The organism is Streptomyces sp. NPDC090499 (assembly GCF_044769305.1).
Lineage (GTDB): Bacteria > Actinomycetota > Actinomycetes > Streptomycetales > Streptomycetaceae > Streptomyces.
Map to the genome: position 1 here is coordinate 1 of NZ_JBIVXP010000017.1, position 56800 is coordinate 56800.

Here is a 56800-nt window from a genome sequence, read left to right on the forward strand (position 1 = left end):
ACGCGCCACCCGCCGCGCGATCAACGCGCTCAACCAGCTCGGCTACACCGTCACCCTCAACCCGCTGGAAGGCGCGGCCTGACCAGAAGACCAGACGCCCGGCGGCCCACAGCCACCAGGCACCCAGCCCTGCCCACGATCGCCCTGACCTGCACCTATTTACGCGTCAGAGCCCCTTTGCAGCAGGCTCCAAAATGGCCACGCACTCCACGTGCGACGTCATCGGAAACAAGTCGAACGCCCGCAGCGTCCGCACCCGGTACCCCCCGTCCCGGAAGTACGCCAGGTCCCGTGCCAGGGCCGCCGGGTCGCAGGCGACGTACGCGATCCGGCGGGCGCCGAGGGACGACAGGTGCTCCACCGTCTTGCGGCCCGCGCCCGCGCGGGGCGGGTCGAGGACGATGAGGTCGACCTCGGTGATGCCGGTGCGCGGGAGGACGGACTCGACCTTGCCCTGTTCGACGCGGACGCGGGGGAAGTCGGCGAGGTTGTGGCGGGCGTCCTCGACCGCGCGCTTGCCGGACTCGATGCCGAGGACCGCGCCCTTCTCGCCGAGGCGGTCGGCGAGGGCGCCGGCGAAGAGGCCGACGCCGCAGTAGAGGTCGAGGGCCATCTCGCCCTTGCGGGGCAGCAGGCCCTGCATGACCGCCGTGACCAGGGTGTCCGCCGCCTTCGGGTGGACCTGCCAGAAGCCGCCGCTACCGACCCGGTGGGTGCGGCCGTCGGCGCGTTCGCGGACGAAGGCGCGGCCGTGGACGCGGTGGATGCCGCCGTCGTGCTCGTCGACCCGCATGACCGAGACCGGCCGGTCGAGTTCGACCAGGGGGAGGCGGGCGCCGGGGCGCGGCTCCAGGATGACCATACGGTCCTGGGAGCCGGTCGCGGCGATCGCGTCGATCGAGACCATGCCCGACCAGTCGCGCTCCTCGATGCCCAGTTCGCTGACGCCGGGCGCCGCGATCATGCAGTGCTCGATCGGCTCCACCTCGTGCGAGCGGTGCCGGCGCAGTCCCGCGTTGCCGTCGGCGTCGACGGCGTACTGCACCCGGGTCCGCCACTGCGGCACCTCGCCCGCCGGCAGCTTGTCACCCTCGGCGGGCATCACCGTGCCGTCCCAGCCGGCCTCCTCGGGGGTGAGACCCGCGAGCCGCTGGAGCTGCTCGGCGATCACCTCGCCCTTGAGGCGCCGCTGGACGCCCGGCTTGGCGTGCTGCCAGTCGCAGCCGCCGCAGCGGCCGGGGCCGGCGTAGGGGCAGGGGGCCTCGACCCGGTCCTTGGACGCGGCGAGGATCTCGACCGCGTCGGCGCGCAGGAAGCGGGCCTCCTCCTCGCCCTCGGTCACCCGGGCCACGACCCGCTCGCCGGGCAGCGCGTGCCGGACGAACAGCACCTGGCCCTCGGCGGTCCTGGCGATGCAGTGCCCGCCGTGCGCGACCGGGCCGACCTCGACCTCGTACTCCGTCCCCACCAGCGATTTCTTCGGTTCTGCCTGCATGGCGGGGTGACTCCAGATCAAGGGGGAGGGAAACGGCCCGGGGCGAGGGCCGACGACAGCCCACCAGTCTACGTGGTCGACGGCACTCCCCGCCCCGGCCCCGGCCCCGCCCCGGCCCTGCTCAGCCTCCGCTGTGCTCCTTGGGCCGGTGCTCCGCCGGACCACGCCGGACCGCACCCGGCGCGTTCCACTCCTGGCGCTTGCGGGCCCGGATCTTGGCCGCCTCGGAGGACGCCAGCTGGTAGGGCACCGACGTCACCATCACGCCGGGGGTGAACAGCAGCCGGCCCTTGAGCCGCAGCGCGCTCTGGTTGTGCAGGATGTGCTCGTACCAGCGGCCGACGACGTACTCGGGGATGATCACGGAGACCGCGTCCCGCGGCGACTGGGCGCGCAGGCCCTTGACGTACTCGATGATCGGCCGGGTGATCTCGCGGTAGGGCGAGTCGAGGACCTTCAGGGGTACGTCTATGCCGCGCCGCTCCCACTCCTCGCGCAGCGCCTTCGTCTCGGCCGGGTCGACGTTGACGGTGAGCGCCTCCAGGGTGTCCGAGCGCATCAGCTTGGCGTAGGCCAGGGCGCGCAGGGTGGGGCGGTGGATCTTGGAGATCAGGACGACCGAGTGCACGCGGGAGGGGCGGACCAGGTCGTCGTCGGGCTCCTCGGGGGCCGAGATCTCCTCGGAGACGCGGTCGTAGTGCTTACGGATCGCGGTCATCGTGGCGTAGAAGATGCACATGCCGAGCAGCGCCACCCAGGCGCCGTGGGTGAACTTCGTGACCAGGACGACGACCAGCACCAGGCCGGTGAAGAAGGCGCCGAACGCGTTGATCGCGCGGGAGCGGATCATGTGGCTGCGCTTGGCCGGGTCCTTCTCCACCGCCAGGTGGCGGTTCCAGTGCCGGACCATGCCGGTCTGGCTGAGCGTGAAGGACACGAACACGCCGACGATGTACAGCTGGATCAGGCGGGTCGAGTCCGCGCCGTAGATGACCGTCAGGAGGGCGGCGGCGCCGGCGAGGAGCACGATGCCGTTGGAGAAGGCGAGGCGGTCGCCGCGGGTGTGCAGCTGGCGCGGCAGGTAGCGGTCCTGGGCGAGGATCGAGCCGAGCAGCGGGAAGCCGTTGTACGCGGTGTTCGCGGCCAGGAAGAGGACCAGGGCGGTGGCCGCGGCGAGCACGATGAACAGGAAGCTGCCCTTGCCGAAGACGGCCTCGGCGACCTGGGAGATCACCGGGTTCTGGACGTAGCCGGAGCCGATCGCGACACCGTTGTGGATCAGGTCGGTGGCCGGGTTCTCGGCCATGCGGACCTTGGTGACCGCGGCGAGCGCGATGATGCCGCAGAACATGGTGACCGCGAGCAGGCCCATCATGGCCAGCGTGGTCGCCGCGTTCTTCGACTTCGGCTTGCGGAAGGCCGGGACACCGTTGGAGATGGCCTCGACGCCGGTGAGCGCGGCACAGCCGGAGGAGAAGGCCCGCAGCAGGAGGAAGACCAGGGCGAAGCCCGCCAGGCCCTGGTGCTCGGCCTTGATGTGGTAGTCCGCGGTCGGGGCGCGCATCGTGTCCCCGAGCACCAGCCCGCGGAACGCACCCCACGCGATCATGATGAAGACGCCGCCGACGAACACGTACGTCGGGATCGCGAAGAGCTTGCCGGACTCCTTCACGCCGCGCAGGTTCATCAGCGTCAGCAGCACGATCACGGTGACCGCGCACAGCACCTTGTGCTCGACCACGAAGGGGACGGCGGAGCCGAGGTTCTCGATGCCGGAGGCGATGGAGACGGCGACCGTCAGGACGTAGTCGACGAGCAGGGCGCTCGCGACGGTCAGGCCCGCCTTGGGGCCGAGGTTGGTGGTGGCGACCTCGTAGTCGCCGCCGCCGCTCGGGTAGGCGTGCACGTTCTGCCGGTAGGAGGCGACCACCGTGAACATCAGCACGACGACCGCGACGGCGATCCAGGGGCTGAAGTGGTAGGCCGACACGCCCGCGATGGACAGGACCAGCAGGACCTCCCCCGGCGCGTAGGCGACGGAGGACAGCGGGTCGGAAGCGAAGACGGGGAGTGCGATGCGCTTCGGCAGGAGCGTTTCGCCCAGCCGGTCACTGCGCAGAGCGCGCCCGATCAGGATCCGTTTGGGCACGTCGGTCAGTTTGGACACGAGAGAGGATCGTAGGCCTTCCACCTGCCAGGTCTCCAGCCGCAGTACGGGATCTGCCTCCCGAGTGAAAAGGTGACGGCTGGAACTGCGGATTCCGCAGCTTACGCCGGATCCGTGCCTAGATGGCAGACCCCGCCTGTCTTCGCACCTCGGAGGTCACATGCCCGCGACCGCAGAGCTGATCGGCGCCACGGTCACCCTCGTCGGCCTCGGAATCCTCACCGCCTGGAGCGTGCGCAGCATCACTCGGCGATGAGCGTGGCACAGGGGTGCCCGGCCGGGACGGTGCGTGTGTAGCTTGGGCCTCGGTCTGAGAACCTGATGGGGCTGAGCAGTAACTTTTGAACACCGGAAGGACGGTCGTGCACATCGTCATCATGGGCTGCGGCAGAGTGGGTTCCGCTCTCGCCCAGACCCTGGAGCAACAGGGGCACACGGTCGCCGTGATCGACCAGGACCCCACCGCCTTCCGCAGGCTGGGCCCCGGATTCGGGGGCCGCCGGGTCACCGGAGTCGGCTTCGACCAGGACACCCTGCGCGAGGCGGGCATCGAGGAGGCCGGCGCCTTCGCCGCCGTCTCCAGCGGTGACAACTCGAACATCATCTCCGCCCGGGTCGCCCGCGAGATGTTCGGGGTGGAGAACGTGGCGGCCCGGATCTACGACCCCCGGCGCGCCGAGGTCTACCAGCGCCTGGGCATCCCGACCGTCGCCACGGTCCGCTGGACCGCCGACCAGATGCTGCGCCGGCTGCTGCCCTCGGGCGCCGAGCCGCTGTGGCGCGACCCCACCGGCGGGGTCCAGCTCGCCGAGGTGCACGCCTCCCCGAAGTGGGTCGGCCACAAGATCAGCAAGCTCCAGGAGGAGACCGGGGTCCGGGTCGCGTTCCTGACCCGGCTCGGCGAGGCGATGCTGCCCACCTCGCAGACGGTCCTCCAGGAGGGCGACCTGGTGCACGTGATGATGCGGACGGACGACGTCGACAAGGTCGAGGCCGCCTTCGCCGGGGGTCCGGAAGAGGAGGGCGGTCACTGATGAGGGTCGCCATTGCCGGGGCCGGTGCCGTCGGCCGCTCGATCGCGGGCGAGCTGCTGGAGAACGGCCACGAGGTCCTGCTGATCGACAAGGCCCCGACCGCCATCTCGGTGGAGCGGGTGCCGCAGGCGGAGTGGCTGCTGGCCGACGCCTGTGAGATCACCTCCCTCGACGAGGCGGCGCTGCAGCGCTGCAACGTCGTGATCGCCGCGACCGGCGACGACAAGGTGAACCTGGTCGTCTCGCTGCTCGCGAAGACGGAGTACGGCGTTCCGCGCGTCGTCGCCCGGGTGAACAACCCCAAGAACGAGTGGCTCTTCAACGAGTCCTGGGGCGTGGACGTCGCCGTCTCGACGCCGCGCCTGATGTCGGCCCTGGTGGAGGAGGCGGTGTCGGTCGGCGACCTGGTCCGGCTGCTGCGCTTCAGCCACGGCGACGCGAACCTGGTGGAGCTGACGCTGCCCGAGGAGTCGGCCCTGGCCGGCACCCAGGTCGGCGACGTGGAGTGGCCCGAGGACACCTCGCTGGTCACGATCATCCGCGGCACCCGGGTGCTCACCCCCTCCAAGGAGGACTCCCTGGAAGCCGGCGACGAGTTGCTGTTCGTGGCGGCCCAGGCCCGCGAGGAGCAGTTGGAGGACCTGCTGTCGGTACGGCGGGAAGACAGCTGACGTACGCGTGCAGAAGGGCGCCCTCCGCCGGGGAGGGCGCCCTTGTGCCGTACCGGTCTACTTGCGGTGGCGTCCGCCGGAGGCCTCGCCGCTCTCCACGGCCGGCGCCGTCCCGGCGTTCTCCGCGGCGAGCGCGGCCTTGCGCTCCTCCTCGGCCTTCTCCGCCGCCTCCATCTCCGCGAACACGTCGATCGGCGCCGGTGCCTTCGCCAGGAAGACCCAGGTGAGCCAGACCGCGAGCAGGAACGGCGGGATCTTCAGGGCGACCAGCACCCAGCCGAGCTGGGCGGTGTTGGCCCACCAGTACAGGGGGAAGAGGATCGCGCACTTGGCGAGCAGGATCAGGCCCCACGCCCAGCTGGCCTTGGCGTACGCCTTCTTGCGGCCGGGGTTGCGGGTGCGCCAGGAGAGGTTCTCCTTGAAGACCGGGCCTAGGATCAGGCCGATCAGCGGGACCCCGCACAGGGTCGTGACGATGTAGGCCAGCGCCAGGCCCAGCGTGTAGAGCATGCCGGGGAGGTAGAAGTCCTTGGCGTTGCCGGTCATCATCGCGAAGACGACACCGAAGGCGACGCCGAAGACCCCGCTGAAGGCGTGCTTGACGGTGTCCCGCATGGCGAGGCGGACCACGACCAGCACCACGGAGACCGCGAGGGCGGCGATCGCCGACCAGTGCAGGTCCTTGTTGATGGTGAAGATCGTGACGAAGAGCAGGCCGGGCAGGACCGTCTCGACCATGCCCCGGACACCGCCGAACGCCTCGAAGAGCGCGGCCTCGGTCACCGCCCGTGCGTCTTCCGCCCGGGCGTCCTCCGCCTGCGTGTCTTCGGTCGGCTTGTCGAGCGACGTCACCGGCTACTCCCTACCGAGGGGTCTCAGTTCGTACTTGGGATTGAACAGCACCCGGCGGCCCCGGCTCAGCGAGATCCGGCCCGATGCGATCAGCCTGCGTCCCGGTTCTATGCCGACGATGGAACGCCTGCCGAGCCACACCACGTCCAGCGCGGCCGAGCCGTCGAACAGCTCGGCCTCCAGGGCCGGGACCCCGGCGCGCGGCCGCAGGGTGACCGTGCGCAAGGTACCAGTTACCGTGACGATCTGCCGGTCGTGGCAGTCGCCGATCCGGATGCAGCCCGCGGTGTCGGCGTCCTCGCGCAGCTCCTCCGACTCCAGGTCCTCCTGGGACGAGGAGAGCCGGTCGAGCATGCGCCGGAACCGGCCGGCCGGCTTCTCGGAACGAGGAACAGCACTCATGTCTGAAGCGTACCGGGGCACACCGACACCGCCGTAGTCCAGCTCACTTCGCGACCCGCCTCACGTTACGAACGGCCCTGTCTCTCGAACCGGTACCCCATTCCGGGTTCGGTAATGAAGTGCCTGGGGTGCGAGGGATCCGCCTCCAGCTTCCTGCGCAGCTGTGCCATGTACACGCGCAGGTAGTTGGTCTCCGTCCCGTACGACGGCCCCCACACCTCCTGCAGCAGCTGCTTCTGGCTGACCAGCCGGCCGGTGTTGCGGACCAGCACCTCCAGGAGGTGCCACTCGGTCGGGGTGAGCCGGACGTCCCGGCCGGCCCGGTTGACCTTCTTCGCGGCCAGGTCGACGGTGAACCCGTCGGTCTCCACCAGGACGTCGTCCTCGCCGCCCCCCGTGACGGGCTCGGCGCGGCGTACGGCGGCCCGCAGCCGGGCCAGCAGCTCGTCCATGCCGAAGGGCTTGGTGACGTAGTCGTCGGCGCCCGCGTCGAGCGCCTCGACCTTCTCGTCGGAGGAGTGGCGTGCGGACAGGACCAGGATCGGCACCCGGGTCCAGCCGCGCAGCCCCTTGATCACCTCGACGCCGTCCATGTCGGGCAGGCCGAGGTCGAGGACGACCACGTCGGGGTGGCGGGAGGCGGCCAGTTCGAGGGCGGTACGGCCGTCGGGGGCGGCGTCGACCTCGTACTTGCGCGCCTTGAGGTTGATCACGAGGGCGCGCACGATCTGCGGCTCGTCGTCGACCACGAGCACACGGGTCATGAGGCCTGCCTTTCCGGTTCTGCCAGGGGTTCTGCCACGGCCTGCGCCGCTTCGGGGACCGATCCTGCCGCGCGGAGGCTGAGGACCATGGTGAGCCCGCCGCCGGGCGTGTCCTCCGCGTTCAGGGTGCCGCCCATCGCCTCCGCGAAGCCCCGGGCGACCGCGAGCCCGAGTCCGACCCCGGCGCCGCGCGGAGCGTCACCGTAGCGCTGGAAGGGCTCGAATATGCGTTCCTTGGCCTCGTCGGGCACGCCGGGCCCGCGGTCCACGATCCGCACCTCCACCCGGTCCGCGATGGCGCTGGCGGAGACCAGTACCGGGCGGTCGGACGGGCTGTACTTGACGGCGTTCTCGACCAGGTTGGCCACCGACCGCTCCAGGAGCCCGGCGTCGGCCGCCACCATCGGCAGGGTCTCGGGGACGTCCAGGTCCACGCTGCCGTCCGGTACGCCGACCAGTGCCATCGGGACCACCTCGTCGAGGTCGGTGTCGTGGACGATCGGGGTGACGGTGCCGGTCTGCAGGCGGGACATGTCGAGCAGGTTGCCGACGAGGTGGTCCAGCCGGTCGGCGCCCTCCTCGATGCCCTCCAGCAGCTCGGCCCGGTCCTCCTCGGACCAGTCCACGTCGTCCGAGCGCAGCGAGGTGACCGCCGCCTTGATGCCGGCCAGCGGGGTGCGCAGGTCGTGGCTGACGGCGGCCAGCAGGGCGGTGCGGATCCGGTTGCCCTCGGCGAGCGCGCGGGCCTGCTCGGCCTCCTCCTGGAGGCGCCGGCGGTCCAGGACGACGACCGCCTGGGCGGCGAAGGCGGCCAGCACCCGGCGGTCCTCGGCGGGCAGCACCCGGCCGGTCAGCGCGAGCGCCATGTGGTCGCCTATCGGCATGTCGACATCGCCGTCCTCGGGCCGCTCCAGGGCGGGCCCGAAGCCGGCGCGCCCGGCGCAGCTCCACGGCTCGACGTCGCTCGCCCGCTCCAGGAGGGCAGCGGACTCCATGCCGAAGGTCTCCCGGACCCGTTCGAGCAGTTCCTCCAGGCTGGTCTCGCCGCGCAGCACGTTGCCGGCGAGGAAGGAGAGGATCTCCGACTCGGCGCGCAGCCGGGCCGCCTGGTGGGTGCGGCGGGCCGCGAGGTCGACGACGGAGGCGACGGACAGCGCGACCCCGAAGAAGATCACGATGGCCACGATGTTCTTCGGGTCGGCGATGGTCAGCCGGTGCAGGGGCGGGGTGTAGAAGTAGTTCAGCAGCAGCGACCCGAAGGCCGCCGAGGCCAGCGCCGGGAAGAGCCCGCCGAGCAGCGCGGCCGCGACCGTGAGGGTCAGGAACAGCAGCATGTCGTTGGCGAGGCCGAGGCCGACGGTGTTGAGCAGCACCGCCATGACGGCGGGGCCCGCCAGGCCGACCAGCCAGCCCGCGATGATCCGGCCCCGGCCGAGCCGGGCGCCCCGGGCCACCGGCAGGCCGCGGCCCTTGCCGGCCTCGCCGTGGGTGACGATGTGGACGTCCAGGTCGGGTCCGGACTCGCGGGCGACGGTGGCGCCGACGCCGGGTCCGAGGACGTACTGCCAGGCCTTGCGGCGGGAGGAGCCGAGGACGATCTGGGTGGCGTTGACGCCGCGCGCGAAGTCCAGCAGGGCCGCGGGGATGTCCTCGCCGACGACGTGGTGGAAGGTGCCGCCGAGATCCTCGACCAGGGTGCGCTGGATCGCGAGTTCCTTCGGGGAGGCCGAGGTCAGGCCGTCGCTGCGGGAGATGTAGACGGCGAGTACCTCGCCGCCTGCGCCCTTCTCGGCGAGCCGCGCGGCCCGCCGGATCAGCGTCCGCCCCTCCGGTCCGCCGGTGAGTCCGACGACGATGCGCTCCCGGGAGCCCCAGATCGCCGAGACCTGGTGCTCGCTCCGGTACTGCTTCAGGTACTCGTCGACCCGGTCGGCCACCCACAGCAGCGCAAGTTCGCGCAGGGCGGTGAGGTTGCCCGGCCGGAAGTAGTTGGACAGGGCCGCGTCGACCTTGTCGGACTTGTAGATGTTGCCGTGCGCCATGCGCCGGCGCAGCGCCTGGGGCGACATGTCGACCAGCTCGATCTGGTCCGCGCGCCGTACCACCTCGTCGGGCACCGTCTCGCGCTGGCGCACGCCGGTGATGGACTCGACGACGTCGCCGAGCGATTCGAGGTGCTGGATGTTGACGGTCGAGATCACGTCGATCCCGGCGGCCAGCAGTTCCTCGACGTCCTGCCAGCGCTTGGCGTTGCGGGAGCCGGGGATGTTGGTGTGGGCGAGCTCGTCCACCAGGGCGACGGCGGGGGCCCGGCGCAGCACGGCGTCCACGTCCATCTCCGTGAACACGGTGTCCCGGTACTCCAGCTCCTTGCGCTGGATCTGCTCCAGGCCGTGCAGCATCACCTCGGTACGTGGCCGCTCGTGGTGCTCGACGAAGGCGACCACGCAGTCGGTGCCCCGCTCCACCCGCCGGTGCGCCTCGGAGAGCATGGCGTAGGTCTTGCCCACGCCCGGTGCCGCACCGAGATAGATCCGAAGCCTGCCGCGTGCCATGGTCCTATTGTCTTCCTGCAACTGCCGTCAACGCAGCGTCGACCTTACGGCCAACAATCCCGGCGAATGGTGCAGGGGGCCCGGCAGCGGGCATCTTTGACGCAACCCTGATGGGCGCCGGTGCCGTGGCTCCGGCGCCCGTACCGGCGGCTCAGTTGGGGTTGTCGCCGTGGGTGAGGGTCTCCCAGGCCACGAAGAGGTTGTTGCTGCCCGCGGGGCGGTTGTTCAGGGTGAGCGTCTGGGTGTTGGTCATGGCGATGCCGAGGCGGTTGTGCAGGGCGTTGTAGCCGACCTCGGTGACGGGCCCGAGCCCCAGGTTCAGGGAGCCGCCGCAGAGCCAGCTGGGGACGGCGGTGCCCAGCTGGTACTTGGCCTGGAAGCCGAGCGCCTGCCGCAGCCGCTCGCCGACGTCCGTGCCGTACAGGTCCGTGCCCTGGATCCGGCTGGTCTCGGCGACGTGCGAGATCGCGGAGATGCCGTACCCGGTGTGTGTGAAGTCCCGGCAGGTCTCCTGGGTGAGGCCGGTGACGAAGGTGGACTGGCCCTGCCAGTAGGAGACGATCTTGGCGGTGGTGTCCAGGTTCTGGCTGGGCACGGTCTTCGGCACCGAGCCGTCGGAGGCCAGGTAGACGTAGGCGGCGGTGCGGGTGCGGAACTTCGCCATGGCCGTGTCGTACGACGTCTTGTCCTCCAGGAAGACGGAGATGCCGACGGCGGCCTCCATCATCGACAGCTCCCAGTTGCCGTTGGAGTTGGAGCCCTTGATGACGGTGGGGAGGTAGACGTTGCGCAGCATGGTGGCGAAGCGGGCCTCGTTGGTCCAGGTGCCGGTGTACGTGTACCTGATGATCTCGGCGGCCTTCGGCCAGGAGGAGCCGGCCCAGCCGGTCTGCAGGGGCGCGTTGCTGTTGGTGTGGCTGGTGATGGTGGCCGACCAGGCGTCCATGATCTGGATGGCCTTCTGGGCGTACCGGGCGTCCTTGGTGATGTACCAGGCGAGGGCGTCGGTGTAGGCGGCGATCGCGTCCTCGCGCTCGTCGGTGCAGCCGTAGTTGGGGTTCGAGTACGAGCCGCACTCGACCGTCGCCCAGGGCGTGGGGGTGCGGTTCAGGTCGGCGTACTTGCTCGCCATCATCTGGTCGTAGGCCGACTTCCAGGGCTGGGCGCCGGCCAGCACCTCGGTGCGGGCGAAGTCCAGCTGGGCCTTGGAGACGGTGACCCCGGGGTGCACGAAGGTGCTCGGGGCGGAGTGGGCGGCGGGGGCCGCGAAGACGCCCAGGAGCAGGGCTCCCACGGCCGCGAGCAGGGGGATGCGACGCACAGCGACTCCGTTCTCGTACGTTCTCGTATGTGAACTTGGAGCGCCTCTGTGAACATAGGCGTTGAACGGAGACCGTAGGTACGGACCAGACTTCCGTCAAGGTGTGAAGTAAGCCGGAGTCGTTCACACCCGAACGCCCGCGCATGTGAAAGGGCCGCACCCCGGGTGCGGGGTACGGCCCTGTCGCTCTCGGCTCTGCTAGCGGACCTCGGTGATCTCCGGTCCGCGCTGGAGCTGTCCCATGCCGCCGGAGAAGCGCGAGGACTCCTCCTGCTGGACGCCCTCGGGGACCATCTGGGCGTCGTTGGGCAGCTTCAGGACGATCGGGTCGCGGGGCGCCATCGGGCCCTCGCCGCGGACCACGACGGTGTCCCGGAAGATCTGCTCCAGCAGGCCGGCCGCCTGCGGCTGCACCGCGCCCTGCCCGGAGATCACCCCGCGCAGGAACCAGCGGGGACCGTCCACACCGACGAACCGCACCACCTGGAAGCCGCCCGTGCCGTCCGGCAGCTGCACCGGCACCTGGGCGCGCAGCTCCCAGCCCAGCGGACCCTCGACCTCGTCGACGATGCCGCCCTGCTGGGTGATGCCGGTCGCGATCTCCTCGCGGACCTCGCCCCAGATGCCCTCGCGCTTGGGCGCGGCGAAGGCCTGCAGCTGGACGGCGCTGTCGCGCAGTACGACGGTCGCCGCGACGATCGCGTCGCCCGCGACCTCGACCCGGAGCTCCATGCCGTCCACGCCGGGTACGAACAGCCCGCCCAGGTCCACCCGGCCCTCGCCGGGCTCGCGCACCTCGGTGTCGTCCCACGGCCCGTCGGGCCGGGGCTCCGGCTCCAGACGAACGCGCTCGCGCTCGCCCTCCGCTTCCTCGTCCGCCTCGGTGTCGACGCTGTCGACGACCTGCTCGGCCTCGCCGGCCGCGTCCTCGGCGGCACCCTTCTTCTTGCGACGTCCGAACACGTCACTGTCCTTCCCGGTCGGATACGACCGAAGCGTATCGATTCCCACCCGTCCGACCGCCCTCGGCGGCCTGACCGCTTGTGCCGCTCACATCGCCCACCGCGGCATGACCACCGGTGGACCCGAAGCCCCCCTCGGCCCGCGCCGAGCCGGGAAGTTCCGCCACCTCGTGGAAGCGGACCCTCTCGACCTGCTGGACGACCAGTTGGGCGATCCGGTCGAAGCGCTCGAACCGCACCGCCTCGCGCGGGTCGAGATTCACCACGATCACCTTGATCTCCCCACGGTACCCGGCATCAATCGTCCCCGGGGCATTCACGAGGGCCACACCGCACCGGGCGGCGAGCCCCGAACGAGGGTGCACGAAGGCCGCGTACCCCTCCGGGAGGGCGACCGACACCCCCGTGGGCAATACGGCCCGTTCCCCGGGCCTCAGCTCGCACGCCTCGGTGGTGCGCAGATCGGCTCCCGCGTCACCGGGGTGCTCGTACGCCGGAAGCGGTACGTCCGGGTCGACGCGGCGGACGAGGACGCCGAGCGGGCCCGCCGTGCGGGCCGGGGTCAGGGGGTCTGCAGGGTTCACGGGTTCACCTCGAAGGCACGGGCGCGCCGGGCCTGGTCCGGGTCCTTCATGGCGGCCTGGATCTCCTCCTCGCGACCGTGGTCGACGAAGTGTTCGACCGGGACCTCGACGAAGAGGGCGTCGGCGCGGACGGCGACCGGGCCCGTGGGGCCGTCCACGCGTCCGGTGGCGGTCGAGTAGATCTTCCGGCCGGCCACGGCGACCACCTCGGCCGCCAGGTGGAGCGTGGTGCCCACGGGGACGGGCCGCACGAAGTCGGTCTCCAGCCGTCCCGTCACGGCGATCTTCCGCAGCAGCCAGTTGAGCGAGCCCAGCGTCTCGTCCAGGGCGGTGGCGAGCACCCCGCCGTGCGCGAGGCCCGGGGCGCCCTGGTGGGCGGGGCGCACGGTGAACTCGGCGGTGAGGGAGACTCCCTCGCCCGCCCGTACCTCCAGGTGCAGCCCGTGGGACTGACCGTGCCCACACCCGAAACAGTGTTCGTAGTGTGCACCGATGAGCTCGCCGGGCGCGGGCGCGTCGGGGTGCCGCTCCGGTTTCCGGGCACTGGCAGGAGGCTGAAGAGCTGCGGGACTACCACTCACAGCCGCAGACCTTACCCGCGCGTCCGGTGAATCCGGACACCGTGCCAAGCTTGGCTCCATGCAGCTCTCCGCCACCCCGTACGAAGAACGCCTCACCGCCCCCCGGTCCTGGTGGTTCATCAGCTTCCTGGTCGGTGTCTCGTTCGCCCTGATCCTGCTGCCGTTCGGCACCCTGCCGATGCTGGGCGGCCTGGCTGGCGGCACCGCGGCGGCAGCGGTGGTGGCCAGTTCGTACGGCTCCCCGCGGATCCGGGTCGTCGGCGACTCGCTGATCGCGGGCGAGGCGAAGATCCCGGTGTCGGCCCTGGGCCCGGCGGAGATCCTGGAGCCGGACGAGGCACGCGCCTGGCGCACGTACAAGGCGGACGTGCGCGCCTTCCTCCTGCTGCGCTCCTACATCCCGAGGGCCCTGCGGGTGGAGGTCACTGACCCGGACGACCCGACCCCGTACCTGTACCTGTCCACCCGGGAACCGGAAGCCCTGGCGGCGGCGATCGAGGCGGCCAGGAGCAGCACGAAGGCGTAGCGCTCCGGGACGCCCGGGACGGCACCGTCAGCCCCCGAAGTCCTCCGGCAGCTCGGCGATCGGCAGCGGTTCCGCCGGTTTCTCCAGCGGCGGCAGCTCCGGCAGCTCCTCCCACGGCACCTGGATCTTCCTCAGGTCCGCCCGGATCCGCGCGGCGAGCTTTCTGGTGTCCCGGCGGTTCATGACCGCGCCCACCGCGGCGCCCACCATGAACGGCATCAGGTTGGGCAGGTCCCGCACCATGCGCTTCATGATCTGCTGGCGCAGCTCGCGCTTCATGTGGCCGCCGAGGGCGTTGTTGACCGTCGACGGCTTCATCACGTCGATCCCGCGCTCCCCCGACCAGGAGGACAGATACGCGGTGCTGCGGGCCTTCAGGTTCCCGGGCGGCCGCACGCCGTACACCTCGTGGAGCTCGGCGATCATCTTCAGCTCGATCGCCGCGACCCCGGTGATCTCCGCGGCCAGCTCGGTCGGCATCGCCGGCGGCACCGGCAGCATCGCCGCCGCTCCCACACCGGCCCCGACGGCCGAGGTCGCACCCGCCGCGCCCGCCACCAGCTTGTCGGCGAGCTGCTCAGGCCCGAGGCCCGGGAACTGCCGGCGCAGGGCCGCGAGGTCACGTACGGGGACACGCGGGGCGATCTCGATGATCCGGTCCGCGAGGTACGCCAGTCCCGCTTTCGCCCGGCTGCCGCCCTTACGGGCCCCTTCCCGGGCCATGTCCACGGCCTTGTCCCGGATGGCCGCGGCCCTCCCCCGCCCTCGACTTGGCTCGAGCGGGGGGACCCCCGTCCGGGCGACGGGTGCCGGGCTGTCCGCCGGCGCCGGGAGGTCACCCCGGCCGGCCGCCGGTTCGAGCGAGGCTCCCGCATCGGGTGAGCCCCGCCCGTCATCGCGCGCACGCGGGCCGTCGGACGGCCCCGAGTCCGCTCCCGCCAACCGGAAGCGGCGCTTCCGAGGTGGGGTCGAGCCAGTCATGCCCGACCCGCCCTCAGTCGCAGTCGCGGCAGATCGGCTGACCGTTCTTCTCCCGGGCCAGCTGGCTGCGGTGGTGCACCAGGAAGCAGCTCATGCAGGTGAACTCGTCCTGCTGCTTGGGCAGCACCCGGACGGCCAGCTCCTCGTTCGAGAGGTCCGCGCCGGGCAGCTCCAGGCCTTCCGCGGCCTCGAACTCGTCAACGTCCACCGAGGACGTGGACTTGTCGTTCCGCCGGGCCTTCAGCTCTTCAAGACTGTCCGAGTCGACGTCGTCGTCGGTCTTGCGTGGAGTGTCGTAATCGGTTGCCATGTCGCTCTCCCCCTCTGGGTGTCTGCGGTGTCTCCAGCGCACGTAACGCGTGAGAGGCCGGACTTGTGCCCGACCCGAGGCGGAGATTTTGCCTCACATCAAGGTCTGTTACTCAATCGACACCCAACCGGACCCCTCGAGAGTGATCAGGTTGAATGGCGATGGGGACCGTACACGGTCCTGCCGAGGCACTTCAAAGGCGCCTCACCCTGTACTTCCCGTGATCAAGACCCCTGAAAACAGGGATTTTCCCGGCTTTATTCCCCTAGCCATGATCACGGAGAGTAGATGGCCGGAAATCCGCCCTTGTGATCGATCACACAGGGGGGTGTGTGCCACGCCGCTGGAAATTTCAGCGCAAAGCGAACATCCTCCGCGTGTGTCGCGATCTTGTAACGGCGTCAGACCGGCAGCGTGACCCGCATCACGAGTCCACCGCCCTCCCGGGGCTGCGCCACGATGTGCCCGCCGTGCGCCCGGGCCACGGACCGCACGATGGACAGGCCGAGGCCCACCCCCTTGTCGCTGCCCGTCCGCTCGGTACGGAGCCGCCTGAAGGGCTCGAAGAGGTTGTCGATCTCGTACGCCGGGACCACCGGCCCGGTGTTCGCGACGTACAGCACCGCCTGCCCGTGCTGGATGTCGGTGTTGACCTCCACCCAGCCCTCCTCGGGCACGTTGTAGCGCACCGCGTTCTGCAGCAGGTTCAGGGCGATGCGCTCCAGGAGCACGCCGTTGCCCTGGACCACGGCCGGTTTCCGTACGCCCCGGACCGTCACGCCCTTGGCCTCCGCCTCGGCGTGCACCTGGTCGACGGCCTGCGAGGCCACCTCGGCCAGGTCGACTGGCTTGCGCTCGACGATCTGGTTGTCGCTGCGGGCGAGCAGCAGCAGGCCCTCCACGAGCTGCTCGCTGCGCTCGTTGGTGGCCAGCAGCGTCTTGCCGAGCTGCTGCAGCTCCACGGGCGCGCCGGGGTCCGAGAGGTGCACCTCCAGGAGCGTGCGGTTGATCGCCAGGGGCGTGCGCAGCTCGTGCGAGGCGTTGCCGACGAAGCGCTGCTGGGCGGTGAAGGCCCGCTGCAGCCGCTCCAGCATGTCGTCGAAGGTGTCCGCGAGCTCCTTGAGCTCGTCGTCCGGGCCGTCCAGCTCGATCCGGCGGGACAGGTCCGAGCCGGCCACCGCGCGGGCGGTCCTGGTGATCCGGCCGAGCGGGGAGAGCACCCGGCCGGCCATCGCGTAGCCGAACGCGAAGGCGATCACGGCCAGGCCCAGCAGGGCGAGGAGTGAGCGGCTGAGCAGGTTGTCGAGGGCCGCCTGGCGCTGGCGGTCCACACACTGGGCGATCGCAGCGTTGAAGTCCGAGATCTGCAGGTTGTTGGTCCCGGTGATCGCCGGGCAGTTGTCGCTGGAGACCTTGATGTTCGTGCCATCGATGATCTTGAAAAATGGCTGATTGCCGGTGCTGATCGCCTGGGCGGCCAGCAGGTAGATGATCGAGAGCAGCAGGATGCCGGCGATCAGGAACATGCCGCCGTACAGCAGGGTGAGCCGTATCCGGATGGTCGGGCGCAGCCACGGCAGGACCGGCTGCGGCCTTCTCGGATCCCAGGTGGGCTTGGGCGGCGCCTGTGGGGGTGCGGGGGTGGTGGCCACGGCCATCAGATCCGGTAACCCGAGCCGGGGACGGTGACGATCACCGGGGGCTCGCCCAGCTTGCGGCGCAGGGTCATCACGGTCACGCGCACGACGTTGGTGAAGGGGTCGGTGTTCTCGTCCCACGCCTTCTCCAGGAGCTGCTCGGCGGAGACCACCGCGCCCTCGCTGCGCATCAGCACCTCCAGCACCGCGAACTCCTTCGGCGCGAGCTGGACCTCCTTGCCGTCACGGAAGACCTCGCGGCGGTTCGGGTCCAGCTTGATGCCGGCGCGCTCCAGGACGGGCGGCAGCGGCACGCTGGTACGGCGGCCGAGGGCACGTACGCGCGCGATCAGCTCGCTGAAGGCGAAGGGCTTGGGGAGGTAGTCGTCGGCGCCGATCTCCAGGCCCTCGACGCGGTCGCTGACGTCACCGGAGGCGGTCAGCATCAGCACGCGGGTGGGCATGCCGAGTTCGACGATCTTGCGGCAGACGTCGTCGCCGTGCACGAGGGGGAGGTCCCGGTCGAGGACGACCACGTCGTAGTCGTTGACGCCGATGCGCTCCAGGGCGGCCGCACCGTCGTACACGACGTCGACGGCCATGGCCTCCCGGCGCAGTCCGGTGGCCACCGCATCGGCGAGCAGTTGCTCGTCCTCGACGACGAGTACGCGCACGTCGCTTGTCCTTCCGCTGTCCACCCGCGTAGCGCGCACCGGCGCCCCCGGGCAGGGGTCTCCATGGGATGTGTGACCTCCATCCTGCCCTTTTCGGCCATAAGTCGGCAGTAAGACAGGGGGCCGGGCAGCCGGATCCGAGGCGGCCGGGCGGGAATGCGGGATTTTCTCCTGCGGTTGAGGTTTCCACGGAGAGGAGCGGGGGGAGGACGGCATGTACACCCCGCGATCACGCTCTGCATGTGCCGCAGCACCATGCGGTACGTACACCGCCGCTACAGCAGAGTGGACGATGGGGGTGTCCAGGCACCGTCGCCGCCCAGCAGGGCTGCGCTGGGCACCCGCGAGAGACGTGATCGCCCCTTCCGAACGGCACACCCCCGTGCCACCGACCCACGACCCAGGACGAGGGGGCGCAGCATGGACGCATTCACCGCAGGACTTCTGCAGCGCATAAAGGCGACCGAGTCCGACATCACCCGGGCTCGTGACGAGGGTGACGACTTCCTCGTCGAAGTGGAGCAGGCCGAGCTCGACGACCTGCGCCGCCTCGCAGCCGAGCACGGTGTGGAAGTCGGCGCGACCAGCGTCTGACAGTCCCGCAGCACAGCACCTGACAGTCCCGCAGCACAGCAGCACGAGAGCAGGGCCCCGGCGAATCCAGCGCCGGGGCCCTGCTCTTACCTGATCCTTTCCCCCGCAACGGCGTTCGATTCCTGTCGACCGGCACGGCACGGGATCTTTTTGCGGCCGCGCCCGACGGTCCCGGTGGGCGGCGGGACTCAGTCGTGCCAGGCTCCGAGGTCCTCCAGGAGGCGCTGGAGGGGCTCGAAGACGCCGGGGGTGGCGGCGACCGTCAGGGAGCGTGCGGGGCGTTCTCCGGGGCGGCCGCCGGTCAGGGCGCCGGCCTCACGGGCGACGAGGTCGCCCGCGCCCCAGTCCCAGGCGTTGAGGCCGCGCTCGTAGTAGCCGTCCAGTCGGCCGCAGGCCACGTCGCACAGGTCGATCGCGGCCGACCCGCTGCGCCGGATGTCGCGCAGCAGCGGGATCAGCCGGGCCGCGACCTCGGCCTGGTGGGTGCGGACGGCGGTGACGTAGTTGAAGCCGGTCGACACCAGCGCCTGGTCCAGCGGCGGCGCAGGCCGGCAGCGCAGCTCCCGCTCGCCGGCCCACGCCCCGGTCGCCCAGGCCCCGCCGCCGCGCACCGCGTGGTACGTCTCGCCGCGCATCGGGGCGGCCACGACGCCGACCACGGTCTCCCCGTCCTGCTCGGCGGCGATGGAGACCGCCCAGGTCGGCAGCCCGTACAGGTAGTTCACCGTGCCGTCGAGCGGGTCGATCACCCAGCGGACGCCGCTGGTGCCCTCCGACGACGCGCCCTCCTCGCCGAGGAAGCCGTCGTCGGGGCGGTGCCCGGCGATCAGGTCGGTGATCAGTTTCTCCGCCGCGATGTCCATCTCGGTCACGACGTCGATCGGGCTGGACTTGGTCCGGGCCACGGCGAGGTCGGCCGGGCGGCCGTCCCGCAGCAGCTCGCCCGCGCGGGCGGCCGCCTCCCGGGCGAGGTCCAGCAGGTCCGTGTGCAGGGCGTCGGTCACGGGGCTCCTCACGCGTAGGGGCTGTCGGCGCCGGCCGCGGCCGGGCGGGGGGCTCGGGCCGGGCAGCAGCCGACCGGGCAGAGGTTGTGGCTCGCGCCGAGCGCGCCCAGGGCGCACGGTGCGACCTCCCGCCCGCTCTCCACGGCGGCCCGCTCCAGGACCAGCTCGCGGATCGCGGCGGTGAACCGCGGGTCGTCCCCGACGGTCGCGGACCGGCGGACCGGCAGGCCCAGCTCCGCGGCCTTGGCCGTGGCCTCCGTGTCGAGGTCGTAGCGGACCTCCATGTGGTCGGAGACGAAGCCGATGGGGGCCATGACGACGGCCGGGACCCCGGCGCCGTGCAGCGCCTCCAGGTGGTCGCAGATGTCCGGCTCCAGCCAGGGGATCTGCGGGGCGCCGGAACGGGACTGGTAGACGAGCCGCCAGGGGTGGTCGACGCCGGTGCGCTCCCGGACCGCGTCGGCGATCAGCTCGGCGACGTCCAGGTGCTCCTCGACGTACGCGCCGCCCTCGCCGTGGGTCTCGACCGGGCCGGAGGTGTCCGCGGACGCGGTCGGGATGGAGTGGGTGGTGAAGGCGAGGTGGGCGCCCGCGCGGACGTCCTCGGGGAGGTCGGCGAGGCATGCCAGCACCCCGTCGATCATCGGGTCGAGGAAGCCGGGGTGGTTGAAGTAGTGCCGCAGCTTGTCGATCTTCGGGAGCTGGAGGCCCTCGGCCGCCAGCTCGGCGAGCGAGTCCGCGAGGTTCTCGCGGTACTGGCGACAGCCCGAGTAGGAGGCGTAGGCGCTGGTGGCGAGCACCAGGACGCGGCGGCGGCCGTCGGCGACCATCTCGCGCAGGGTGTCCGTCAGGTACGGCGCCCAGTTCCGGTTGCCCCAGTAGACCGGCAGGTCCAGGCCGTGCTCGGCGAAGTCCTTGCGCAGGGCGTCCAGCAGGGCGCGGTTCTGGTCGTTGATCGGGCTGACCCCGCCGAACAGGAAATAGTGCTGCCCGACTTCCTTGAGACGTTCCTTCGGGATACCGCGCCCGCGCGTCACGTTCTCCAGGAACGGGACCACGTCGTCCGGGCCTTCCGGGCCGCCGAAGGAGAGCAGGAGCAGGGCGTCGTAGGGGGTGGCATCGAGCGCGTCTGACATGTGCCGATCCTGCCACCCGGCACTGACGGCCCGGAAACAGGAGCGTGAAGAGTCGGATTCGGGAGGTTTATCCCCGGTGCCGGGCGGGTGCAGGAAGGCAGTGCCACTCGTAAGCTGTATCAGCCGTATTCACGCCTTACTCGCACATCTGTCGGAGACCCCCGTGCCCAGCCCCTATCGCGCCCTGTTCGCCGCCCCCGGCAGCAAGGGCTTCTCCGCCGCGGGCTTCGTCGGCCGGATGCCGCTGTCCATGATGGGCATCGGCGTGGTCACGATGATCTCCCAGCTCAGCGGGCGCTACGGGCTCGCGGGCGCGCTGTCGGCCACCATGGCGCTGTCCGCCGCCGCGCTCGGGCCGCAGGTGTCCCGGCTGGTCGACCGGCACGGCCAGCGCCGCGTCCTGCGCCCCGCGACGCTGCTCGCACTCGCCGCGGCGGCCGGCCTGCTGCTCGCCGCGCACTACAGGGGGCCGGACTGGGTGCTGTTCGTGTGCGCCGCCGGGATCGGCACGGTGCCGAGCCTGGGCGCGATGATCCGGGCCCGGTGGGCCGCCCTCTACCGGGGCACCCCGCAGCTGCACACCGCCTACTCGTTCGAGTCCGTCGTCGACGAGGTGTGCTTCATCTTCGGGCCGATCCTCTCCATCGGCCTGTCCACGACCTGGTTCCCGGAGGCGGGCCCGCTGCTGGCCGCCTGCTTCCTCGCCGCCGGCGTCTTCTGGCTGACCGCCCAAAGGGCCACCGAGCCCGAACCGCACCCGCACGACCACCACGGCGGTGGTTCGGCGCTGCGCGCACCCGGCCTCCAGGTGCTGGTGGCGACCTTCGTGGCCACCGGAGCGATCTTCGGGGCGGTCGACGTGGTGACCGTCGCCTTCGCCGACGAACAGGGCCACAAGGCCGCCTCCAGCGTCGTCCTGGCGCTGTACGCGGCGGGTTCCTGCGTGGCCGGAGCGGTCTTCGGGCTCCTGCGGTTCGCGGGGAGACCGGAACGCAGGTGGCTGCTGGGCATATGCGCGATGGCCGTGAGTATGATCCCCCTCCTACTGGTCGGAAACTTGCCGCTTCTGGCCGTGGCGCTGTTCGTTGCGGGCCTGTCCATCGCACCGACGATGATCACGACGATGTCCCTCATCGAAAAGCACGTACCTCGCGCGAAACTCACCGAGGGCATGACCTGGGTGAGCACCGGCCTCGCGGTCGGGGTGGCGCTCGGCTCCTCGGTCGCCGGCTGGGTGATCGACGCGGCCGGCGCCCGTGCCGGGTACGGGGTTCCGGCCGTGTCCGGAGCCGTCGCGGTCGCGGTCGGTTTCCTCGGGTACCGCCGGCTCAGCAGGCCGGTCACGGGTCGGGGAGGCACCGTTGAGCAGTACAGCGAGCGGGAAGAGCGGCACGTGGCGTAACTGGGGAGGGACTGTCACCGTCCGCCCCGCGCGGGAGGTCATGCCCGCCTCCGTGGACGAACTGGCGGCGGCCGTACGGCAGGCGGCGGAGGACGGCCTGAAGGTGAAGGCGGTCGGCAGCGGCCACTCCTTCACCGCGATCGCCGCGACCGACGGTGTCTCGATCCGCCCTCAACTGTTGACCGGCATACGCAACATTGACCGCAAAGCCATGACTGTCACGGTCGAAGCCGGTACCCCGCTCAAGAGACTCAACATGGCCCTGGCCCGTGAGGGCCTGTCGCTGACCAACATGGGCGACATCATGGAGCAGACGGTCTCCGGGGCCACCAGCACCGGCACCCACGGCACCGGGCGCGAGTCCGGCTCGCTCGCCGCGCAGATCAGGGAACTGGAACTGGTCACCGCGGACGGCTCGGTACTGACCTGTTCGAAGAAGGAGAACCCGGAGATATTCGCGGCCGCGCGGGTCGGGCTCGGGGCGCTGGGCATCGTCACCGCGATCACGTTCGCGGTGGAGCCGGTCTTCCTGCTCACCGCCCGCGAGGAGCCGATGCCCCTGGACCGGGTGCTCGCCGAGTTCGACCAACTCCGGGCCGAGAACGAGCACTTCGAGTTCTACTGGTTCCCGCACACCGGCAACACCAACACCAAGCGCAACAACCGCAGCGCGGGCCCGCCGCAGCCGGTGGGGCAGCTGGCGGGCTGGTTCGAGGACGAGTTCCTCTCCAACGGGGTCTTCCACGCCGCGCAGTTGCTCGGCCGCGCGGTGCCCGCCGTCGTCCCGACCGTCGCCCGGATCTCCAGTACGGCGCTGTCCGCGCGGTCGTACACGGACATTCCGTACAAGGTCTTCACCTCCCCGCGCCGGGTGCGGTTCGTGGAGATGGAGTACGCGGTGCCCGGCGAGGCGCTGGTGGACACGCTGCGGGAACTCAGGGCGATGGTCGACCGTTCCGGTCTCAGGGTGAACTTCCCGGTCGAGGTCCGCACCGCCCCCGCCGACGACATCGCCCTGTCCACCGCCTCCGCCCGGGACAGCGCCTACATCGCGGTGCACATGTTCCGGGGCACGCCGTACCAGGCGTACTTCACCGCCGCCGAGCGCATCTTCACGGCGCACGAGGGCCGTCCGCACTGGGGCAAGGTGCACACCCGGGACGCGGACTACTTCGCCGGGGTCTACCCGCGCTTCGGCGAGTTCACCGCGCTGCGGGACCGGCTCGATCCGGACCGGCTGTTCCAGAACGACTATCTGCGGAGGGTTCTGGGTCAGTAGCCGCGGAGCCGCCGGCGGAGTCGTCGGGCGCGGGGTCCGTGCTCGGCTCCCCGCCCGCGGACCCGCTCGGTGCCGGCGCCGCGGTCTCCGTGCTCCGCGGGTCGGGGGACGCCGCCGAGGAGGACGACGGCGACGGGGTGGACGAAGCGGCCGTACCGGCGCCGGAGCCGACGCCGGAAGAGCCCGCGGGACCCGGGGAGTCCGGGGCGCCGGAGGAGCCGGAGTCTCCGGCGGTGCCGGACGACCCGGTGCCGCCGGTGACCGCGCCGCTGACCGTCGTACCGGAGCCGCCGCTGAAGCTGGTGCCTGCGACCAGTTCGTAGGCCGTGATGCCGGCCATGGTCACCCCGAACACCAGGGCAGCCGCGACCAGCGGGCGGCGCCAGGTCCGCACCCGGGCGCGGTAGACGGTGCCCGCGGTGAACTCTCCCGACACCGGGGGCACTTGCTCCCGGGGGCGCGGGTTTCCGGGGCCGGCCACCGTCGCGTCGCGCAACTGTTCGCCGGTGCGCCGGAAGAAGTGCTGGAACACCGAGCCGCCGCAGGTGGCGATCACACTGACGACTCCGGCGCCCAGGATCGTCCCGTACACCCCGAAGTAGGACGCGAGTCTGGCGGCCACCACCGCGGCCACCGCGCTCCCCGCGACCTGGGGCACGCTGAGATCGATCCGCTTCGAACCTCCCTTCGCCTCCTCTTCCGTACTGGTCTCGTCACCGGAACCGGGCCTTTCACGCATTCCCTAACCTTGCCTGCCTTTCCCGCACTTGTTCGATCGACTGCACAAGAAAGGGACGTACGGTCGAAACCATTAGTTCCGTTTCTGAGGATTGCGTGAAGTACGCCACGTTCAAGATCGCCCGATACGGGCAAACAACGGCCGGGGAGCGGTTGTTGCCAGAAGTTGGGCGGCGCGCCAATCCACGCACGTGGCCCGAATGGAGTACTGTTGCGAGCCCTGGACCCGGTCTCCCGCCAGGGCGTCCGAGGCCTTGCAGGACCGCCGGGAGGGGGCTAGTTGCACAGGGTGACGGAGTTGGTCACTTAGCGTTGCGAATAGGTAACCGTGCCATAACGGCGGTGCAGGGCCCGTGCCCGACACGCCGGGCAACTCGGCAAGGTTGTGGCAGGCTGCACCCGGGCAGGCCACACTCGACTAGCGGAAGCAGCGACGCACGTGACGTCGGCAGGCACCACCCGGGAGGTCCCCATGCCCGAACTGCGTGTCGTGGCCGTCTCCAATGACGGCACACGGCTGGTGCTCAAGGCTGCCGACTCGACGGAGTACACCCTTCCGATCGACGAACGGCTCCGTGCCGCCGTACGCGGCGACCGGCCCCGGCTCGGCCAGATCGAGATCGAGGTCGAGAGCCATCTCCGGCCCCGAGACATCCAGGCGCGGATACGAGCGGGCGCGACGGCGGAAGAGGTCGCGCAGCTCGCCGGGATCCCCGTGGATCGGGTGCGACGCTTCGAGGGTCCGGTACTGGCCGAGCGCGCCTTCATGGCCGAACGGGCCCGCAAGACACCGGTCCGCCGGCCCGGCGAGAACTCCGGGCCGCTGCTCGGCGAGGCCGTGCAGGAGCGGCTGGTGCTGCGCGGCGCCGAGAAGGACACCGTGCAGTGGGACTCCTGGCGCCGCGACGACGGCACCTGGGAGGTCCTGCTCGTCTACCGGGTCGCGGGCGAACCGCACTCGGCGAGCTGGACCTACGACCCGCCCCGGCGGCTCGTCCAGGCGGTCGACGACGAGGCACGCTCGCTGATCGGCGAGTCCGAGGACCTCGCCGTACCGGAGCCCAGCTTTCCGTTCGTGCCCCGCATCGCGCGGCTGCCGCGGGACCGGCCGCTGGACCGTTCCGGCGACCGGGACCGGGACCGCGAGCGGCCGAGCCTGCCCGCGCAGTCGTCCGATCCGGTCGAGGAGACGATCGGCGAACGGGACTCGCTGACCAGCCTGCTGGAGGCGGTGCCGAGCTTCCGGGGCGACATGGTGGTCCCGGAACGCCCGGCGGAGGTCCCGGAGGAGCCCGCTCCGGAACCGGCCGCGGAGGAGCCCCCGGCCCCTGCCGCCTCGGCCGGCTCCGCCTACGCGGACGTCCTCATGCCGCGCTCCGTCGGCAGCCACCGGGACCGGCTGATCGGTGCCACCGACCGCCAGGCCGAGGCCGACGGCGTCCGCCCCGGCCGCCGGGCCGCCGTGCCGAGCTGGGACGAGATCGTCTTCGGGACGCGGCGCAAGAAGCAGGAGTAAGAGGCCGACAGGGAGGAGGGGGCACGCGCGTGCCCCCTCCTCCCTGTTGCGCTACTGCGGGTCGGGGCCGACCGCCACCGGACGGGACGGGTCGGCGGACCACTCCGACCACGAACCGACGTACAGCGCCGCCGGGATGCCCGCGACGGCCAGCGCCAGCACCTCGTGGGCACCCGAGACGCCCGAACCGCAGTACACGCCCACCTCGGCCCCCGCCGCGGCGCCCAGGCCCTTGAAGCGGTCCCGGAGTTCGGCGGCGGGCAGGAAGCGGCCGTCCGGGCCGACGTTCTCGGTGGTCGGCGCCGACACGGCGCCCGGGATGTGGCCGCCGACCCGGTCGATCGGCTCCACGTCACCCCGGTACCGCTCCCCCGCGCGGGCGTCGAACAGCACACCCGAGCGAGCCAGCGCCGCCGCCCCGTCCGCGTCGAGCAACTGCCCGGCCCCCGGGGCCGGTTCGAAGTCACCCTCGGTCGGCTCGGGCACGTCAGCCGAAAGAGCGCCGGTCCAGGACGGCAACCCGCCGTCGAGGACCCGCACGTCCGGGTGACCCGTCCAGCGCAGCAGCCACCAGGCGCGCGCCGCCGCCCAGCCCTGCCCGCCGTCGTACACCACGACCGGCCGGCCCGCCGACACCCCCGCACGGCGCATCGCCGCGCCGAAGACAGCCAGGTCGGGCAGCGGATGACGGCCGTGCACACCGGGCTGCGAGGCGAGTTCGCCGTCCAGGTGCACATGGACGGCGCCCGGCAGATGCCCGGCTGCGTAGGCCGCCCGGCCGTCGAAGGGCGGGGTGCCGGGCGGGGTCAGCTGCCAGCGGACGTCCAGCAGGACGGGCGGGTTCGGCCCGGTCAGGTCGTCGGCGAGTTCGCTTGCGGTGATGATGGCTTCCATGACCCCATCCTTACGTCAGGGGTGGCCGCATCGTCCAGGTACGACTACTCTGCTCGGCCGGACAGGGTCGATCACCGGGCGTACGGGATCGGGCACGTGCTGTACAGCTGATGGACACCCGACGGCAATCGACCGGAAACGGGCGAGAAACGGCAGACCAGGCATCCTCGCGGCGGAGCCGCCCCACAGCCGTGGACACAGGACGCCACGGAGGGTGCGAGCATCGGCACGGGGCGTGCCCGCGGCTGCGGCACAGCCGGTCCGGAGAGCGGAAGCGACACGGCCACCGCGAGGGGCCGAGGAGAGAGTGACGATGACCGAGGTACGGGGAGCGGCCGGCCCGAACGGCGACACGCACGCCCGGCGCGCGCCGGGCACCCCCTGCTGGGTGAGTCTGATGGTGCACGGCTTGACCGCGACCGAGGAGTTCTACGGAGCCCTGTTCGGCTGGGAGTTCGAGCCCGGCCCCCAGCAGCTCGGCCCGTATGTCCGGGCGCTGCTCGACGGGCGGGAGGTCGCGGGCATCGGGCAGCTGTCGCCCGACCTGCGTCTGCCGATCGCGTGGACGCCGTACTTCGCCTCGGACGACGTGGATCTGACGGCCGAGACGGCCCGGCTGTGCGGCGGCACGGTCGGTGTCGGTCCGCTGGACGCGGCCGAGGCCGGGCGGATGGCGATCGCCTCCGACCCCTCGGGCGCGGTGTTCGGCATCTGGCAGGGCTCGGCCCATCTCGGCACCGCCCTGACCGGCGTCCCGGGCACCCCGGTCTGGGACGAGCTGCGCACCTTCGAGACGTCGAGCGTCGCCAAGTTCTACGAGACGGTGTTCGGTTACGAGGAGGAGCCGGTGGTCGCCGCCGCCTTCGACTACGTGACCCTGCACGTCGCGGGCCGCCCGGTGGCCGGCATCCACGGGGTCGGCCTGTCCCTGCCCCGGGACCGGGGACCGCACTGGCTGACGTACTTCGAGGTGGCCGACACGGACGCGACCCTGCGGGAGGTCGCCGAGCTGGGCGGGCAGGTGCTGAAGCCGGCCCGGGACAGCGCGCACGGACGGGTCGCGACGGTGGCCGACCCGGAGGGCGCGCTCTTCTCGGTGGTCCAGAGCCCGCGCTGAGCCGCCACCGGCACGGGACGGCGTACGCCCGCCCCTCCCCTTCCTGCTGCCCGCCGCGGACGGGTGGGCGCGAAGGGGTGGCCGGCCGCCGGATCAGGCGGTGACGCCGCCGTCGACGACGAGGTCGTGGCCGACGACGAAGCTCGACTCGTCGGACGCCAGCCACAGCACCGCGTTGACGATCTCGTCCGTGGTCGCGACGCGGGCGATCGGAACCGTCGTGGCCAGCCGGGCCGCCCGATCGGCGGCGGTCTCCCCGGGGCGCAGTGACATGCCGGTGTCCGTGGCGCCGGGGCTGACCGCGTTGATGCGCACGTTGTCCTTGATGTGGTCCAGGGCCGCGACCCGGGTGAGGGTGCTCACGGCGGCCTTGGACGCTGCGTAGGCGGCCATGCCGGGGCGGCGCCCGTGGTATCCGATGTTGGACGCGGTGTTGACGATGACGCCGCCGCCGTGCGCCCGCATGTGCCGGATCTCCTGTTGCATGCTGAGCAGGACGCCGTTCAGGTTGACGTCCAGCACGGACTGCCACGCCGACAGCTCCAGGTCGGCGACCGGGGCGGGCCTGCCGAACACGCCCGCGTTGTTGTGCGCGACGTGCAGGCCGCCGTGGCGCTCCACCGTGGTGCGCACCAGGCGCTCCATGTCCTCGGGCCGGGTGACGTCGGCGACGACGGCGACGGCCGTGCCGCCGTCCTCTTCGACCAGCCGCGCGGTCTCCTCGACGGACTCCGGCCGGGCCCCGGCGGCGACCACGGTGGCACCCTCACGGGCGAAGGCCCTGGCACTGGCCCGGCCGATGCCGGCTCCGGCCCCGGTGACGACGACGACCTTGTCCTGGAAACGGGCGGTCATGGCGAGTACTCCTCTGTGCGCAGCCGGAATCAGTCGGAGGTCACCGGCAGCACGTCCGGCGAGAGCGCGCCGGCGTGGGCGGAAGCGCTGGTCACGCGGCGGCGGTGGTGGCGGCGGCACAGCACCTCGTAGCCGACCTCGGCCGCGGGGCTGCTCACGTCTCCGACGACGACCTGCTCGCCTTCCACCACCATCTCGCCGCCCACCGTGCGGGCGTTGTGCGTGGCCCGCGCCCCGCACCAGCACATCGCCTCCACCTGGAGCGTCTCCAGGCGGTCCGCCAGTTCGATCAGCCGCCGCGAGCCGGGGAAGAGCTTCGTGCGGAAGTCGGTGGTGATGCCGAAGGAGAAGACGTCCAGGCCCAGGTCGTCCACGACCCGCGCCAGTTGGTCGATCTGCTCCGGCTCCAGGAACTGCGCCTCGTCCACGATCAGGTAGTCGACCCTGCCGCCGTGCGAGACCCGGTCGACGACATGGGCGTACAGATCCATGCCGGGCACCGCCTCGACCGCGTCGGTCACCAGCCCGAGCCGCGACGAGAGCTTCCCCTCCCCCGCCCGGTCGTCCCGGGTGAAGATCAGTCCCTGCAGCCCCCGTGCCGACCGGTTGTGCGCGATCTGCAGCGCCAGCGTCGACTTCCCGCAGTCCATCGTTCCGGAGAAGAACACCAGCTCGGGCATGGGGAGTTGAACACCTTTCGGTCAGTGGTGGGGGCAGCGGCGGGGCGTCAGGAGCGTACTTCGAGCAGCGGCACGAGCTGCTCGGCGGGGGTCATCGAGCCGTGGTTGCCGACCATCGCCGACTCCTTGGGCTCCCGCTCCGTGGCGATGATCAGGACGTCGTCGTGCGCGGCCGCGACCACGTCGCCGATCCGCTCGTACACCCGCTCCTCGAACCGGTCCGGCGGCCCGAACCAGCCGGCCGCGATCGCCTCGTCCCGCGAGGCCACCCAGAACTGCTCGCCGAGCACCTCGCGCCAGCAGGTCAGGACGTCGTTCGCGGCGCCGGGCACCGCGTAGACGTGCCGGGCCCGGCCCTCGCCGCCGAGCAGGGCGACGCCCGCCTTGAGCTCCCAGTCCTCGTCGAAGTCGATGCGGTGCTGTTCGTCGAACGGGATGTCGACCATGCCGTGGTCGGCGGTGACGTACAGCGCGCTGCGCGCCGGGAGTTGCTCGGCGAGCCGCTGCACGAGCCGGTCGACGTGCATGAGCTGGCCGCGCCAGGTGTCGGAGTCCACGCCGTAACGGTGCCCGGCGCCGTCCAGTTCGGCGTAGTACGTGTAGACGAGGGCACGGTCGGCGGCGGCGAGCTGCTCCGCCGCGAGGTCCATCCGCTCCTCGCCGGTCAGCCGCCCGTGAAACGTTCCGCCGCTGAGCGCGACCTTGGTGAGCGGGGTGTGCTCGAAGTGCGGGGAGGAGACCTGGGCCGCGTGCACGCCGGCGTCGTGGGCGAGCTGGAAGACGGTGGGGTACGGCTGCCAGGCGGCCGGGTCGGTCCAGGGCTGCCAGCGCAGCTGGTTCATCAGCTCCCGGGTCCGCGGGTTGCGGACCGTGTAGCCGGGCAGACCGTGCGCGCCCGGGGGCAGGCCGGTGCCGACGGAGGCGAGGGAGGTCGCGGTGGTCGCCGGATAGCCGGCGGTGAGGGGCCGGCCGGTGCCGCCGCGCGAGCTGCCGAGCAGCGAGGTGAGGAAGGGCGCCTCGTCCGGGTGGGCCTTGATCTGCTCCCAGCCGAGCCCGTCGATCAGGAAGACGCAGTTGCGGTCGGCGGGCGTCAGCTCCGCGATCGTCGCGGTCGTCCCGGGTACGGCCATGCCCGCGGCCAGGGTGGGCAGCAGGTCGGCGAGGGAACCGCTGCCGTACTCGGGCAGCGGCGCGGAGCCGAGGGCGAGGGGTTCGGGATGGTCCCAGGCGGCGTACGCCATCAGCGGGTGACGTCCGCGGTCGCCTCGGAGATGGCCTGCGCGAAGGCGAGCGCCTGGCGCACCGTCTCCGGGCCGTCCCCGGCCTCGCTCACCCGCAGGCTGAGGTCGTCCGCCGTGGAGTTGCCGGTGTAGCCGTGGTCCGCCTCGCAGTTGGGGTCGCCGCAGGCGGCGGGCTCCAGGTCGATGCGGGAGACGGCGCCCCAGCCGATGGTCAGCACGATCTCGCGGGGCAGGGTGCCCGGCGTGTACTGCTCCGGGTTGGCCACCACCCGGCTCACCACGACCGACGAGATCCGGCCGAGCTTGACCGACTCGGTCGAGGTGGTCGCGTACGGCGTCGGGGAGGTGCTGTCGGCGGCCTGCTCGTCGGTGTGGCTGACGATGAAGCGGTTGCCGGTGAGGACGAGCACGGTCACGTGCCGCCGCACCTCGTTCTGGTCGAACGTCGTCTCCTGGTGGACCAGGTACGACCGGATCGGCTCGCCGCCGATGGCGGCCTCCACCGCCTCGGCCACGAGGGCCGGGTAGTAGCCGCTGCGCTCGATCGCGACACGCAGCCCCTGGGTCGTCGTACTGGTCTTGGCCATGGCGTCCATCTTAATCCGTGGGCAGGGGGACCCGGGCCAGTCGTGCGCGGCCGCGTCCGGCGCCACCGCGGTCGCCCGCGGCGCCCTCGAACGGCGCCGGGGCGTGCGGGCGTTCGTCCCGGAGGGTGGCGGGTCAGTAGGCGGGCAGGGTGCGCGGGCCCAGATCGTCGCGGGCCGGCGGTGGCGCGAGACGCACGGTGGCGCCCAGCACGCTCACGCCCTGCCGGGCGACCACGACCGGTTCCAGGGTGACGGCGACGACCTCGGGGTGGTCGTCGACCAGCCGGGAGACCCTGAGCAGCAGTTCCTCCAGGGCGGGCGTGTCGACGGGGGCCGAGCCGCGCCAGCCGAACAGCAGGGGCGCGGTCCGGATCGAGCGCACCAGTGAGGTGGCGTCCCGGTCGGTGACCGGAACCAGCCGGTGCGCCATGTCCCCGAGCAGCTGCGAGGCGGCCCCGGCGAGGCCGAAGGACACCACGGCGCCGGCGGCAGGGTCGATCACGGCCCGTACGACGGTGTCGACACCCCGGGGCGCCATCCGCTGCACCACCGGCCGCAGCTCCTCGGGGGGCCCGAACAGCTCGCTCAACTCGTCGTACGCCCTGCGCAGTTGCTCCTCGTCCGCGAGGTCGAGCCGCACGCCGCCCAGGTCGGCGCGGTGCCGCAGGTGGGGGGCGGTGGCCTTGAGGGCGACGGGATAGCCGAGGGCGCGGGCGGCGTCGACGGCGGCACCGGGGGTCGGGGCGGGCAGGGCGCGGTGCACGTCGATGCCGTATCGGCGGAGGAGCCGGCAGGTCTCCTCGACGCCGATGGTGAGTCCCTCGCCGCGTTCGAGCAGCCCGCCGATCAGCTCGGCGGCACCCCGCTCGTCGATGTCGTCGTACTCGGGCACCTTCCCGGGCTCGGCGGCCTCCCGCTGCCACTGCGCGTACTTCACCGCCTCGGCAAGCGCCCGCACGGCCCGCTCGGCGGCGGGGTAGGCGGGGATGAGGCGGGAGTAAGGCTGGGGGGCGGGAGTCCTCGGCGACCGCGGCGACGCGACGGACTGCGCCTCCGCTCCCGCCGTTACCGCGGTGGGCAGGCGTTCCGATCCCGCTCCCGCGGTGGGCAGGCGTTCCGCGGGGGGATGGGGGTCCCCCCGCTCGAGCGAAGCCGAGAGTGGGGGAGGGTGGGCACCGCCATCGGTGCCGGGTGCCATCGCACCAGCCGAAGGCGCGGTACGGCCCGCAGCCGACAACGCCTCCGCCAGCCCCCCGAGCTCGACGTGCACCACAAGCACCGGCTTCCCCGGAACCTCTTCGGCGGCAGACCGCAACGCCTCCGCCAGCTCCGCGTCCCCCACCGCCCCCTCCCCGATCGTCGGGATCGCCGTGACGACCACCGCGTCGCACGACTCGTCGGCCAGCGTCCGCGACAGCGCCCGGTGGAAGTCGGCGGCACTCGCCCGCGTCGTCAGGTCCAGCGGCCGGGCCGGCCGCAGCCCCTCGGCGAGACACCGGTCGTACGTCAGCAACCCGAGCGACTCCGAGTTGCCGAGGATCGCCACCCGCGGGCCGGCCGGCAGCGGCTGCCGGGCGAGCAGCAGCCCCGCGTCGACCAGTTCGGTGATCGTGTCGACACGGATCACCCCGGCCTGCCTGAGCAGGGCGGACACCGTGGCGTGCGGCAGCCGGGTCGCCCGGACCGCGTGGCCCGGCGGCGCCTGCCCCGCACCCTGCACCACGACCAGCGGCTTCGCCGCCCCCGTGCGCCGGGCGAGGCGGGTGAACTTGCGCGGGTTGCCGATGGACTCCAGGTACATGAGGACGACGTCCGTCTCGGGGTCGTCGTACCAGTACTGGAGGACGTCGTTGCCGGAGACGTCCGCGCGGTTGCCGGAGGAGACGAAGGTGGAGACGCCCGTGGTGCCGGTGACGCCGCCGCCGCGCCGGTGCAGCCGGGAGAGCAGGGCGATGCCGATGGCGCCGGACTGGGCGAACAGGCCGATGCGGCCGGGGCGGGGCATCTCGGGTGCGAGGGAGGCGTTGAGCCGGACGCCGTCCGCGGTGTTGATGATCCCGAAGGCGTTGGGGCCGATGATGCGCATGCCGTACGTGCGCGCCTGCCGGACGAGCGCGCGTTGGCGCTCCCTGCCGTCGGGGCCGCTCTCCGCGTAACCCGCGGCGAGGACGACGAGTCCCTGGACGCCGTGTTCGCCGCACTCGGTGACGACCTCGGGGACGTGCTCGGCGGGCACGGCGACCACCGCGAGGTCGACAGGGCCGTCGATGTCCCGCACGGAGCGGTGCGCGGGCACCCCGTCGACCTCCTTGAGGTCGACGGGGAAGGCCCGGTTCACGGCGTGCAGGCGGCCGGTGAAGCCGGCGTCCCGCAGGTTGCCGAGGACGCTGCGGCCGACCCCGCCGGGCGTGCGGCCGACGCCGATCACGGCCACCGACCCCGGTGCCAGCAGCCGTCGTACCGAGCGGGCCTCGGCGCGCTGCTCCCGGGCGCGCTGCACGGCGAGGGAGCGGTCGGTGGGCTCCAGGTCGAACTCCAGGCGGACGACACCGTCCTCGAAGCTGCGCTTCTGGGTGTAGCCGGCGTCCATGAACACCTTGATCATCTTGGTGTTGGCGGGCAGCACCTCGGCGGCGAAGCGGCGGATCCCGCGCTCGCGCGCGACGGCCGCGATGTGCTCGAGGAGGGCGGAGGCGACGCCCCGGCCCTGGTGGGCGTCCTGGACGAGGAAGGCGACCTCGGCCTCGTCGGCGGGCGCGGAGGCGGACGTCCCGTCCGGGCCAATGCGGTCATAGCGTACGGTTGCGATGAACTCGCCGCCGATGGTGGCTGCGAGTCCCACCCTGTCCACAAAGTCGTGGTGCGTGAAGCGGTGGACGTCCTTGGCGGAGAGCCTGGGGTAGGGCGCGAAGAAGCGGTAGTACTTCGACTCGTCCGAGACCTGCTCGTAGAAGCTGACCAGGCGCTCGGCGTCATCGACGGTGATGGGCCGGACGCGCGCGGTACCCCCGTCGCGCAGCACCACGTCAGCCTCCCAGTGGGACGGGTACTCGTGCCGGTCCTGCGGGTCCGCCGGGGTCTGCATGGGCCCCAGAGTACGGCTCGCGTCCGACAACGGCGCGAGGCAGTCTGTGGAGGACGGACGTCGGACCGAGGCCGCGGTCCGACGGCACACCGGCAGGGGCACACGCCCCCTCCGGGCATGCTTCACGGTATGGGAAACTGGTCTAGACAACCCTGAACACCGAAGGGCAGCATCACATGGCTGAGCGCCGCGTCAACGTCGGCTGGGCCGAGGGCCTCCACGCCCGCCCCGCTTCCATCTTCGTCCGGGCCGCCACGGCCGCAGGTATCCCGGTGACGATCGCCAAGGCCGACGGCAACCCCGTCAACGCGGCCTCCATGCTGGCTGTCCTGGGGCTGGGCGCCCAGGGCGGCGAGGAGATCGTCCTCGCCTCCGACGCCGAGGGCGCGGACGCCGCTCTCGACCGCCTGGCCAAGCTGGTCGCCGAGGGTCTCGAAGAGCTCCCCGAGACCGTCTGAGCGACCTGCACCCGCACGTCCGGGGCCGCGCCACTCCCCAGGGGGTCGGCGCGGTCCCGCCGTTTCACCACCGCCCGTACCGGACCGCACCCGGCTTTACGACGCCCCGCCCCGGAGTTTACGGAGACCCCCGCACCCGGCTTTGGTGCGGGCACACGAAACGAGCGCGACCGTGAATTCCCGGCGCGCGTGAATTCGGGCAGCGGAAATACGCCCCGCCGAATAACACCTCTTTGTATACGGCGCGCGTGTTAATGCCGCAGGCCCGACATGTTTACGGGATGTTGCGAAGTCCTCACACCGTTCGCCCGTTCGGAGGCGCCGGGAAATCGCAGCCGGTGGGAGAGCGTCGAGCGCTCGGTGTGCATCGCCGTGATCGCCCGGGCCCGGTCGCCGTCCCCCCGCGCCACCGCGTCCACGATGGCGCCGTGCTCCGTCCAGGACTCCACGGGGTTGGCGGGCGTCTCCACGGTGTACATCCAGGCGATCTTGTGGCGCAGCTGGGTGAGCGTCGAGGTCAGGGCGTGGCTTCCGGAAGCCTGCGCGAGGGTCTCGTGGAACCAGCCGCCCAGGGAGCGCAGATCCTCGCTGTTGCCCCGCCGGGCCCGCTCCTGCCCCAGCCTGACCAGTCCGCGCAGCACCTTGAGGTGGGCCTCGGTGCGGCGCTGGGCGGCCCGGGAGGCGCCGAGCGGCTCCAGGAGCATGCGCATCTCCAGCAGGTCGGCGGCCTCCTGCTCGGTCGGTTCGGCCACGCACGCGCCCGCGTGCCGGCGCGTCACCACGAAGCCCTCCGCCTCCAGGGTGCGCAGGGCCTCACGGACGGGGACGCGCGAGACCCCGTAACGACGGGCCAGGAGTTCCTCGGTGAGGCGGCTGCCGCGCTCGTAGACACCCGCGACGATGTCGTCCCGGATCGCCGTGCATACCGAGTGCGCCGGAATACGCATGTCCGACCTCCGCCTTAATCCCCGGGAAACGCCGCCGAGTGGCGTCCGTTCCGTGACTCTATTGCAATGAGCCGGAATTTCCGAAGGGGGGCCGGAATCCAGGGATATATTTTGGACAGTGACGGCACGAAAACGACGAAAGCCCCGGCGCGCGGGCCGGGGCTTCGGAAGATCTCACGAGTGGGTGTCGCGCGGTGGTCGGGTGCGGGTGCCTCGTGGCCGGTCGCGCAGTTCCCCGCGCCCCTTTCAGGGGCGTCGGCGCAGCGCCCCTTCAGGGGCGCGGGGAACTGCGCGGGCAACCCCGACGCTCCCGCACCGGACCACCGAGGCCGCGTCGGCCCCGGTGCGGCAGCCGTCCGGCTCTCGTCAGACGTCCACGCCGTGCTTGCGGAGATAGGCGACCGGGTCGACGTCGGAGCCGTACTCGGCGGTCGTACGGGCCTCGAAGTGGAGGTGCGGACCGGTCGTGTTGCCGGTCGCGCCGGAGAGGCCGATCTGCTGGCCCGGGGTGACCTGCTGCCCCACCGAGACGCCGATCGACGAGAGGTGGCCGTACTGGGTGTACATGCCGTCGGCCATCTTGATGACGATCTCGTTGCCGTACGCCCCGCCCCAGCCGGTGGAGACGACCGTGCCGGTGCCGACCGCGTGCACGACCGTGCCGCTGGCGGCGTGGAAGTCGATGCCGGTGTGGGCGCCGGAGGACCACAGGGAGCCGCCGGTCTTGTAGCCGGTGGACACGTAGGAGTCGCTGATCGGCGCGACGAAGGTGTTGAGGCGCTTGCGCTCGGCCTCGCGGGCGGCGCGCACCTCGGCCGCGCGCTCCTTCTTGGCCTGCTCCGCGGCCTTCTTGCGGGCGGCCTCCTCGGCAGCCTTGCGCTCGGCGACCGCCTTCTGGGCGGCGGCCTGGGCGTCGATCTGCTCGGCGACGGAGTCGCTGATCGTGATGACCGGGGTGAGGCCGGTCTGCTCCACGGAGTTCTCGGCGGCGAGCGCCGGGGCGGCGGAGACGGTGCCGATGACACCGGTGGTGGTGAGGGCCGCGATGCCGGCGGCCTGCGCGGTGGTGCGCTTCACCCGGCCGGGACGACGGTGCTTCCCGGAGGCGCACATGAACGCCATGTAGAGGCTGGTCCTTTCCTTCCCTCTCGCCTACCGGGTTAGCTGACGGGTTCGGAGCAGGAAGGTCTCCTACGGACCCCCTCGCGACACGCGCGGGCGCCCGATTCACCCCAGGGACTGCGTGGGTCCCCGGCTCCCCTGGCTCGCGCCGTACGGGGACTCGGCGATGGCTGTCCGGTGCCGCGGACGCGGCGCGATGCCTGACGGACAGCCCGGAAGAACCTACGAGGGCCCGCCTTCAATGCTCAAACGGATCACTGCTTTTGTCGCGTATCCCACAGGGCAGACAGGCAACCTCCGCCCCAATTCGGACATTCCAGAGCCCTGGTGGCCGGGTGGCCACCAGGGCTCCGCACGCGCGTGCCGCTACTCGGCGGCGACGACCGTGACTTCGCCGATCCCGAGCGCCTCCACGGGCTCCTTGATCTGCGCCGCGTCCCCGACGAGGACGGTCACCAGGCGGTCCACCGGGAAGGCGTTCACGACCGCCGCGGTGGCCTCCACGGTGCCGGTGGCGGCCAGTTGCCGGTACAGCGTGGCCTGGAAGTCGTCGGGCAGGTACTGCTCGACCTGGTCGGCCAGGGTGCCCGCGACGGCCGCCGCCGTCTCGTACTTGAGCGGCGCCACCCCGACGAGGTTCTGCACGGCCACGTCGCGCTCGGCGTCCGTGAGGCCCTCGGCGGCGAGCGTGCGCAGCACCGTCCACAGGTCCGACAGGGCCGGGCCGGTGTTCGGGGTGTCCACGGAGCCGCTGATGGCGAGCATCGAGGCGCCGCTGCCGTCGGGGGCGGACCGCAGGACCTGCCCGAAGGAACGGACGCCGTAGGTGTAGCCCTTCTCCTCGCGCAGGACGCGGTCCAGGCGGGAGGTGAGCGTGCCGCCCAGGCAGTAGGTGCCGAGCACCTGGGCGGGCCAGACGCGGTCATGCCGGTCGGGGCCGACGCGGCCGATGAGCAGCTGGGTCTGGACCGCGCCGGGGCGGTCCACGATGACGACCCGGCCGGTGTCGTCGGCGGACACCGCCGGGACCGGGCGGGGCTGCGCGGTGGAGCCGTGCCAGGCGCCCAGGGTCTCGCCGAGCAGCTCGTCCAGGTCGATGCCGGTCAGGTCGCCGACGACGACCGCGGTGGCCGTGCCGGGGCGGACGTGCCGGTCGTAGAAGGCCCGGACGGCGGCCGCGTCGATCTTCTCGACGGTGTCCTCGGTGCCCTGGCGCGGCCGGGACATCCGGGCGGCCGACGGGAACAGCTGCTTGTAGAGCTCCTTGGCGGCCCGGCGGCTGGGGTTGGCCAGCTCGTGCGGGATCTCGTCGAGGCGGTTGCGGACCAGCCGCTCGACCTCGCTCTCGGCGAACGCGGGGGCCCGCAGGGCGTCGGAGAGCAGCCCGAGGCCCTTGGCGAGCCGGGAGGCCGGGACCTCCAGGCTGACGCGGACACCGGGGTGGTCGGCGTGCGCGTCGAGGGTGGCGCCGGCCCGCTCCAGCTCGGCGGCGTACTCCTCGGCGGCGTGCTTGTCGGTGCCCTCGGAGAAGGCCCGTGCCATGATCGTGGCGACGCCGTCCAGGCCGGCCGGTTCGGCGTCCAGGGGCGCGTCCAGGAGCACCTCGACGGCGACGACCTGCTGGCCGGGGCGGTGGCAGCGCAGCACGGTCAGGCCGTTGTCCAGGGTGCCGCGCTCGGGGGCCGGGAAGGCCCAGGGCTTTGCCTCGCCGGGCTGCGGCTGGGGGTGGAAGTCCATGGTGGCGAGCTCGGTCACTTGGCCGTCTCCTCGTCGTTGTCGCCGGCTTCGACCGTGGCTTCGGCCTCGGGGTCCTCGGGTACGTCGGCGTCCTCGACGGTCTCCGGGGACTTGGGTTCGTAGACGAGCACCGCGCGGTTGTCGGGGCGCAGGCGGGCCTTGGCGACCTCCTGGACCTCCTCCGAGGTGACCGTCAGGACCCGCTGGACGGCGGTCAGGGCGAGCTGCGGGTCGCCGAACAGGACGGCGAAACGGCACAGTTCGTCGGCGCGGCCCGCGACGGTGCCGAGCCGGTCCAGCCACTCGCGCTCCAACTGGGCCTGGGCGCGCTCCATCTCCTCGGGCGTCGGGCCCTCCTCGGCGAACCGGGCGAGCTCCTCGTCGATGGCGGCCTCGATGACCGGCACCTCGACGTCACCGGAGGTCTTCACGTCCAGCCAGCCCAGGGACGGCGCCCCGGCGAGCCGGAGCAGGCCGAAGCCGGCCGCGACGGCCGTACGGTCGCGCCGGACCAGGCGGTTGTAGAGGCGGGAGGACTCGCCGCCGCCGAGGACGGTGAGGGCCAGGTCGGCCGCGTCGGACACGCGCGTGCCGTCCTCCGGGAGCCGGTAGGCGGCCATCAGCGCCCGCGCGGGGACCTCCTCGACGACGACCTCGCGCAGCTGTTCGCCCATGATCTCGGGCAGCGCGCCGTCGCGCGGGGCGGGCTTGCCGTCGTGCGCCGGGATGGAACCGAAGTACTTCTCGATCCAGGCGAGGGTCTGCTCCGGGTCGATGTCGCCGACCACGGAGAGCACTGCGTTGTTCGGCGCGTAGTAGGTGCGGAAGAACGCCCGCGCGTCCTCCAGGGTGGCCGCGTCCAGGTCCGCCATCGAGCCGATCGGCGTGTGGTGGTAGGGGTGGCCCTCCGGGTAGGCGAGCGCGGTCAGCTTCTCGAAGGCCGTGCCGTAGGGGACGTTGTCGTAGCGCTGGCGGCGCTCGTTCTTGACGACGTCACGCTGGTTTTCCATCGACTCGTCGTCCAGGGCGGCGAGCAGCGAGCCCATGCGGTCGGCCTCCAGCCAGAGCGCGAGCTCCAGCTGGTGGGCGGGCATGGTCTCGAAGTAGTTGGTGCGCTCGAAGCTCGTGGTGCCGTTGAGCGAGCCGCCGGCGCCCTGGACGAGCTCGAAGTGGCCGTTGCCCTTCACCTGGGCGGAGCCCTGGAACATCAGGTGCTCGAAAAGGTGAGCCAGGCCGGTACGGCCCTTGACTTCGTGCCGGGAACCGACGTCGTACCAGAGGCAGACCGCCGCGACCGGGGTCAGGTGGTCCTCGGAGAGCACCACGCGCAGACCGTTGGCCAAGCGGTGCTCGGTCGCTGCCAGGCCCCCGGAGCCTGTCTCGGCCGTGGTCGTGTGACCCATGGGCATGTACGTCCCTTCGCTCGCGGAAGCGGTCCCGAACCGCGGTTTTTCTGCCGGTCCCGCCACTGTATGCAAGCGTGCGGGGGCCGGGCGAAGTTCCCGCACGACGTACGCCCACAGCGGATCGCGCGGGTGGATCGCGTAGCCTGCGTCCGACCCGCCTCGAATGTCTCCGGGCCGCGCTCCTGGCGGCTTCCGGGCACCGGGGCGGGCCGCGGAGACCGGGTCCTGGCCCGGGTTGTCAGTGCCGCGGTCCACAATGGTCCGCGTCAGATCCCGTTCACGCATGAGCAAGGAGCCGGCAGCGATGGCCCGCCGCAGCACGAAGACCCCGCCGCCCGACGACTCGTTCGAGGAGAGAATCCTCGACATCGACGTCGTGGACGAGATGCGCGGCTCCTACCTCGAGTACGCGTACTCGGTCATCTACTCGCGCGCCCTGCCGGACGCCCGCGACGGCCTCAAGCCGGTGCACCGCCGCATCGTCTACCAGATGAACGAGATGGGCGTGCGCCCCGACCGCGCCTACGTGAAGTGCGCGCGCGTGGTCGGCGAGGTGATGGGCAAGCTGCACCCGCACGGCGACTCGTCGATCTACGACGCGCTGGTGCGCATGGCCCAGCCGTTCTCGATGCGCGTCCCGCTGGTCGACGGCCACGGCAACTTCGGCTCGCTGGGCAACGACGACCCGCCGGCCGCCATGCGGTACACCGAGTGCCGGATGGCCGAGGCGACCAGCCTGATGACCGAGTCGATCGACGAGGACACGGTCGACTTCGCGGCCAACTACGACGGCCAGGAGCAGGAGCCGGTGGCGCTGCCCGCCGCGTTCCCGAACCTGCTGGTCAACGGCTCGTCGGGGATCGCCGTCGGCATGGCGACCAACATGCCGCCGCACAACCTCGGCGAGGTGATCTCGGCCGCCCGGCACCTGATCCGCTACCCGAACGCGGACCTCGAGACGCTGATGAAGCACGTCCCGGGCCCCGACCTGCCCACCGGCGGCCGGATCGTCGGCCTTGAGGGCGTCCGGGACGCCTACGAGACGGGCCGCGGCACCTTCAAGATCCGGGCCACGGTGGCGGTGGAGACGGTGACGGCCCGTCGCAAGGGACTGGTCATCACCGAACTGCCCTTCACGGTCGGCCCCGAGAAGGTCATCGCCAAGATCAAGGACCTGGTCAACGCGAAGAAGCTGCAGGGCATCGCCGACGTCAAGGACCTCACCGACCGCGAGCACGGGCTGCGCCTGGTCGTCGAGATCAAGAACGGCTTCGTGCCGGAGGCGGTTCTGGAGCAGCTCTACAAGCTGACGCCGCTGGAGGAGTCCTTCGGCATCAACAACGTGGCGCTGGTGGACGGCCAGCCGCTCACCCTGGGCCTCAAGGAGCTGCTGGAGGTCTACCTGGACCACCGCTTCGACGTGGTCCGCCGGCGCAGCGAGTTCCGCCGCACCAAGCGCCGCGACCGGCTGCACCTGGTGGAGGGTCTGCTCACCGCCCTCGTCGACATCGACGAGGTCATCCGGCTCATCCGCTCCAGTGAGAACAGCGCGCAGGCCAAGGAACGCCTGATGGAGCGCTTCTCGCTGTCGGAGATCCAGACGCAGTACATCCTGGACACGCCGCTGCGCCGCCTGACCAAGTACGACCGCATCGAGCTGGAGTCGGAGAAGGAGAAGCTCACCGCGGAGATCGCCGAGCTGACCCGGATCCTGGACTCCGACGCGGAGCTGCGCAAGCTGGTCTCGGCGGAACTGGCCGCGGTGGCCAAGAAGTTCGGCACCGAGCGGCGCACCGTCCTGCTGGAGGCCTCGGGCGCCCCGGCTGCCGTGGTGGATCTCCAGGTGGCCGACGACCCCTGCCGGGTGCTGCTCTCCTCGACGGGCCTGCTGGCCCGCACCATGAACGGCGAGCCGTTCGCGGAGGACACCGACGGCAAGCGCGCCAAGCACGACGTCATCGTCTCGGCGGTCCCGGCGACCGCGCGCGGTGAGATCGGCGCGGTCACCTCGACGGGCCGCCTGCTGCGCGTCAACGTCGTCGACCTCCCCCAGCTCCCCGAGACGGCGGCCGCCCCGAGCCTCGCCGGCGGCGCCCCCCTCTCCGAGTTCCTGTCGCTGCAGGACGGCGAGACGGCGGTCTGCCTGACCACCCTTGACGAGTCGTCGCCGGGTCTCGCCCTGGGCACCGAACAGGGCGTGGTCAAGCGCGTGGTCCCCGACTACCCGTCGAACAAGGACGAGTTGGAGGTCATCACCCTGAAGGAGGGCGACCGGATCGTCGGCGCGATGGAGCTGCGCACCGGCGAGGAGGACCTGGTCTTCATCACGGACGACGCGCAGCTGCTGCGCTACCAGGCCTCCCAGGTGCGTCCGCAGGGCCGCCCGGCGGGCGGTATGGCGGGCGTCAAGCTCACCGAGGGCGCGAAGGTCATCTCCTTCACGGCCGTCGACCCGGCGGCCGACGCGGTGGTCTTCACGGTGGCCGGCTCGCGCGGCACCCTCGACGACTCGGTGCAGACGACGGCCAAGCTGACCCCGTTCGACCAGTACCCCCGCAAGGGCCGGGCCACCGGCGGCGTCCGCTGCCAGCGGTTCCTCAAGGGCGAGGACTGCCTGTCCTTCGCCTGGGCGGGCCCGGTCCCGGCGAAGGCGGCCCAGAAGAACGGCACCCCGGTCGACCTCCCGGAGATCGACCCGCGCCGCGACGGCTCCGGCGTGTCGCTGGCGAAGACGGTGTCGGTGGTGGCGGGCCCGGTCTAGGCCTCGTACCTGTCGTACCCGTCGCCGTCGGGGCCCTCCGTCAGGCCCTGGACGTAGCGCAGGACGCCCCACATGCCGTGTTCGTCGGCGTGTGGGGAGTCGTTCGTGCACGCCTCCAGCTCCTTGCGGAGCTCGGCCACGTCGATGCCGGAGCCGATCAGCACGAGCTGTGTGAGCCGTTCCTCGCCGCGTCCCCAGGCCTCCGGGTAGAACCGCAGGAACCGCCCCACGGCATGCACGGCGTACCGGTTGCCCTGGTCGTACGGCCCGAAGTCGACGTATCCCTTGATCCGGTAGAGCCCCTCGGGACGGCTGTCGAGGAAGGCCATCAGCCGACGGGGGTCGAGGGGCTGCGCGGTGGTGAAGGACAGGCTGTCGTAGGCGGTGTGCAGGTGTCCCGCGTGCGCACCGCCGTCGGCATCGCCGTCGTGGTGGTCGTGCAGGTCGTCGAAGGACAGCTGTCCGATGCGCTCGGCGCCGGGCCGGCAGTCGAACAGGAACTCGGGGTCGATCCGGCCGTAGGTCGCGGGGACGACGGCGGCCCCGCGGTCGCTGAGCGACCGCACCAGCCCGAGGACGCGCGCGCCGCCCTCCGCGACCCGGTCGAGCTTGTTGACGACGACCAGGTCGGCGAGGGCGAGGTGCCGGTCGATCTCGGGGTGCCTGGCACGGGTGTCGTCGAACTCGGCGGCGTCGACGACCTCGACTAGGCCGCCGTAGACGATGCCGGGGTGCTCGCTGGCGAGCAGCATCCGGACGAGTTCCTCGGGTTCGGCGAGACCGCTGGCCTCGATGACGACGACGTCGACGCCGGTGCCGGGGTTGGCGAGCCGCTCCAGGTAGACGTCCAGTTCACTGGCGTCGACGGCGCAGCACAGGCACCCGTTGCCGAGCGAGACGGTCGAGTCGCCGAGGGCACCGGCCACGGCCATCGCGTCGATCTCGATGGCCCCGAAGTCGTTGACGATCGCCCCGATCCGGCTGCCTCCGCCGCGGTGCAGCAGGTGGTTGAGGAGCGTGGTCTTCCCGGACCCCAGGAATCCGGCGAGAACGACCACCGGGATCTGCCGGGAGGTGGGGTGGTGCTCCAACGGGGGCCTCTTTCGTGCGGGGGTGTGGCGGGCCGGTCCAGGATAGGAAATCCCGCCGGACCGGACACCGCGCCCCGTTCCGGCTACCCGGTGACGGCGCCGGCCGCCTCCGGCTTCGGCCCCACGTACCGTGCCACCGGCCGGATGATCTTCGAGTCCGTCGCCTGTTCCAGGATGTTGGCACTCCAGCCGATCGCGCGGGCCGCCGCGAACGTCGGGGTGAACATCTCCCGGGGCAGGCCGCACAGCTCCATGACCACGCCCGCGTAGAACTCGACATTGGTGTGGAGTTCGCGGCCGGGCTTCAACTCGGCGAGGATGCGCTCGACATGGCGTTCGACCTCGACGGCGAACGCGACCCGGGGGCCGCCGAAGTCCTGGGCGATCTCGCGGAGCATGCGGGAGCGCGGGTCCTCCGTGCGGTAGACGGCATGCCCGAAGCCCATCACGCGGTCGCCCGCGAGGACCCGTTCGCGGATCCACGGGTCGATCCGGGCGGGTGTCGCGATCGCGTCCAGGGTGTCCAGCGCCCGGCTGGGCGCACCCCCGTGCAGCGGCCCGGACAGGGCGCCGACGGCCCCCACGAGGCAGGCCGCGACGTCGGCGCCGGTCGACGCGATGACGCGTGCGGTGAACGTTGATGCATTGAATCCGTGATCAATGGTTGAGATCAGGTATTGCTCGACTGCACGTGCCCGCCGGGGATCCGGTTCCGCGCCCGTCAGCATGTAGAGGTAGTTGGCCGCGTACGACAGGTCCGCGCGCGGTTCCACCGGGTCGAGGCCCTGCCCCAGCCGGTACAGCGCCGTGAGCAGCGTCGGTACGGCCGCGCAGGCGGCGACCGTGTCGGCCCGGCGCCGGTCCGCGTCGACGTCGTACACCGGCCGGAAGCCCTTGGCCGCGCCGAGCAGCGAGAGGGCGGTGCGCAGGCCGGCCAGCGGGCCGGACGTGCCGCTCGCCGCGGCCACCGCGGGCAGGGCCGTGCGGACCTCGGCGGGCAGGCGGCGGAGCGCGGCGGTCTCGGCGGCGAAGGCGGCCGCGCGCTCCGGGTCCGGCAGCCGACCGTGGACCAGGAGGTGCCAGACGTCCTCGAAGCCGCGGGTGCGGGCGAGTTCGACCGCCGAGTACTGGCGGTAGTGGTAGAAGCCCTCGCTCCCCCGGACGTCACCGACCTCGGTGTCGGTGACGACGACGCCGGCGAGCCCGCGCGGCACCTCGACAAGGGTCGACGCGGTCCTGTTGACGGTCATGGCCTGCCTCCGCTTTCCTCCCTGAACATGATTCGACTGTCCATCATTGACGAAATATCTGTCAATATTGATTGAATCAATGTTATCGGTCGGCCTGCGGCAAGGAGTTCGCGGGTCCGGGCCGGGGGCGGGCAGCACCCGGGGTGACAGGCCGGCGGCCGGGCGACGTCATCGACCGCCGCCCGGCACGCTCACTGGTTGCTGAACGCCGAGTCGAAGGACGCCTTCGGCAGTGGCCACAGGGCGGCGCGGATCCGGCCGACGGCCTCGGCCGCGCCGTGCAGCCGGTCCATGCCCGCGTCCTCCCACTCCACCGAGACGGGGCCGTCGTAGCCGATGGCGGCCAGGGCGCGGAAGGCGTCCTCCCAGGGCATGTCGCCGTGGCCGACGGAGACGAAGTCCCAGCGCCGGCGCGGGTCGCCCCAGGGCAGGTGGGAGCCGAGGATCCCGGCGCGTCCGGACGGGGGCCGCAGCCGGGTGTCCTTGCAGTCGACGTGGTAGATGCGGTCGGCGAAGTCCGTGATGAAGCCGACGGGGTCGACGCCCTGCCAGATCATGTGCGAGGGGTCCCAGTTGAAGCCGAAGGCGGGGCGGCGGCCGATCGCTTCGAGGGTGCGCTCGCTCGTCCAGTAGTCGTACGCGATCTCGGACGGGTGGACCTCGTGGGCGAAGCGCACGCCCTCGGCGTCGAAGACGTCGAGGATCGGGTTCCAGCGGCGCGCGAAGTCCTCGTACCCCTCGTCGATCACCGCCTGGGAGACCGGCGGGAACATCGCCACGTACTTCCAGATCTTCGACCCGGTGAACCCGACGACGGTGTCGGCGCCGAGCCTGCGGGCGACGCGGGCGGCGCGTTTCATGTCCTCGGCCGCGCGCTGCCGGACGCCCTCCGGGTCGCCGTCGCCCCAGATCTCCGGGCGCAGGATGGCCTGGTGGCGGAAGTCGATCGGGTCGTCGCAGACGGCCTGGCCGCCGAGGTGGTGGGAGATCGCCCAGACCTTCAGCCCGTGGCGCTCCAGGATCGCCTGCCGGTGGGGCAGGTAGTCGGGGTCGGCCTCGGCGCGGGCCAGGTCCAGGTGGTCGCCGGAGGCCGCGATCTCCAGTCCGTCGTAGCCCCATTCGCTCGCCAGCCGCGCCACCTCCTCGAACGGCAGATCCGCCCACTGACCGGTGAAGAGGGTGACCGGCTGCCGGGTCGGTCGCCGGCTCTGTTCCTGGCTCTGGTGCATGTGCGGCCTCCTTGGCGTTCCCGCCACTTTAGCTTACGGTGAGCAAAAGTTGACCTTGCGGGAGTCGCTGCTCCCTGTTTTTTCGATCTGTTCACGCGATAGCGCTGTTGGCTCCGTCGGCCCCGTCGGCCCCGTCGGCCCCGTTGGCCCTGTCAGCTCCATCAGCTCCGTTAGCTCCATCAGCTCCATCAGCTCCGTTAGCTCCATCAGCTCCATCAGCTCCGTTAGCTCCGTTAGCTCCGTTAGCTCCTGAGAGAGAAGAGGTGCGTGTCATGCGCGTCGGTGTCATCGGTACCGGCTTCATGGGGGCCGTGCATACCCGGTCCGCGCTCGTGGCCGGCGGCGACGTGGTGGGCGTGGTCGGGTCGACGCCCGGGAAGGGCCGACGCGCCGCCGCGGAGTTCCGGGCCGGGCAGGGCTTCGACTCGGTCGAGGACCTGCTGCGGCACGGAGTGGACGTGCTGCACGTGTGCACGCCCAACGCCACGCACGCCGGTTTCTGCCGTGCGGCCCTCGCCGCCGGGGTGCCGGTCGTCTGCGAGAAGCCGCTGGCCACCGATGCCGCGACCGCGCGCGAGCTCACCGAACTGGCGGCGGAGCGGGGGCTGGTCACCGCCGTGCCCTTCGTCTACCGCTACTACGCGTCCGTGCGGGAGGCGCGCGAGCGGATCCGGCGGCCGGGGCACCGGCCGCCCTGGCTGATCCACGGCAGCTATCTGCAGGACTGGCTCGCCGACACCGGGGCCACCAACTGGCGGGTCGACCCGGCGGACGGCGGTGCCACGCGCGCGTTCGGGGACATCGGGGTCCACTGGTGCGATCTCGCCGAGTTCGTGACCGGGCAACGGATCGCCCGGGTGAACGCGTCCTTCGCCCGCGCGGTCCCGGCGCGGCCTGGGGCCGACGGCACCTTGCGCCCGGTCGAGACCGAGGACGGCGCGGTCGTCCTCCTCGAAACCGACGCGGGCGCGATCGGATCGGTGGTGGTCAGCCAGGTCTCCGCCGGGTACAAGAACGCGCTGTCGTTCTCCTTCGACGGGCCGGACGCCAGCTACGCGTTCCGCCAGGAGACCCCCGAATCGCTGTGGATCGGCGGCCGGGCCGCCAACGAGGTGCTGCTGCGCGACCCGAACCGGCCCGGCGCCCCCGCCGGGCGGGCGGCCGGTCTGCCGTCCGGGCATCCGCAGGGCTACTACGAGGCCTTCGCCGACTTCGTGGCCGACGCCTACGCGGCGATCCGCGGCGAACAGGTCACCGGGATGCCGTCCTTCGCGGACGGACTGCGCGCGGCGGAACTCGCCGAGGCGGTCGTCGACTCGGCGCGCGGCGGCGGCTGGGTCGACGTACCGGCTGCGGACAGGCGGGCTGCTACCGCGCCCCCGCCAGCGGCACGTCGAGGGGAAGCGGCGCGGTGAGGTCACCGGTACGGGCGCGGATCCCGCGCGGGCTGCCGCGCCGGAGCCACTGGTCGAGCAGGTCCGGGTGCAGCAACTCGTCGATGGCCAGGGTCGCCGCTCCGACGACTCCCTCGGCACGGCCCAGGTCGACCCGGGCGATGACGAGTTCGTCGGTGGCCAGCGGCAGGGAGCGCCTGGCCACGACCTCGGCGACGGGGTCCCGGAACAATGCACCGGCCTGCGCCAGCACTCCGGCGAGGTAGACCGTCGAGGGATTGAAGACGCTGACGAGCGTCGCCAGTTGCCCGCCGACCAGTTCGCCCGCCCTGGTGACGAGTTCGGTGCTGACCCGGTCGCCGGCCCGGCAGCCGTCGAGCACGTCGGTGACGGACAGCGGCACGTCCCGGCGCTGCGAACGCTCCAGGCGCTCGGTCAGAAAGGGGCTGCGCCCCTCCAGGGCCGCGGCGCGCGCGTCACGGGTGAGGGCCCAGCCGCCCGCGAACGCTTCGAGGCACCCGAACTTGCCGCACCGGCACCGGTGCCGGGACTCCTCGGCGACGATGGTGTGCCCGAGGTCGCCGGCCGCGCCGCGCGCTCCCCGGTGCAGCCGGCCCCTGGACATCAGGCCGAGGCCGATGCCGGTGCTCGCCTTGACGAGCAGGATGTTGTCACCGGCGGTCGCCCGGGTCCGGCTCCAGGCGCCCAGCGCCATCAGGTTGGCGTCGTTGTCGACCCAGGCCGGCACGTCGTAGTGCGCTTCGAGCCGGTCCCGGAGCGGGAAGCCGTGCCAGCCGGCCATGATGGGCGGCCGCACCGGCATCCCGCGCGCGAAGTCGACCGGCCCGGGGACGCCCACGCACACCCCCCACAGGCGCTCCCGCAGCTCCGGGCTCAGCAGCTGCTCCGCCGTCCCGACCAGTGTGGCCAGGGACGCCTCGGGTCCCGACTCGATGTCCCACGGCACCCGCCGGTCGGCGAGCAGGGTCCCGTCGAGGCCGGTCACCGCGGCGTGCAGATGGGTGGCGCCGAACACCGCGCCGAGCACGGCACCACGGCCGGACGCGATCCGCAGGATGCGGGAGGGCCGTCCGCCGGTGGAGGGGGCCGGCTCGCCCTCGGCCACCAGACCGACCCGGACCGCGTGGTCCACCCGCTGCGTGATGATCGTCCGGCCCAGCCCGGTCTGCCGGCCCAGGTCCGGCCTGGTCACGGCCGCTCCGCTCCTGATCAGACCCAGAACCAGGGAGAGGGTACGGGTGTGGTCGGTCATGCAGTGAGCTTATGGTCCCGGCGGCCGCTGCCGTCACCGGCGGCGGCGCGGGGGCTCCGCCGGAGGGGCGGGGGGCCGGGGGGGCCGGGGGGCTTCGAAGGCGGGGCTCCACCGCGGTTTCGCCACGTACGAGGCTGACCGCACGGAAACGCCACCCGGCCGGCTCGGCGAGATGCCGCCGGTGAGCGACCGCGCGGCACCGGCCTGCCCGCTCGGTCCCTGTCCACATTGATCGAGTCAACCCATGCCGCAGCGGCTACGGTGACGCCCATGCGCGATCAACACCCCGCTCCCGGCAGTCCCGCGCGGCGGCTGAGCACCAGGGAGACCGCCGAACTGCTCGGCGTGAAGCCCGAGACCGTGTACGCCTACGTGAGCCGGGGCCAGCTCAGCAGCAGACGCGAGCCCGGGGGCCGGGCCAGCACCTTCGACGCCGGGGAGGTGGCGGCGCTCGCCCGGCGCAACAGGCGGGAGGCCGCCGGGAGTCCGGGCTCCGGCGGTGACCTGTCGGTGCGCACCCGGATCACGCTGATCGACCAGGACCGGTACTTCTTCCGGGGCGTCGACGCCACCGAGCTCGCCGCGCACCACTCCTACGAGGAGGTGGCCGAGTGGCTGTGGACGGGTCGCATGATCCGGTCCACGACCTTCACCGCCCCGGAGGCCACCGTCGCGGTCGCCCGCCGGGCCGTCGACGCGCTGCCCGAGCACACCTCCCCCACGGACCGGCTGCGGGTGGCCACGATCGCCGCGGCCGCCGAGGACCCGCTGCGCTTCGACCTGTCCGAGGAGGCCGTGCTCGGCACCGCGCGCGTACTGATCCCCACCCTCGTCGCCGCCCTCCCGGTGCGGCACCGGCCGGGGCACGACGACGGCCCGCTGGCCCACCGCCTGTGGCGCCGGCTGACCGGCATCGACCCCGGCGACGCCGAGCTGCGCGTCCTGGACACCGCGCTCGCGCTGCTCGTCGACCACGACCTGGCCGCCTCCACCCTCGCCGTCCGGGTCGCCGCCTCCGCCCGTGCACACCCGTACGCGGCCGTGTCGGCCGGACTCGGCGTGCTCGAAGGCCCCTTGCACGGTGCCTCCAGCGGCCTCGCCCACCGGATGCTGCTCGACGTGCTCGACCAGGGCACCGCGGTCACGGTGATCGCGGACGAACTCCGCGCGGGCCGCCGCATCCCCGGCCTCGGCCATCGCCTCTACCAGGGCGAGGACCCACGCGCGCGTGCACTGTTCGCCCTGCTGGAGGACGTCCCCCGCGCCCAGCCGGCCCTGCTCGCGGCCCGGGACATCGTCGCGACGACCGCCCGGCACGCCCCGCTGCACGCCAACGTCGACCTGGCGCTCGCCGTGCTCACCGCCTCCTGCGGGATGCCGGCCACCGCGGGGGAGACGGTCTTCGCCGTCGCCCGGACGGCGGGCTGGATCGCCCACGCCCTGGAGGAGTACGGGGAACGCCCGCTGCGCATGCGCCCCAGCGGCCACTACGTCGGCCCGAAGCCGCCGCAGCCGCTGCCGGAGTAGCCCCACCCAAGGCGGGTACGGGTGGGGCCGGAAGTCACCCACAGCGAAGTCAGGTTAGGCTCACCTCTGTGAGTAGGTGCGCAACCGTCTCCCGGATGCTCGACGAGCCCGTTTCGGGTACCGCGGCCACCGCGACGACGTGGCTGCTGCTGGAACAACCCGGCCCGTGGGGTCCCAAGGCGCTCACTTCGAGCCATCTGGACCCCGCACTGGGCCGCGCCCTGGAGGCGGCCGCCCAGGGGACCGGCGTACGGGTCGCGCTCATCCGGCGCCCCGGCCGCCACGCCGACCCGGGCATCCCCGCCGTACGCCAGGTGTACGCCGCCCACACGGCCCCCGGCAACGTCTGGCTGCACAGCGCCACCACCCGCGATCCGGCCCGCCTGCTCGACCTCGACCTCGCCGCGCTGGGCGCGGGCGACCACCGTTCGTTCGGCGCGGCCCTCGGCGGCCGGCCGCACCCGGGCAGTCCGCTCGCGCTCGTGTGCACCAACGGCAGGCGCGACCGCTGCTGCGCCCTGCTGGGCCGCCCGCTCGCCGCCGAGCTGGCCGCGTCCGGGGTGGAGGGCATCTGGGAGATCACCCATCTGGGTGGTCATCGCTTCTCCCCGACGGTGCTCGTCCTGCCGTACGGATACGCGTACGGCCGCGCCGAGGCCCATGCCGTCAAGGAAGTCCTGCACGGCATCCACGAGGGCCGTGTGGTGCTGGACGGGTGCCGCGGCTGCTCCGCCTGGGAACGGCCCGGCCAGGCGGCCGAACTGGCGGTGCGCGAGGCGGCGTGCGAGTACACGGCCGGCGCGCTGAATGTCGTACGGACCGAGGGCGCGGCCCCGCGCTGGGAGGTCACCGTCGCCCACACCGACGGCCGTCGCTGGCGAGTGGCGGTGGCCCAGGGCGCCTCACTGCCGCCGCGCCCGGAGAGCTGCGGAGTGTCGGTGCTGGGGTCGCCGGCCCGGATGGACGTGGTGTCGGTGCGCGAGCTGCGCGCGACGACGGCGCTGGCGAGCTGACCCGGACTTTCCCAAGAACTGGTCAAGAGATCCACGCCACACCCCCTTAAGCGCGGCGTACCCGCGCACGTACCGTCGTGGGTATGAGCCCCACGCCCCCCGTGCGCCGTCTGCGCCCCCGGCTGCCCCGGAAGGTGTTCTCCCAGGTCCTGTTGATGCAGCTGGCGATCGCCGCCGGGGTCGCGGTGCTCGCGACCGGGCTCTTCCTCGCCCCGCTGAGCAAGCAGCTGGACCAGGAGGCGATGCGCAGGGCGCTGGCGATCGCCGAGACCACGGCCCAGGACCCGGAGATCGCCGAGGGGGTGCTGACCACCGCGCCGACCGTGAACGGGCCGGTGCAGAAGGAGGCGGAACGGATCCGGTTGGCCACCCGTGCCGAGTACATCGTGGTGATGGACCTGGGTGGATTCCGCTGGTCGCACACCACGCCCTCGGAGATCGGCCGGCATGTGTCGACCGACCCCACGGAGGCGCTGGACGGCAAGGAGGTCATGCAGATCGACAACGGCACCCTCGGCCGCTCCGCGCGCGGCAAGGTGCCGCTGTACGACTCGAAGCACCGGATCATCGGGGCGGTCTCGGTGGGCATCGCCTACGACAGCGTGCGGGCGCGGCTGCTCAGCACGATCCCCGGGCTGTTCGCCTATGCCGGCGGTGCCCTCGCGGTCGGCGCGCTGGCCGCCTGGCTGATCTCCCGGCGGGTCCAGCGGCAGACCCGCGACCTGGCCTTCTCCGACATCTCGGCGCTGCTCGCGGAGCGCGAGGCGATGCTGCACGGCATCCGGGAGGGCGTCGTCGCCCTGGACCGCGGCGGCCGCATCCGCCTGCTGAACGACGAGGCGCGGCGGCTCCTCGGCATCGGTGACGAAGCCGTCGGCCGCTCCCCCGACGAGGCGCTCGGCGCCGGCCGTACGACCGACGTGCTGGCCGGCCGGGTCACCGGTACCGACCTGCTCACCGTGCGCGGCCAGCGGGTCCTGGTCGCCAACCGGATGCCCACCGACGACGGCGGTGCGGTCGCCACCCTGCGCGACCGCACCGAGCTGGAGCAGCTCGGTCGCGAACTCGACTCCACGCGCGGCCTGATCGACGCCCTGCGCGCCCAGGACCACGAACACGCCAACCGCATGCACACCCTGCTCGGGCTGCTGGAACTGGAGATGTACGACGACGCCGTGGAGTTCGTCGGCGAGGTGGTCGGCGACCACAGGGTCACCGCCGAGCAGGTCACGGAGAAGATCCAGGACCCGCTGCTGGCCGCCCTGCTGGTCGGCAAGGCGACCGTCGCGGCCGAGCGCGGGGTCGCCCTGTGGGTGTCCGACCGCACCTGGCTCCCGGACCGGCTGATCGACCCCAGGGGGCTGGTCACGGTCGTGGGCAACCTGGTGGACAACGCGCTGGACGCGGTCGCCGCCACCCCGCACGCGCGCGTGGAGGTCGAGTTGTGCGCGGAGGGCCGCGCGGTGGTCCTCAGGGTGCGTGACACGGGGCCCGGGATCCCGGCGGAACAGCGGGAACTGGTGTTCACGGAGGGCTGGTCCACCAAGAAGCCGCCCGCGCACGGCAAGCGCGGCATCGGGCTCTCTCTGGTGCGCCGGCTCGCCGAACGGCAGGGCGGCAGCGCGACGGTGGGCGAACCGGAGGGCGGGGGCGCGCAGTTCACGGTCGTGCTCCCCGAGGCGCTGACCGAACCGGAACTGGAACCGGCACCGGCGTTCGGGCCGGCACTCAGCCCGGCCGAGGAGGAGGCCTGATGATCGAGGTCCTGGTCGTGGACGACGACACCCGGGTCGCCCGGGTCAACGCTGCCTACGTCGGCAAGGTGCCCGGCTTCCATGTGGCCGCCGAGGCCCACAACGCGGCCGAGGCCCTGCACCGGCTGGAGACGCTGCCCCGCATCGACCTGGTCCTCATGGACCACTACCTGCCCGACGACACGGGCCTCGCGGTGGTCCAGGAGATGCGCCGGCGCGGCCACCAGACCGACGTGATCATGGTGACGGCGGCCCGGGACGTGTCCACCGTGCAGGCGGCGATGCGTCATGGCGCCCTGCAGTACCTGGTCAAGCCGTTCGCGTTCGCCGGGCTGCGCCAAAAGCTGGAGGCCTACGCGCAGCTGCGGCGCACCCTGGACGGCGGCGGCGAGGCCGAACAGGCCGAGGTGGACCGCATCTTCGGCGCCCTGTCCGCACCGTCCGAACCGGGGCTGCCCAAGGGGCACTCCCCCACCACCGCCGAGCTGGTGCGCCAGTCCCTGATGAGCGCCGAGGGCCCGCTGTCGGCCCAGGAGATCGCCGAGCGGACGGGGGTGAGCCGACAGACCGCGCAGCGCTATCTGAAGCTCCTGGAACGCACCGGACGGGCCCGGCTGACCCTCAAGTACGGCGACGCGGGCCGCCCCGAACACCGTTACGTGTGGGCGACCCGCGGCTGAGAGCTGATACTTGGCGGCCTCTTACTTGGCCGCCTCTTACTGGCCGCCTCCTACTTGGCCGCCTCGACGAACTCCGTGGTGTACGTCTTGCTCAGGTCGACATCGGCGTTCTGGATGTTCGTGTTGAACGCCTTGAGCACCTTCTCCACGGTCTCCGGACCGTTCTCGGGCATCACCCCGTCGTCGGTGAACATCGGCAGCGTGCTCTTGATGGACTGCGTGTAGAGGGCCTTGTCGCCCTGGGCGTAGTCAGCGGGCATCTTGGCCGCGATCTCGGCGGCGCTGTGCGTGGACATCCACTTGAGCGTCTTGACGAATGCATTGACCAGCTTCTGGACGGTGTCCTTGTGACCGTTGACCCAGTCCGTCTGCATGTACAGGCTCGACGACGGGTACGGCCCGCCGAGCGCCTCCTGGGATCCTTCCGGCGTCCGCATGTCCACCAGGACCTTGCCCGCCTTCTTGTCCAGGATGTTCGCGACGGTCGGGTCGGTCGTCATGCCGCCGTCGATGGAGCCCTGCTGGAGCGCCGAGATGAAGGTCGCGCCCGCTCCGACCGCGACCGGTGAGAAGTCGCTGACCTTCACCCCGTTCTTGACGGCGAGGTACTTGGTGAGGAAGTCGGTCGACGACCCGAGGCTGGTGATGCCGAGCTTCTTGCCCTTGAAGTCCTTGGGCGAGGTGATGTCCCCGGCCGCCTTGGTGGAGACGACCTCCACCTCGCCGGGAGCGTGCGAGAACTGCACGACGGACTCCACGGCCTTGCCCTTGGTCTGCAGGTCCAGCGTGTGGTCGTAGAAGCCGACGGTCCCCTGGACCTGTCCGGCGACGAGCGCGGTCTCGGCCTGTACACCGGCCGGCTCGGTCAGCAGTTCCACGTCGAGGCCCTCGGCGCCGAAGTAGCCGAGCCGCTGGGTGAGCATGGCGGGCAGGTAGATGACCTTGTCCAGGCCACCGACCATGATCTTGACCTTCGTGCCCTTGCCGGAGCCGGTGGAGGCCGTGCTCGCCGCGTCGTTGGCGCAGGCGGTGAGGGAGGAGAGGGCGAGCAGGCCGGCGGCGGCCAGGGTGCTGTATCTGGCGGACTTGCGCATGCGGTTCACGTCCTTGTGAGAGGGCGGTGCGGGGAGGGGCGGCGAAGCGGGGTCAGCTGTCGGAGTCCGACGGCTTCCACCGGAAGATGCGGCGCTCGGCGAAGGTGAGCAGCCCTTCGGCGGCGAGCGCGACGACGGCGAGGATGACCATCGCGGCATACACACCGGCCGCGTTGAAGGTGCCCTGCGACTGTGCGACGAGCAGCCCGATGCCCTTGGTGGCGCCGATGTACTCGCCGACGATGGCGCCGATGAGGGCGAAGCCGAAGCTGACGTGGAGGCTGGTGAAGATCCACGAGGTGGCCGACGGGATGACGACCTGGAGGGTCACCCTGCGGTCGCTCGCGCCGAGGATCCGGGCGTTGGCGACCAGGTTCCGGTCGACCTCGCGGGCGCCCTGGAAGGCGTTGAAGAACACCGGGAAGAACACCAGCACGACCGCCGAGGCGACCTTGGAGGACGCCCCGAGCCCGAACCAGATCACGAAGATCGGGGCGAGCACGATCCTGGGGATCGAGTTGAGCACCTTGATGTATGGACCAAGAACATCGGCCAGGAAGGCGATCCGCCCGAGAGCGATGCCGAACACCACACCGGCGACGACACCGATGACCCAGCCGAGCAGCGCCTCGTAGAGCGTGTACCAGATCTGCTCGCCCAGGGAGCCGAGCGCGGTGCCGTGGGTCATCCAGGTCCAGATCTGGTCCCAGATCTTCGACGGCATCGAGAAGTTGAACGGGTCGATGACCTCGGCCCGGGACAGGACCTCCCACAGGCCGAGGACGGCCACCAGGAGCAGCACGCGCACGGCGAACACGATCACCTTGCGTCTGCGGGCGGCCTGGGCCCTGGAGCGGGCCCGGTCCGGGCCGGTTTTCACCGCGTCGGCGACGGGTGTGCTGAGCACCTCAGGCGACATGGGCGGCACCCCTCTCGCGGGTGATGCGGACCTCTTCGCCGAGGGACTCCCAGATCTCGCGGTAGATCTCGATGAACCGCGGCTCCAGACGCACCGACTCGACCTTGCGGGGCCGGGGCAGGTCGATCTCGAAGACCTGCTTGACGGTCGCGGGCCCGGCGGTCATGACGACAACCTTGTCGGCCAGCGCGATGGACTCCTCCAGGTCGTGGGTGACGAAGACGACCGAGGCGCCTGTGCCCTCCCACAGGTCAAGCAGTTCGTCCGACATCAGGGCCCGGGTCTGCACGTCGAGCGCGGAGAACGGCTCGTCCATGAGCAGGATCTCGGGGTCGTTGACGAAGGTCGCGGCGAGCGCCACGCGCTTGCGCTGGCCGCCGGAGAGCTGGTGCGGATAACGGTCCTCGAACGCGGCGAGCCCGACCTTGGCCAGCCAGGCACGGGCCTTCTCCCTTGCCTCCGCCTTGGGCACGCCCCGGAAGCGGGGCCCGGCCATCACGTTGGAGAGCACGGTCCGCCAGGGGAAGGTGGCGTCCTGCTGGAAGACGAAGCCGACCTTGTCGCCGACGCCTGCGACCGGCTCACCGGCCACCAGCACCTCGCCCTCGCTGGGCTCCTCCAGGCCGCTGACCAGGGTCAGCGTGGTGGACTTGCCGCAACCCGTCGGCCCCACGACGGCCACGAACTCACCGCGCCCGACGGTGAGGTCGAGGTCGCGGACAGCCGTGTGCAGACCCCCCGACGGGGTCTTGAAGATCTTGCTCGCGCCCCGCAGCTCGATGGCGGGGCTGGTGTCTGCGCTCATGGGCCGGGACGGTAGGTGTGACCCGGACCACGACAGCAGTCTTCTGGGCGCAAGCCGTTCTTTTGCTCGCAAGCACCTGTTGTGCTCGTTTTGCTCGCGCTACAACTGCGCAGACGAAACACGGGCTTAACGCTCGCCGGCCTTGAAGGAGAGGCCTGATGATTGACGTCCTGGTGGTCGACGACGACTTCCGCGTCGCCGAGATAAACGCCAAGTACGTGGGGAAGGTTCCCGGCTTCCGGGTGGCCGCTCGCGCACACAGCGCTGCCCAGGCCCTGGCCGCCGTGAACCGCGGCGCCATCGACCTGGTCCTGCTGGACCACTACCTGCCGGACCAGACCGGCCTCGAACTCGTCCACCGCATGCGGGAACAGGGCCACGGCACCGACGTCATCATGATCACGGCGGCCAGCGATGTGACCACCGTCCAGAAGGCGATGCGCCTGGGCGCCCTGCACTACCTGGTCAAGCCGTTCACCTTCGCCGCCCTGCGCACCCGCCTGGACTCCTACGCGGCCCTGCGCCGTACCGTCGACCGGGTCGGCGGCCGGGGGCTGACGGGCCAGGAACAGGTCGACCGGATCTTCGGCGCCCTGCGCACCTCACCGGTGCCGTCCGCGCCCGGCCTGCCCAGCGGCCACTCCGAGCCCACCACGGACCTCATCTGCGGCGTCCTGCACCGCGCCGACCATCCGC

50 protein-coding genes and 1 riboswitch (1 of these 51 cut by a window edge) are annotated in these 56800 nt (G+C 71.8%); of the genes, 16 read left to right on the forward strand and 34 right to left on the reverse strand.

The features are described 5' to 3' along the window. Window positions 1-166: 166 nt before the first annotated feature. Both ACIQVL_RS39905 and ACIQVL_RS39910 read right to left on the reverse strand, forming a co-directional pair. On the reverse strand, window positions 167-1495 hold the full coding sequence (locus ACIQVL_RS39905) for a class I SAM-dependent RNA methyltransferase (RefSeq protein ID WP_403477877.1): 1329 nt from the start codon (window positions 1493-1495) through the stop codon (window positions 167-169). A 121-nt stretch (window positions 1496-1616) separates the two neighbouring features. Further along, entirely contained in the window at window positions 1617-3662 is a 2046-nt protein-coding gene (locus ACIQVL_RS39910) for an APC family permease (RefSeq protein ID WP_403477878.1), read from the reverse strand. 362 nt (window positions 3663-4024) lie between these two features. Between ACIQVL_RS39910 and ACIQVL_RS39915 the strand changes: the two genes are divergently transcribed. Both ACIQVL_RS39915 and ACIQVL_RS39920 read left to right on the forward strand, forming a co-directional pair. Then, entirely contained in the window at window positions 4025-4696 is a 672-nt protein-coding gene (locus ACIQVL_RS39915; protein ID WP_089104280.1) for a TrkA family potassium uptake protein, read from the forward strand. After that, complete coding sequence (locus ACIQVL_RS39920; protein WP_351713759.1) at window positions 4696-5367, forward strand: TrkA family potassium uptake protein; 672 nt, start codon at window positions 4696-4698, stop codon at window positions 5365-5367. The genes ACIQVL_RS39915 and ACIQVL_RS39920 overlap by 1 nt, the downstream gene beginning before the upstream one ends. A 57-nt stretch (window positions 5368-5424) precedes the next feature. On the opposite strand, the gene ACIQVL_RS39925 is transcribed toward ACIQVL_RS39920, so the two are convergent. The 8 genes from ACIQVL_RS39925 to ACIQVL_RS39960 form a co-directional block, all read right to left on the reverse strand. Continuing rightward, window positions 5425-6219, reverse strand: coding sequence for a DUF3159 domain-containing protein (locus tag ACIQVL_RS39925; RefSeq protein ID WP_403477879.1), 795 nt, complete (start codon window positions 6217-6219; stop codon window positions 5425-5427). A gap of 3 nt (window positions 6220-6222) precedes the next feature. Beyond that, entirely contained in the window at window positions 6223-6621 is a 399-nt protein-coding gene (locus ACIQVL_RS39930; RefSeq protein WP_093498625.1) for an OB-fold nucleic acid binding domain-containing protein, read from the reverse strand. Between the two features lie 65 nt (window positions 6622-6686). Then, window positions 6687-7385, reverse strand: a complete 699-nt coding sequence (locus tag ACIQVL_RS39935; protein WP_403445213.1) for a response regulator — start codon at window positions 7383-7385, stop codon at window positions 6687-6689. Then, entirely contained in the window at window positions 7382-9940 is a 2559-nt protein-coding gene (locus ACIQVL_RS39940) for an ATP-binding protein (RefSeq protein ID WP_403445216.1), read from the reverse strand. Before ACIQVL_RS39940 ends, ACIQVL_RS39935 begins: the two co-directional genes overlap by 4 nt. Before the next feature lie 151 nt (window positions 9941-10091). Next, complete coding sequence (locus ACIQVL_RS39945) at window positions 10092-11261, reverse strand: alginate lyase family protein (RefSeq protein ID WP_403445218.1); 1170 nt, start codon at window positions 11259-11261, stop codon at window positions 10092-10094. 198 nt (window positions 11262-11459) lie between these two features. Beyond that, window positions 11460-12224, reverse strand: coding sequence for a DUF3710 domain-containing protein (locus ACIQVL_RS39950; RefSeq protein ID WP_351491948.1), 765 nt, complete (start codon window positions 12222-12224; stop codon window positions 11460-11462). A 1-nt stretch (window position 12225) separates the two neighbouring features. After that, complete coding sequence (dut, locus tag ACIQVL_RS39955; protein WP_403445272.1) at window positions 12226-12789, reverse strand: dUTP diphosphatase; 564 nt, start codon at window positions 12787-12789, stop codon at window positions 12226-12228. Between the two features lie 14 nt (window positions 12790-12803). Beyond that, on the reverse strand, window positions 12804-13388 hold the full coding sequence (locus ACIQVL_RS39960; RefSeq protein WP_403445221.1) for a PaaI family thioesterase: 585 nt from the start codon (window positions 13386-13388) through the stop codon (window positions 12804-12806). Window positions 13389-13446: 58 nt separating this feature from the next. On the opposite strand from ACIQVL_RS39960, the gene ACIQVL_RS39965 reads away from it, so the two are divergent. Beyond that, on the forward strand, window positions 13447-13914 hold the full coding sequence (locus ACIQVL_RS39965) for a DUF3093 domain-containing protein (RefSeq protein WP_403445223.1): 468 nt from the start codon (window positions 13447-13449) through the stop codon (window positions 13912-13914). A gap of 27 nt (window positions 13915-13941) precedes the next feature. On the opposite strand, the gene ACIQVL_RS39970 is transcribed toward ACIQVL_RS39965, so the two are convergent. The 4 genes from ACIQVL_RS39970 to ACIQVL_RS39985 all read right to left on the reverse strand — a co-directional run bounded on the left by ACIQVL_RS39970 (window position 13942) and on the right by ACIQVL_RS39985 (window position 17516). Then, complete coding sequence (locus ACIQVL_RS39970) at window positions 13942-14895, reverse strand: hypothetical protein (protein WP_403445225.1); 954 nt, start codon at window positions 14893-14895, stop codon at window positions 13942-13944. A gap of 13 nt (window positions 14896-14908) precedes the next feature. Then, window positions 14909-15205, reverse strand: a complete 297-nt coding sequence (locus ACIQVL_RS39975) for a DUF4193 domain-containing protein (RefSeq protein ID WP_003997302.1) — start codon at window positions 15203-15205, stop codon at window positions 14909-14911. A 401-nt stretch (window positions 15206-15606) separates the two neighbouring features. After that, window positions 15607-16857, reverse strand: a complete 1251-nt coding sequence (locus ACIQVL_RS39980; RefSeq protein WP_403445228.1) for a sensor histidine kinase — start codon at window positions 16855-16857, stop codon at window positions 15607-15609. Between the two features lie 5 nt (window positions 16858-16862). Then, a complete protein-coding gene (locus ACIQVL_RS39985; RefSeq protein ID WP_003993508.1) occupies window positions 16863-17516 on the reverse strand; it encodes a response regulator transcription factor in 654 nt (217 codons plus the stop codon). A 420-nt stretch (window positions 17517-17936) separates the two neighbouring features. Between ACIQVL_RS39985 and ACIQVL_RS39990 the strand changes: the two genes are divergently transcribed. Further along, window positions 17937-18110 (forward strand): hypothetical protein, encoded by a 174-nt coding sequence (locus ACIQVL_RS39990; protein ID WP_167450044.1) that lies wholly within the window; start codon window positions 17937-17939, stop codon window positions 18108-18110. Window positions 18111-18298: 188 nt separating this feature from the next. On the opposite strand, the gene ACIQVL_RS39995 is transcribed toward ACIQVL_RS39990, so the two are convergent. Then, window positions 18299-19114 carry an inositol monophosphatase family protein gene (locus tag ACIQVL_RS39995; protein WP_403477880.1) on the reverse strand — a complete coding sequence of 272 codons (816 nt, stop codon included), beginning with the start codon at window positions 19112-19114 and terminating at the stop codon, window positions 18299-18301. Window positions 19115-19122: 8 nt separating this feature from the next. Continuing rightward, window positions 19123-20250, reverse strand: a complete 1128-nt coding sequence (locus ACIQVL_RS40000; protein WP_403477881.1) for a ferrochelatase — start codon at window positions 20248-20250, stop codon at window positions 19123-19125. 163 nt (window positions 20251-20413) lie between these two features. Between ACIQVL_RS40000 and ACIQVL_RS40005 the strand changes: the two genes are divergently transcribed. Further along, entirely contained in the window at window positions 20414-21652 is a 1239-nt protein-coding gene (locus ACIQVL_RS40005) for an MFS transporter (protein ID WP_403445234.1), read from the forward strand. Beyond that, window positions 21612-22931, forward strand: a complete 1320-nt coding sequence (locus ACIQVL_RS40010) for a D-arabinono-1,4-lactone oxidase (protein ID WP_403477882.1) — start codon at window positions 21612-21614, stop codon at window positions 22929-22931. The genes ACIQVL_RS40005 and ACIQVL_RS40010 overlap by 41 nt, the downstream gene beginning before the upstream one ends. Here ACIQVL_RS40010 and ACIQVL_RS40015 read toward each other — a convergent pair. After that, complete coding sequence (locus ACIQVL_RS40015) at window positions 22855-23670, reverse strand: hypothetical protein (RefSeq protein ID WP_403477883.1); 816 nt, start codon at window positions 23668-23670, stop codon at window positions 22855-22857. The genes ACIQVL_RS40010 and ACIQVL_RS40015 overlap by 77 nt on opposite strands. Before the next feature lie 471 nt (window positions 23671-24141). Between ACIQVL_RS40015 and sepH the strand changes: the two genes are divergently transcribed. Continuing rightward, window positions 24142-25185 carry a septation protein SepH gene (gene sepH / locus ACIQVL_RS40020; protein WP_403445241.1) on the forward strand — a complete coding sequence of 348 codons (1044 nt, stop codon included), beginning with the start codon at window positions 24142-24144 and terminating at the stop codon, window positions 25183-25185. Window positions 25186-25236: 51 nt separating this feature from the next. Here the strand turns inward: sepH and ACIQVL_RS40025 are convergent, their stop codons facing one another. Next, on the reverse strand, window positions 25237-26079 hold the full coding sequence (locus ACIQVL_RS40025; protein WP_403445243.1) for a sulfurtransferase: 843 nt from the start codon (window positions 26077-26079) through the stop codon (window positions 25237-25239). 313 nt (window positions 26080-26392) lie between these two features. On the opposite strand from ACIQVL_RS40025, the gene ACIQVL_RS40030 reads away from it, so the two are divergent. After that, a complete protein-coding gene (locus ACIQVL_RS40030; RefSeq protein ID WP_403477884.1) occupies window positions 26393-27196 on the forward strand; it encodes a VOC family protein in 804 nt (267 codons plus the stop codon). 93 nt (window positions 27197-27289) lie between these two features. Here the strand turns inward: ACIQVL_RS40030 and ACIQVL_RS40035 are convergent, their stop codons facing one another. The 5 genes from ACIQVL_RS40035 to ACIQVL_RS40055 form a co-directional block, all read right to left on the reverse strand. Continuing rightward, window positions 27290-28051: an SDR family NAD(P)-dependent oxidoreductase gene (locus ACIQVL_RS40035; protein ID WP_403445248.1), complete on the reverse strand. Its 762-nt coding sequence runs from the start codon at window positions 28049-28051 to the stop codon at window positions 27290-27292. A 29-nt stretch (window positions 28052-28080) separates the two neighbouring features. Next, window positions 28081-28731: a thymidine kinase gene (locus tag ACIQVL_RS40040; RefSeq protein ID WP_403445251.1), complete on the reverse strand. Its 651-nt coding sequence runs from the start codon at window positions 28729-28731 to the stop codon at window positions 28081-28083. Between the two features lie 47 nt (window positions 28732-28778). Next, a complete protein-coding gene (locus tag ACIQVL_RS40045; RefSeq protein ID WP_403477885.1) occupies window positions 28779-29972 on the reverse strand; it encodes an alkaline phosphatase family protein in 1194 nt (397 codons plus the stop codon). Further along, window positions 29972-30568, reverse strand: a complete 597-nt coding sequence (locus tag ACIQVL_RS40050; RefSeq protein ID WP_093498645.1) for a DUF5998 family protein — start codon at window positions 30566-30568, stop codon at window positions 29972-29974. Before ACIQVL_RS40050 ends, ACIQVL_RS40045 begins: the two co-directional genes overlap by 1 nt. Before the next feature lie 124 nt (window positions 30569-30692). Next, on the reverse strand, window positions 30693-33644 hold the full coding sequence (locus ACIQVL_RS40055) for a GNAT family N-acetyltransferase (protein ID WP_403477886.1): 2952 nt from the start codon (window positions 33642-33644) through the stop codon (window positions 30693-30695). Window positions 33645-33820: 176 nt separating this feature from the next. On the opposite strand from ACIQVL_RS40055, the gene ACIQVL_RS40060 reads away from it, so the two are divergent. Beyond that, window positions 33821-34102 (forward strand): HPr family phosphocarrier protein, encoded by a 282-nt coding sequence (locus ACIQVL_RS40060; protein WP_007385204.1) that lies wholly within the window; start codon window positions 33821-33823, stop codon window positions 34100-34102. Between the two features lie 251 nt (window positions 34103-34353). Here ACIQVL_RS40060 and ACIQVL_RS40065 read toward each other — a convergent pair whose 3' ends face one another. The 4 genes from ACIQVL_RS40065 to ACIQVL_RS40080 all read right to left on the reverse strand — a co-directional run bounded on the left by ACIQVL_RS40065 (window position 34354) and on the right by ACIQVL_RS40080 (window position 39317). Next, window positions 34354-35049: a GntR family transcriptional regulator gene (locus ACIQVL_RS40065; protein WP_403445259.1), complete on the reverse strand. Its 696-nt coding sequence runs from the start codon at window positions 35047-35049 to the stop codon at window positions 34354-34356. Window positions 35050-35415: 366 nt separating this feature from the next. Continuing rightward, window positions 35416-36171, reverse strand: a complete 756-nt coding sequence (locus ACIQVL_RS40070) for a M23 family metallopeptidase (protein ID WP_403445261.1) — start codon at window positions 36169-36171, stop codon at window positions 35416-35418. Between the two features lie 12 nt (window positions 36172-36183). Then, window positions 36184-36347, reverse strand: a riboswitch (cyclic di-AMP (ydaO/yuaA leader). 190 nt (window positions 36348-36537) lie between these two features. After that, window positions 36538-37926, reverse strand: a complete 1389-nt coding sequence (locus ACIQVL_RS40075) for a M16 family metallopeptidase (RefSeq protein ID WP_403445264.1) — start codon at window positions 37924-37926, stop codon at window positions 36538-36540. After that, window positions 37923-39317: a M16 family metallopeptidase gene (locus tag ACIQVL_RS40080; protein ID WP_403445266.1), complete on the reverse strand. Its 1395-nt coding sequence runs from the start codon at window positions 39315-39317 to the stop codon at window positions 37923-37925. Before ACIQVL_RS40080 ends, ACIQVL_RS40075 begins: the two co-directional genes overlap by 4 nt. Before the next feature lie 301 nt (window positions 39318-39618). On the opposite strand from ACIQVL_RS40080, the gene ACIQVL_RS40085 reads away from it, so the two are divergent. Further along, complete coding sequence (locus ACIQVL_RS40085) at window positions 39619-42075, forward strand: DNA topoisomerase (ATP-hydrolyzing) subunit A (RefSeq protein ID WP_403445274.1); 2457 nt, start codon at window positions 39619-39621, stop codon at window positions 42073-42075. Here ACIQVL_RS40085 and ACIQVL_RS40090 read toward each other — a convergent pair. The 3 genes from ACIQVL_RS40090 to ACIQVL_RS40100 form a co-directional block, all read right to left on the reverse strand. Next, entirely contained in the window at window positions 42072-43166 is a 1095-nt protein-coding gene (locus tag ACIQVL_RS40090; protein ID WP_403477887.1) for a CobW family GTP-binding protein, read from the reverse strand. The two genes, ACIQVL_RS40085 and ACIQVL_RS40090, sit on opposite strands and share 4 nt — an antisense overlap. Window positions 43167-43249: 83 nt before the next feature. Continuing rightward, window positions 43250-44416 carry a citrate synthase gene (locus ACIQVL_RS40095; RefSeq protein ID WP_403477888.1) on the reverse strand — a complete coding sequence of 389 codons (1167 nt, stop codon included), beginning with the start codon at window positions 44414-44416 and terminating at the stop codon, window positions 43250-43252. A gap of 191 nt (window positions 44417-44607) precedes the next feature. Continuing rightward, window positions 44608-45645 carry a sugar phosphate isomerase/epimerase family protein gene (locus ACIQVL_RS40100; protein ID WP_403477889.1) on the reverse strand — a complete coding sequence of 346 codons (1038 nt, stop codon included), beginning with the start codon at window positions 45643-45645 and terminating at the stop codon, window positions 44608-44610. Window positions 45646-45917: 272 nt separating this feature from the next. On the opposite strand from ACIQVL_RS40100, the gene ACIQVL_RS40105 reads away from it, so the two are divergent. After that, the gene (locus tag ACIQVL_RS40105; RefSeq protein WP_403477890.1) at window positions 45918-47060 is read left to right on the forward strand and encodes a Gfo/Idh/MocA family protein; all 1143 of its coding nucleotides are present in this window, start codon (window positions 45918-45920) and stop codon (window positions 47058-47060) included. Here ACIQVL_RS40105 and ACIQVL_RS40110 read toward each other — a convergent pair. Further along, window positions 47014-48312, reverse strand: a complete 1299-nt coding sequence (locus ACIQVL_RS40110) for an ROK family protein (RefSeq protein ID WP_403439242.1) — start codon at window positions 48310-48312, stop codon at window positions 47014-47016. The two genes, ACIQVL_RS40105 and ACIQVL_RS40110, sit on opposite strands and share 47 nt — an antisense overlap. A gap of 270 nt (window positions 48313-48582) precedes the next feature. Between ACIQVL_RS40110 and ACIQVL_RS40115 the strand changes: the two genes are divergently transcribed. The 4 genes from ACIQVL_RS40115 (at window position 48583) to ACIQVL_RS40130 (ending at window position 53286) form a co-directional block, all read left to right on the forward strand. Further along, a complete protein-coding gene (locus tag ACIQVL_RS40115; protein WP_403439244.1) occupies window positions 48583-49839 on the forward strand; it encodes a citrate/2-methylcitrate synthase in 1257 nt (418 codons plus the stop codon). Window positions 49840-49907: 68 nt separating this feature from the next. After that, on the forward strand, window positions 49908-50852 hold the full coding sequence (locus ACIQVL_RS40120; protein WP_403477891.1) for a sucrase ferredoxin: 945 nt from the start codon (window positions 49908-49910) through the stop codon (window positions 50850-50852). An 83-nt stretch (window positions 50853-50935) separates the two neighbouring features. Beyond that, window positions 50936-52606 (forward strand): ATP-binding protein, encoded by a 1671-nt coding sequence (locus ACIQVL_RS40125; RefSeq protein ID WP_403477892.1) that lies wholly within the window; start codon window positions 50936-50938, stop codon window positions 52604-52606. Further along, a complete protein-coding gene (locus tag ACIQVL_RS40130) occupies window positions 52606-53286 on the forward strand; it encodes a response regulator (RefSeq protein ID WP_403477893.1) in 681 nt (226 codons plus the stop codon). Before ACIQVL_RS40125 ends, ACIQVL_RS40130 begins: the two co-directional genes overlap by 1 nt. A gap of 50 nt (window positions 53287-53336) precedes the next feature. On the opposite strand, the gene ACIQVL_RS40135 is transcribed toward ACIQVL_RS40130, so the two are convergent. The 3 genes from ACIQVL_RS40135 to ACIQVL_RS40145 are packed head-to-tail and all read right to left on the reverse strand — an operon-like array spanning window position 53337 to window position 56104. Further along, entirely contained in the window at window positions 53337-54380 is a 1044-nt protein-coding gene (locus tag ACIQVL_RS40135) for an ABC transporter substrate-binding protein (RefSeq protein WP_403477894.1), read from the reverse strand. 52 nt (window positions 54381-54432) lie between these two features. Then, complete coding sequence (locus ACIQVL_RS40140; protein WP_403439252.1) at window positions 54433-55299, reverse strand: ABC transporter permease; 867 nt, start codon at window positions 55297-55299, stop codon at window positions 54433-54435. Further along, the gene (locus ACIQVL_RS40145) at window positions 55289-56104 is read right to left on the reverse strand and encodes an ABC transporter ATP-binding protein (RefSeq protein WP_403439254.1); all 816 of its coding nucleotides are present in this window, start codon (window positions 56102-56104) and stop codon (window positions 55289-55291) included. The genes ACIQVL_RS40140 and ACIQVL_RS40145 overlap by 11 nt, the downstream gene beginning before the upstream one ends. A 158-nt stretch (window positions 56105-56262) precedes the next feature. On the opposite strand from ACIQVL_RS40145, the gene ACIQVL_RS40150 reads away from it, so the two are divergent. Further along, window positions 56263-56800 carry the 5' portion of a response regulator gene (locus ACIQVL_RS40150; protein ID WP_403477895.1) on the forward strand. It continues 155 nt past the right edge of the window, so only the first 538 of its 693 coding nucleotides appear in the window; its start codon is at window positions 56263-56265; the stop codon falls past the right edge of the window.

Coding starts and splice junctions, on each gene's coding strand:
- ACIQVL_RS39905 (WP_403477877.1), bottom strand. CDS start 1,495: ATGCAGGCAGAACCGAAGAAATCGCTGGTGGGGACGGAGTACGAGGTC.
- ACIQVL_RS39920 (WP_351713759.1), top strand. CDS start 4,696: ATGAGGGTCGCCATTGCCGGGGCCGGTGCCGTCGGCCGCTCGATCGCG.
- ACIQVL_RS39930 (WP_093498625.1), bottom strand. CDS start 6,621: ATGAGTGCTGTTCCTCGTTCCGAGAAGCCGGCCGGCCGGTTCCGGCGC.
- ACIQVL_RS39935 (WP_403445213.1), bottom strand. CDS start 7,385: ATGACCCGTGTGCTCGTGGTCGACGACGAGCCGCAGATCGTGCGCGCC.
- ACIQVL_RS39940 (WP_403445216.1), bottom strand. CDS start 9,940: ATGGCACGCGGCAGGCTTCGGATCTATCTCGGTGCGGCACCGGGCGTG.
- ACIQVL_RS39965 (WP_403445223.1), top strand. CDS start 13,447: ATGCAGCTCTCCGCCACCCCGTACGAAGAACGCCTCACCGCCCCCCGG.
- ACIQVL_RS39970 (WP_403445225.1), bottom strand. CDS start 14,895: ATGACTGGCTCGACCCCACCTCGGAAGCGCCGCTTCCGGTTGGCGGGA.
- ACIQVL_RS39975 (WP_003997302.1), bottom strand. CDS start 15,205: ATGGCAACCGATTACGACACTCCACGCAAGACCGACGACGACGTCGAC.
- ACIQVL_RS39990 (WP_167450044.1), top strand. CDS start 17,937: ATGGACGCATTCACCGCAGGACTTCTGCAGCGCATAAAGGCGACCGAG.
- ACIQVL_RS40000 (WP_403477881.1), bottom strand. CDS start 20,250: ATGTCAGACGCGCTCGATGCCACCCCCTACGACGCCCTGCTCCTGCTC.
- ACIQVL_RS40015 (WP_403477883.1), bottom strand. CDS start 23,670: ATGCGTGAAAGGCCCGGTTCCGGTGACGAGACCAGTACGGAAGAGGAG.
- sepH (WP_403445241.1), top strand. CDS start 24,142: ATGCCCGAACTGCGTGTCGTGGCCGTCTCCAATGACGGCACACGGCTG.
- ACIQVL_RS40025 (WP_403445243.1), bottom strand. CDS start 26,079: ATGGAAGCCATCATCACCGCAAGCGAACTCGCCGACGACCTGACCGGG.
- ACIQVL_RS40030 (WP_403477884.1), top strand. CDS start 26,393: ATGACCGAGGTACGGGGAGCGGCCGGCCCGAACGGCGACACGCACGCC.
- ACIQVL_RS40035 (WP_403445248.1), bottom strand. CDS start 28,051: ATGACCGCCCGTTTCCAGGACAAGGTCGTCGTCGTCACCGGGGCCGGA.
- ACIQVL_RS40040 (WP_403445251.1), bottom strand. CDS start 28,731: ATGCCCGAGCTGGTGTTCTTCTCCGGAACGATGGACTGCGGGAAGTCG.
- ACIQVL_RS40045 (WP_403477885.1), bottom strand. CDS start 29,972: ATGGCGTACGCCGCCTGGGACCATCCCGAACCCCTCGCCCTCGGCTCC.
- ACIQVL_RS40050 (WP_093498645.1), bottom strand. CDS start 30,568: ATGGACGCCATGGCCAAGACCAGTACGACGACCCAGGGGCTGCGTGTC.
- ACIQVL_RS40055 (WP_403477886.1), bottom strand. CDS start 33,644: ATGCAGACCCCGGCGGACCCGCAGGACCGGCACGAGTACCCGTCCCAC.
- ACIQVL_RS40060 (WP_007385204.1), top strand. CDS start 33,821: ATGGCTGAGCGCCGCGTCAACGTCGGCTGGGCCGAGGGCCTCCACGCC.
- ACIQVL_RS40065 (WP_403445259.1), bottom strand. CDS start 35,049: ATGCGTATTCCGGCGCACTCGGTATGCACGGCGATCCGGGACGACATC.
- ACIQVL_RS40070 (WP_403445261.1), bottom strand. CDS start 36,171: ATGGCGTTCATGTGCGCCTCCGGGAAGCACCGTCGTCCCGGCCGGGTG.
- ACIQVL_RS40080 (WP_403445266.1), bottom strand. CDS start 39,317: ATGCCCATGGGTCACACGACCACGGCCGAGACAGGCTCCGGGGGCCTG.
- ACIQVL_RS40085 (WP_403445274.1), top strand. CDS start 39,619: ATGGCCCGCCGCAGCACGAAGACCCCGCCGCCCGACGACTCGTTCGAG.
- ACIQVL_RS40095 (WP_403477888.1), bottom strand. CDS start 44,416: ATGACCGTCAACAGGACCGCGTCGACCCTTGTCGAGGTGCCGCGCGGG.
- ACIQVL_RS40100 (WP_403477889.1), bottom strand. CDS start 45,645: ATGCACCAGAGCCAGGAACAGAGCCGGCGACCGACCCGGCAGCCGGTC.
- ACIQVL_RS40105 (WP_403477890.1), top strand. CDS start 45,918: ATGCGCGTCGGTGTCATCGGTACCGGCTTCATGGGGGCCGTGCATACC.
- ACIQVL_RS40110 (WP_403439242.1), bottom strand. CDS start 48,312: ATGACCGACCACACCCGTACCCTCTCCCTGGTTCTGGGTCTGATCAGG.
- ACIQVL_RS40115 (WP_403439244.1), top strand. CDS start 48,583: ATGCGCGATCAACACCCCGCTCCCGGCAGTCCCGCGCGGCGGCTGAGC.
- ACIQVL_RS40125 (WP_403477892.1), top strand. CDS start 50,936: ATGAGCCCCACGCCCCCCGTGCGCCGTCTGCGCCCCCGGCTGCCCCGG.
- ACIQVL_RS40130 (WP_403477893.1), top strand. CDS start 52,606: ATGATCGAGGTCCTGGTCGTGGACGACGACACCCGGGTCGCCCGGGTC.
- ACIQVL_RS40135 (WP_403477894.1), bottom strand. CDS start 54,380: ATGCGCAAGTCCGCCAGATACAGCACCCTGGCCGCCGCCGGCCTGCTC.
- ACIQVL_RS40140 (WP_403439252.1), bottom strand. CDS start 55,299: ATGTCGCCTGAGGTGCTCAGCACACCCGTCGCCGACGCGGTGAAAACC.
- ACIQVL_RS40145 (WP_403439254.1), bottom strand. CDS start 56,104: ATGAGCGCAGACACCAGCCCCGCCATCGAGCTGCGGGGCGCGAGCAAG.